Annotated in this window: 45 protein-coding genes, 1 other RNA gene, 1 pseudogene and 1 CRISPR repeat array (2 of these 48 only partly in view); of the genes and pseudogenes, 20 read left to right on the top strand and 27 right to left on the bottom strand. The window is 49.9% G+C overall.

Annotated elements, in window-relative coordinates; genetic code table 11:
* Both ftsH and H3L95_RS05865 read right to left on the bottom strand, forming a co-directional pair.
* Positions 1-56, bottom strand: partial view of an ATP-dependent zinc metalloprotease FtsH gene (gene ftsH, locus H3L95_RS05870; protein ID WP_182096235.1) — the 5' end (the start) only. It extends 1,957 nt beyond the left edge of the window; the window shows 56 of its 2,013 coding nt (coding positions 1-56); it begins with the start codon at positions 54-56; its stop codon lies off the left edge, out of view.
* Positions 57-120: 64 nt separating this feature from the next.
* Positions 121-741 carry an RlmE family RNA methyltransferase gene (locus H3L95_RS05865; protein WP_003762741.1) on the bottom strand — a complete coding sequence of 207 codons (621 nt, stop codon included), beginning with the start codon at positions 739-741 and terminating at the stop codon, positions 121-123.
* A 108-nt stretch (positions 742-849) separates the two neighbouring features.
* Between H3L95_RS05865 and yhbY the strand changes: the two genes are divergently transcribed.
* The 7 genes from yhbY (at position 850) to ubiE (ending at position 5,184) form a co-directional block, all read left to right on the top strand.
* Positions 850-1,134: a ribosome assembly RNA-binding protein YhbY gene (yhbY, locus tag H3L95_RS05860; RefSeq protein WP_003760073.1), complete on the top strand. Its 285-nt coding sequence runs from the start codon at positions 850-852 to the stop codon at positions 1,132-1,134.
* A 204-nt stretch (positions 1,135-1,338) separates the two neighbouring features.
* Positions 1,339-1,605, top strand: a complete 267-nt coding sequence (locus H3L95_RS05855; RefSeq protein WP_003760069.1) for a hypothetical protein — start codon at positions 1,339-1,341, stop codon at positions 1,603-1,605.
* Between the two features lie 295 nt (positions 1,606-1,900).
* Positions 1,901-3,190, top strand: a complete 1,290-nt coding sequence (locus H3L95_RS05850; protein ID WP_003760067.1) for a CAP domain-containing protein — start codon at positions 1,901-1,903, stop codon at positions 3,188-3,190.
* A gap of 97 nt (positions 3,191-3,287) precedes the next feature.
* Complete coding sequence (locus tag H3L95_RS05845) at positions 3,288-3,575, top strand: cytochrome b6 (RefSeq protein WP_231286232.1); 288 nt, start codon at positions 3,288-3,290, stop codon at positions 3,573-3,575.
* Position 3,576: 1 nt separating this feature from the next.
* Complete coding sequence (locus H3L95_RS05840) at positions 3,577-4,008, top strand: gamma-butyrobetaine hydroxylase family protein (RefSeq protein ID WP_003760063.1); 432 nt, start codon at positions 3,577-3,579, stop codon at positions 4,006-4,008.
* Between the two features lie 103 nt (positions 4,009-4,111).
* On the top strand, positions 4,112-4,288 hold the full coding sequence (locus H3L95_RS05835) for a hypothetical protein (protein WP_003760061.1): 177 nt from the start codon (positions 4,112-4,114) through the stop codon (positions 4,286-4,288).
* Between the two features lie 158 nt (positions 4,289-4,446).
* Positions 4,447-5,184, top strand: coding sequence for a bifunctional demethylmenaquinone methyltransferase/2-methoxy-6-polyprenyl-1,4-benzoquinol methylase UbiE (gene ubiE, locus H3L95_RS05830; RefSeq protein WP_003760056.1), 738 nt, complete (start codon positions 4,447-4,449; stop codon positions 5,182-5,184).
* A gap of 206 nt (positions 5,185-5,390) precedes the next feature.
* Positions 5,391-10,823: a CRISPR direct-repeat array (repeat unit 32 nt; unit sequence GTTTCAACACACAGCCGCCCGAAGGCGGCTGG).
* Positions 10,824-11,012: 189 nt separating this feature from the next.
* Here the strand turns inward: ubiE and cas2 are convergent.
* The 10 genes from cas2 to H3L95_RS05780 all read right to left on the bottom strand — a co-directional run bounded on the left by cas2 (position 11,013) and on the right by H3L95_RS05780 (position 24,300).
* Complete coding sequence (gene cas2, locus H3L95_RS05825) at positions 11,013-11,306, bottom strand: CRISPR-associated endonuclease Cas2 (protein ID WP_003758701.1); 294 nt, start codon at positions 11,304-11,306, stop codon at positions 11,013-11,015.
* Between the two features lie 74 nt (positions 11,307-11,380).
* Entirely contained in the window at positions 11,381-12,394 is a 1,014-nt protein-coding gene (cas1c, locus tag H3L95_RS05820) for a type I-C CRISPR-associated endonuclease Cas1c (RefSeq protein ID WP_003758700.1), read from the bottom strand.
* Between the two features lie 72 nt (positions 12,395-12,466).
* Positions 12,467-13,618 (bottom strand): hypothetical protein, encoded by a 1,152-nt coding sequence (locus H3L95_RS05815; protein WP_003758697.1) that lies wholly within the window; start codon positions 13,616-13,618, stop codon positions 12,467-12,469.
* Positions 13,611-14,468 carry an adenine-specific DNA-methyltransferase gene (gene yhdJ / locus H3L95_RS05810; RefSeq protein WP_003758695.1) on the bottom strand — a complete coding sequence of 286 codons (858 nt, stop codon included), beginning with the start codon at positions 14,466-14,468 and terminating at the stop codon, positions 13,611-13,613. The genes H3L95_RS05815 and yhdJ overlap by 8 nt, the downstream gene beginning before the upstream one ends.
* A 117-nt stretch (positions 14,469-14,585) precedes the next feature.
* Complete coding sequence (gene cas4 / locus H3L95_RS05805) at positions 14,586-15,239, bottom strand: CRISPR-associated protein Cas4 (protein WP_003758693.1); 654 nt, start codon at positions 15,237-15,239, stop codon at positions 14,586-14,588.
* Positions 15,240-15,254: 15 nt separating this feature from the next.
* The gene (cas7c, locus tag H3L95_RS05800; protein ID WP_003758692.1) at positions 15,255-16,121 is read right to left on the bottom strand and encodes a type I-C CRISPR-associated protein Cas7/Csd2; all 867 of its coding nucleotides are present in this window, start codon (positions 16,119-16,121) and stop codon (positions 15,255-15,257) included.
* 11 nt (positions 16,122-16,132) lie between these two features.
* The gene (cas8c, locus tag H3L95_RS05795; protein ID WP_003758690.1) at positions 16,133-17,992 is read right to left on the bottom strand and encodes a type I-C CRISPR-associated protein Cas8c/Csd1; all 1,860 of its coding nucleotides are present in this window, start codon (positions 17,990-17,992) and stop codon (positions 16,133-16,135) included.
* A complete protein-coding gene (gene cas5c / locus H3L95_RS05790; RefSeq protein ID WP_040668561.1) occupies positions 17,989-18,663 on the bottom strand; it encodes a type I-C CRISPR-associated protein Cas5c in 675 nt (224 codons plus the stop codon). Before cas5c ends, cas8c begins: the two co-directional genes overlap by 4 nt.
* 164 nt (positions 18,664-18,827) lie before the next feature.
* Positions 18,828-21,905, bottom strand: coding sequence for a TrlF family AAA-like ATPase (locus tag H3L95_RS05785; RefSeq protein ID WP_003758685.1), 3,078 nt, complete (start codon positions 21,903-21,905; stop codon positions 18,828-18,830).
* Positions 21,906-22,017: 112 nt separating this feature from the next.
* Positions 22,018-24,300 (bottom strand): CRISPR-associated helicase/endonuclease Cas3, encoded by a 2,283-nt coding sequence (locus tag H3L95_RS05780; protein ID WP_003758684.1) that lies wholly within the window; start codon positions 24,298-24,300, stop codon positions 22,018-22,020.
* Positions 24,301-24,978: 678 nt separating this feature from the next.
* On the opposite strand from H3L95_RS05780, the gene H3L95_RS05775 reads away from it, so the two are divergent.
* From H3L95_RS05775 to H3L95_RS05750, 6 genes are all read left to right on the top strand, one after another.
* Positions 24,979-26,505 carry a DUF4178 domain-containing protein gene (locus H3L95_RS05775; protein WP_182096234.1) on the top strand — a complete coding sequence of 509 codons (1,527 nt, stop codon included), beginning with the start codon at positions 24,979-24,981 and terminating at the stop codon, positions 26,503-26,505.
* Between the two features lies 1 nt (position 26,506).
* Complete coding sequence (locus H3L95_RS05770; RefSeq protein ID WP_003758673.1) at positions 26,507-26,653, top strand: hypothetical protein; 147 nt, start codon at positions 26,507-26,509, stop codon at positions 26,651-26,653.
* On the top strand, positions 26,650-27,030 hold the full coding sequence (gene speD, locus H3L95_RS05765; RefSeq protein ID WP_003758671.1) for an adenosylmethionine decarboxylase: 381 nt from the start codon (positions 26,650-26,652) through the stop codon (positions 27,028-27,030). The genes H3L95_RS05770 and speD overlap by 4 nt, the downstream gene beginning before the upstream one ends.
* 102 nt (positions 27,031-27,132) lie before the next feature.
* On the top strand, positions 27,133-28,983 hold the full coding sequence (locus H3L95_RS05760) for a hypothetical protein (protein WP_182096233.1): 1,851 nt from the start codon (positions 27,133-27,135) through the stop codon (positions 28,981-28,983).
* A 97-nt stretch (positions 28,984-29,080) separates the two neighbouring features.
* A complete protein-coding gene (locus H3L95_RS05755; protein ID WP_003758665.1) occupies positions 29,081-30,898 on the top strand; it encodes a hypothetical protein in 1,818 nt (605 codons plus the stop codon).
* A 100-nt stretch (positions 30,899-30,998) separates the two neighbouring features.
* On the top strand, positions 30,999-32,690 hold the full coding sequence (locus H3L95_RS05750) for a hypothetical protein (protein WP_259345834.1): 1,692 nt from the start codon (positions 30,999-31,001) through the stop codon (positions 32,688-32,690).
* Here the strand turns inward: H3L95_RS05750 and H3L95_RS05745 are convergent.
* A protein-coding gene (locus H3L95_RS05745; RefSeq protein WP_182096232.1) for an IS630 family transposase occupies positions 32,683-33,530 on the bottom strand; the annotation gives its coding sequence in 2 pieces (ribosomal slippage) (positions 32,683-33,215 and positions 33,215-33,530; 849 coding nt in all). The two genes, H3L95_RS05750 and H3L95_RS05745, sit on opposite strands and share 8 nt — an antisense overlap.
* 246 nt (positions 33,531-33,776) lie before the next feature.
* On the opposite strand from H3L95_RS05745, the gene H3L95_RS05740 reads away from it, so the two are divergent.
* Both H3L95_RS05740 and H3L95_RS05735 read left to right on the top strand, forming a co-directional pair.
* Positions 33,777-35,393, top strand: coding sequence for an NAD(P)-binding protein (locus H3L95_RS05740; protein ID WP_003759988.1), 1,617 nt, complete (start codon positions 33,777-33,779; stop codon positions 35,391-35,393).
* Between the two features lie 105 nt (positions 35,394-35,498).
* Positions 35,499-35,867: a hypothetical protein gene (locus tag H3L95_RS05735; protein WP_003759991.1), complete on the top strand. Its 369-nt coding sequence runs from the start codon at positions 35,499-35,501 to the stop codon at positions 35,865-35,867.
* Between the two features lie 278 nt (positions 35,868-36,145).
* On the opposite strand, the gene H3L95_RS05730 is transcribed toward H3L95_RS05735, so the two are convergent.
* The 8 genes and pseudogenes from H3L95_RS05730 to plsY all read right to left on the bottom strand — a co-directional run bounded on the left by H3L95_RS05730 (position 36,146) and on the right by plsY (position 44,223).
* The gene (locus H3L95_RS05730) at positions 36,146-37,360 is read right to left on the bottom strand and encodes a beta-ketoacyl-ACP synthase (protein WP_003759994.1); all 1,215 of its coding nucleotides are present in this window, start codon (positions 37,358-37,360) and stop codon (positions 36,146-36,148) included.
* Positions 37,360-37,890, bottom strand: coding sequence for a hypothetical protein (locus H3L95_RS05725; protein WP_003759995.1), 531 nt, complete (start codon positions 37,888-37,890; stop codon positions 37,360-37,362). The genes H3L95_RS05730 and H3L95_RS05725 overlap by 1 nt, the downstream gene beginning before the upstream one ends.
* A gap of 318 nt (positions 37,891-38,208) precedes the next feature.
* Positions 38,209-39,450 (bottom strand): NAD(P)/FAD-dependent oxidoreductase, encoded by a 1,242-nt coding sequence (locus H3L95_RS05720; RefSeq protein WP_003759997.1) that lies wholly within the window; start codon positions 39,448-39,450, stop codon positions 38,209-38,211.
* A 253-nt stretch (positions 39,451-39,703) separates the two neighbouring features.
* Complete coding sequence (gene pncB, locus H3L95_RS05715) at positions 39,704-40,927, bottom strand: nicotinate phosphoribosyltransferase (RefSeq protein WP_040668818.1); 1,224 nt, start codon at positions 40,925-40,927, stop codon at positions 39,704-39,706.
* Between the two features lie 146 nt (positions 40,928-41,073).
* On the bottom strand, positions 41,074-41,817 hold the full coding sequence (locus H3L95_RS05710; protein ID WP_003760007.1) for an epoxyqueuosine reductase QueH: 744 nt from the start codon (positions 41,815-41,817) through the stop codon (positions 41,074-41,076).
* Between the two features lie 46 nt (positions 41,818-41,863).
* Positions 41,864-41,983: pseudogene (locus tag H3L95_RS05705) on the bottom strand (IS5/IS1182 family transposase); the annotation flags it as partial.
* Positions 41,984-41,996: 13 nt separating this feature from the next.
* On the bottom strand, positions 41,997-43,448 hold the full coding sequence (locus H3L95_RS05700; RefSeq protein WP_040668820.1) for a patatin-like phospholipase family protein: 1,452 nt from the start codon (positions 43,446-43,448) through the stop codon (positions 41,997-41,999).
* A gap of 163 nt (positions 43,449-43,611) precedes the next feature.
* Entirely contained in the window at positions 43,612-44,223 is a 612-nt protein-coding gene (gene plsY, locus H3L95_RS05695) for a glycerol-3-phosphate 1-O-acyltransferase PlsY (protein WP_003760010.1), read from the bottom strand.
* A 56-nt stretch (positions 44,224-44,279) separates the two neighbouring features.
* Between plsY and folB the strand changes: the two genes are divergently transcribed.
* From folB to H3L95_RS05680, 3 genes are all read left to right on the top strand, one after another.
* A complete protein-coding gene (folB, locus tag H3L95_RS05690) occupies positions 44,280-44,630 on the top strand; it encodes a dihydroneopterin aldolase (protein ID WP_003762738.1) in 351 nt (116 codons plus the stop codon).
* Between the two features lie 157 nt (positions 44,631-44,787).
* On the top strand, positions 44,788-45,321 hold the full coding sequence (locus H3L95_RS05685) for an NUDIX hydrolase (protein WP_003760014.1): 534 nt from the start codon (positions 44,788-44,790) through the stop codon (positions 45,319-45,321).
* Positions 45,322-45,460: 139 nt separating this feature from the next.
* Positions 45,461-46,342, top strand: coding sequence for a DMT family transporter (locus tag H3L95_RS05680; protein ID WP_003760017.1), 882 nt, complete (start codon positions 45,461-45,463; stop codon positions 46,340-46,342).
* 148 nt (positions 46,343-46,490) lie between these two features.
* On the opposite strand, the gene ffs is transcribed toward H3L95_RS05680, so the two are convergent.
* Positions 46,491-46,587: signal recognition particle sRNA small type (gene ffs, locus H3L95_RS05675), an RNA gene on the bottom strand.
* A gap of 333 nt (positions 46,588-46,920) precedes the next feature.
* Between ffs and H3L95_RS05670 the strand changes: the two genes are divergently transcribed.
* Positions 46,921-50,754 carry a DUF3683 domain-containing protein gene (locus tag H3L95_RS05670; protein ID WP_003760020.1) on the top strand — a complete coding sequence of 1,278 codons (3,834 nt, stop codon included), beginning with the start codon at positions 46,921-46,923 and terminating at the stop codon, positions 50,752-50,754.
* Between the two features lie 923 nt (positions 50,755-51,677).
* Here the strand turns inward: H3L95_RS05670 and H3L95_RS05665 are convergent.
* Both H3L95_RS05665 and dapA read right to left on the bottom strand, forming a co-directional pair.
* Entirely contained in the window at positions 51,678-52,805 is a 1,128-nt protein-coding gene (locus H3L95_RS05665) for an NlpB/DapX family lipoprotein (RefSeq protein WP_003761577.1), read from the bottom strand.
* Positions 52,806-52,877: 72 nt separating this feature from the next.
* Positions 52,878-53,759, bottom strand: coding sequence for a 4-hydroxy-tetrahydrodipicolinate synthase (dapA, locus tag H3L95_RS05660; protein ID WP_003761579.1), 882 nt, complete (start codon positions 53,757-53,759; stop codon positions 52,878-52,880).
* Positions 53,760-54,138: 379 nt separating this feature from the next.
* Here dapA and H3L95_RS05655 point away from each other — a divergent pair, with 379 nt between their 5' ends.
* Positions 54,139-55,530, top strand: a complete 1,392-nt coding sequence (locus H3L95_RS05655) for a nucleobase:cation symporter-2 family protein (protein WP_003761581.1) — start codon at positions 54,139-54,141, stop codon at positions 55,528-55,530.
* Positions 55,531-55,737: 207 nt separating this feature from the next.
* Here H3L95_RS05655 and H3L95_RS05650 read toward each other — a convergent pair whose 3' ends face one another.
* The 3 genes from H3L95_RS05650 to leuB all read right to left on the bottom strand — a co-directional run.
* Positions 55,738-56,304: a peptidylprolyl isomerase gene (locus H3L95_RS05650; RefSeq protein WP_003761582.1), complete on the bottom strand. Its 567-nt coding sequence runs from the start codon at positions 56,302-56,304 to the stop codon at positions 55,738-55,740.
* Positions 56,305-56,453: 149 nt separating this feature from the next.
* A complete protein-coding gene (locus H3L95_RS05645; protein WP_003761584.1) occupies positions 56,454-57,017 on the bottom strand; it encodes a YceI family protein in 564 nt (187 codons plus the stop codon).
* A 186-nt stretch (positions 57,018-57,203) separates the two neighbouring features.
* Positions 57,204-57,671, bottom strand: the final stretch of a protein-coding gene (gene leuB / locus H3L95_RS05640; protein WP_003761586.1) for a 3-isopropylmalate dehydrogenase. The gene runs 603 nt beyond the window's last position; 468 of the gene's 1,071 nt are visible here — the last part of the coding sequence; its start codon lies beyond the right edge, outside the window — the gene reads right to left on this strand; it ends in the stop codon at positions 57,204-57,206.

Raw genomic sequence — 57,671 nt, 5'->3', positions numbered from 1 at the left:
ATCAGACCGACGCACAAAGCGACCCATAACAGGATGGACTTAAAGGTATTCCCCACTTAGCCAGACTCCATGATATTAAGATAAACGAAAGGAAGATTTTAAAACACGCTGCCTGTATTGTCAGCGTTTATTTTTTCCTAATAAATAAATCTCACTGGAACGATTGCGTGATGCTTCGGGCTTGCGCGTCTGCACCGTTCCGAAGATTTCGCGCATGGCTGCCATATATTCCTGATAGCCCGCTCCCTGAAATACCTTCACCAAAAAGCTGCCGCCCGTTTTCAAATGATTGACGGCAAAGTCCAAAGCCAGTTCGCACAAGTAAAAGCTGCGGGCTTGGTCGGTTACGGCGTTACCCGACATATTGGGTGCCATATCGCAAATTACAAGGTCTAGTGGGCGGGCGTCCAGCAGGGTTTCAAATTGCGCTAATACTTCGTCCTCCCTGAAGTCGCCCTGAATAAAAGAAACGCCTTCTATTTCATCCATAGGCAGGATATCCAATGCGAACACGCGCCCTGAATTGCCGACCAGTTTTGCCGCTACTTGCGACCAGCTGCCCGGCGCGCTGCCTAAATCCGCCAAAACCGTGCCGGGTTTGATTAATTTGTCTTTTTCGTTGATTTCCAGCAGTTTATATGCGGCGCGGGCACGATAGCCGTCTTTTTGCGCCATGTGGACGTAATGATCGTTGACGTGTTCGTGAAGCCAGGCTTTTGATGATTTTGAACGTACTGCCATAATTTATTTAATGATTTAGAGAAACGCTGTATTGTACGTTATTTTCCCCCGAGATTGCGCCAAATCGCGTACAATGCCGCATTATTCTTTCTTTTCAAGCACTAGAACATGACTGACAATAAATTAAGCACTAAAGAAATTTTGGAATTGAAAGCCCGCGCCCATCACCTTCATCCTGTTGTAATGGTGGGACAGCAAGGTTTGACCGAGTCCGTTATCAAAGAAACCGATGCCGCCCTGACGGCGCATGAGTTAATCAAAGTCCGTGTATTCGGCGACGACCGCGCCGAGCGCGTTGAAATTTGCAATGCGCTGTGCGAAGCCGTTGATGCGCAACTGGTTCAGCATATCGGCAAACTGTTGGTGTTGTGGCGTAAAAACTTGGAGGTTTGATTCTTCAAGAGCATATTCAGACATCTTAAGGACAGATGTACAAAAGGTCGTCTGAAAATATTTATGGCTCTTACCAAGTGTTTTTGTTATGCGCTCGTAAAATCAGGAAAATCGATAAACTCTCTGAGATTGATTACTGTCAATGGGAACATACCCGCAGTTTTTAAAGCTGCGGATTGGCTATACTAACGATAGGAGCACATCATGAAAGCATTATCTGTTGCACTGGTTTTATTGACTTTGGCAGGCTGTCACAATACTTGGAACGGCGTTCGGGAAGATGGTTCACGCATTATCGGGCGTTCTGTCAGCGGTATTGGGCACGGTATCGGTAAGGCAGGTCAGGCATTGGAACGTACCGGCAGCAGAATCGACAACCGCCAACAAGTACAGCCTCAAATGTCCGGACAGAATCAATATCCCTACCCGGCGCAGAACCAATATCCTGAGCAGAATCAATACCAATACTAAGTCTTTTTTAATGCCGACCCCGATTACATGGTTTGTAGTCGGGGTTTTGGTTTTTCAGACGACCTTTATCCTGTATGATTCGGGATTGGCAATGAAATGGGCATATCTTTAGCCGTCTTCTTACTTATAGTGGATTAACTTTAAACCAGTACGGCGTTGCCTCGCCTTAGCTCAAAGAGAACGATTCTCTAAGGTGCTGAAGCACCAAGTGAATCGGTTCCGTACTATCTGTACTGTCTGCGGCTTCGTCGCCTTGTCCTGATTTAAATTTAATCCACTATCTATTTATAACAATATGAAAAATCTCATTTTCTGGCTTGCGCTGTTGGCTGCGGCTTTCGGTTTTTTTTATTATCAGCAAAACCATAGAATTTCTCAGGACGAGCTGATTCATGCTGAGTCGCCGCATGACAGGTCTTCCGTGTCTTCATTCGGCGGATTGGCTTACCTGAATTTTTTGCGTGCAGGCGCGGGGCTGCCGACTTTGGCGCATTCGTCGGTTTTAGAAAAGTCCGCCCGCAATCATGCGCGTTATTTGTTGCAGAACCCTGAAGACGGTCATGACGAACGTCATCGCAGCAATCCGTTTTTTACCGGTTACCGCCCGAATGAACGCGCCCGCAAGGTCGGTTATCTTTATGATGGCGTACATGAAAATATCACCACCGGTTTTTATCCGTATCCTGAAGATATGGATACCAATTTGCCGGTTCAGCAGCAGATTGACGGTTTGATGACCGCTATTTATCACCGCTTCTCTCTGTTGGAACAAGGCATTGATGAAGCCGGTGCGGCATTTGAGCATCGTGATGGGCGGATATCGGTTGCCATCAATCAGGGAAATCATCAGTTTAATTTTTATTGCGGTTTAGGCAGGGTTTATCCTGAACCGGGGCGGCGTTATTATCAGAATGCCTGCAACAACAACGCCGTTGTTTATGCGGACGAAGTCAAGGCGCAACGCGAGTTCTTATATGTCGTTTATCCGCAAGGTGATTTTGCCATGCCGGATTTTCACGGCGAACACCCCGATCCCATGCCGGGACACGAATTTACTGGCAATCCGGTCAGTATCGCTTTTTCGGAATCTGCCGGAAAAATCAAAATGCGGTCGTTCAAGCTTTATCAGGGCAAATCCGAGATAGAGAAGGTTAAGGTGCTGACGGCAAGCAATGATCCGAATCAAACGTTTTCCGATCGTCAATTTGCCTTATTTCCTCTGTTGCCTTTGGAATACGATACCGCGTATCGTGCCGTATTCGAGTATGAGCGCAATGGCAAATCTGAAAAAGCCGAATGGACTTTCCGAACGAAAAAGCCTGATTATCCTTACTTTATCGTTAAAGGCGGAGAAAAATTGGCGGTTGAGTCGGGTAAGAAATATTTCATTCATTGGAAGGATTTTTGGTGTCAGCGGGAATGCGAAGAGTATGTTTACCGCCAACGTGGCAAAGCGAAACTCGAAGTCATGGAGCGTCAGATCGGCGGTATGGTGGTACGGGTTACCGGAGACAAAGGCGATGATGTCCGGTTAACGCCGAAAGAAGAAAATGATAAGGCGGTCTTACTTTATATCTGGCAATAGGCAATCAAGGTCGTCTGAAACCCAAACAGGTTTTCAGACGACCTTCTTTATATGCAACAAGACAAAGCAGGGTGGGGCAAGATACTTTATTGTTTGGGTGAACCGTAAAACTGTTAGAATAGCGGAAATTTTATTTCTTGTTTCTCAAACAATGATCCGCCATCCGAAAATTGCCGCCCATACGCGTTATGCCTTTATCTGTATCGGACTGATGATGCTTTCTTTCCTGATATATGTGGTTTTGGCAGTGTTTGATTTGGGCTTGGATATGTCGATGCGGATTGAGCTGACCCGTTTTGCGCTCATTTTAATCTTGCTGTTTGCGTTTTTGGGCGGCGTTTTTTCAATCTGGGTAGCGGTGCTGCGAAAGAAAATGGGGGTATGACATGAACCAAGTTGATAACAACATTCCTGAAGAAATCCGTTTGCAACATGACCGATCGGCTTTGGTTTTGGTTTATCGCGGCGAACGTAAAACCCTTCCTGCCGAATTTCTCCGCGTTTATTCTCCCAGCGCCGAAGTGCGCGGACATGGTGCGGGACAAGATGTCTTGCAGACAGGTAAAGCGGAAGTTACGATTTCTGATTTAGACCCTGTCGGTCAGTATGCGCTCAAAATTACTTTTTCAGACGGTCATAATAGCGGTTTGTATGACTGGGCTTATCTTTACAAATTGGCTTACGATTATGATGCACTTTGGCAGGATTATCTCCGCAGGTTAAAAGAAGCCGGAGCCTCCAGAATACCGAGTGCCGCAGACCTTATTGCCGGTAAAAAGCATTCCTGCGGCAGCGGCGGTTGTGGCGGGCATCATTGATTACTGAGCGTGTTTGTTCTTTTTGAAGCGGCATTGTGACGGACAGCAGGATGTCGGCAAAGCAGCTCTGTTCCTCGCTTGAAAAAATATATCAGCCTGTCTGATGTCAAACAGAATCGGCTGGAAAGATACGGTCTTGAGGGTACAATGCCACTGCACGGGCGAGTTGCGCTGTTATCTGAATAAAAAAGATTATTTAGCCATCCATTTGATAGACTATACCAAGCAGGTCCGCAAAAAGCATATCGTGAATGACGATAAAAATGCCATCACCTTCTGAGATGAAATTTCAGCATTCGGCGTAGCCATGGACAAATTGAAAGACAGGTTTGCCTCTCAATGATTAAACTTTCAGACGACCCCTAGAGCAAGGTCGTCTGAAAATCGAAATACCGTTTGAACCATATTGATTTCAGATTATTTTAGGAAAGCACCTCTATGAGCGACCACAAAACCCATTTCGGTTTCACTACCGTAAACGAAGAAGAAAAGGCAGGTAAAGTGGCCGAAGTGTTCCATTCCGTAGCCAAAAACTACGACATCATGAACGATGTCATGTCTGCCGGCCTGCACCGCGTTTGGAAACATTTCACCATCAATACCGCCCGTCTGAAAAAGGGCGATAAAGTGCTGGATATCGCCGGCGGTACCGGCGACCTGTCGCGCGGCTGGGCCAAGCGTGTGGGCAAAGAAGGCGAAGTGTGGCTGACCGACATCAACTCATCCATGCTGACCGTCGGCCGCGACAGACTGCTGAATGAAGGTTTGATTCTGCCCGTATCGCTGGCCGATGCCGAAAAATTGCCGTTTCCCGACAACTATTTCAACTTGGTTTCCGTTGCTTTCGGTTTGCGCAACATGACCCATAAAGATGCCGCGCTCAAAGAAATGTACCGTGTGCTCAAACCGGGCGGAACGCTCTTGGTATTGGAATTTTCCAAAGTCTACAAGCCACTGGAAGGTGCATACGATTTGTATTCCTTCAAACTGCTGCCGGTCATGGGCAAACTTATTGCCAAAGACGCAGACAGCTATCAATATCTGGCAGAATCCATCCGCATGCACCCTGACCAGGAAACATTGAAACAAATGATGCTGGATGCCGGTTTCGACAGCGTTGATTACCATAATATGAGCGCAGGCATCGTAGCCTTGCATAAAGGTGTGAAATTCTGATGCCCGAATCGGCTGACCTATCTGTCTGATGTCCATAGCCTATTCCAAAGTATCGGGCTTATGTTGATGACTGAAAAAGGTCGTCTGAAAACCGATTGATAAGGTTTTCAGACGACCTTTGTCGTAAGAAATCTCTGAGTTGTACTGATATATAGCTGCCTGAAAGCGGCTGGGAAGATGGACTTATGCTCTTTGAGCGCGTTCAGGTTTCAATACACAGCCGCCCGAAGGCGGCTGGGACTTTGAAACAAAAAACCGAAAACGAAGCGTATGTTTCAACACACAGCCGCCCGAAGGCGGCTGGAACAGCCACAAACAGCCCCGCAGACCGCCTATGGTTTCAACACACAGCCGCCCGAAGGCGGCTGGTTGAGGCGGTTGCCGCTGACTGGGTTAGGGTGGGCGTTTCAACACACAGCCGCCCGAAGGCGGCTGGCTTGCAGCTTGATAATGTCCACATTGATATCAAGGTTTCAACACACAGCCGCCCGAAGGCGGCTGGGTCAACATATTGACTACTCTTTGCATCCCAAACTTCGTTTCAACACACAGCCGCCCGAAGGCGGCTGGAACCGGCGAGAAGCGAAAAAGTGTCCTCATGGATGGTTTCAACACACAGCCGCCCGAAGGCGGCTGGGTAAGTTCACCAATCATCATATGATGCCCGATGGCGTTTCAACACACAGCCGCCCGAAGGCGGCTGGATTTCTACCGCGTCGCCGAATGCAACAACGACATAGTTTCAACACACAGCCGCCCGAAGGCGGCTGGCAGGATATTTTCCTGTTCCCGCTGGCTCATATCAGGGTTTCAACACACAGCCGCCCGAAGGCGGCTGGAGCCCATGTTGATGTCGATAACCCGCGCCCCGAGGTTTCAACACACAGCCGCCCGAAGGCGGCTGGCTGGTGCAGCCGCCCATAGAGCCACCCTCTCCCCAGCCGTTTCAACACACAGCCGCCCGAAGGCGGCTGGCATTTCGTATCAAATTACATCAATTACCATAAAAGTTTCAACACACAGCCGCCCGAAGGCGGCTGGGATTCATATACACGTGGCGGTAAATTGGCATCAATTGTTTCAACACACAGCCGCCCGAAGGCGGCTGGCTTTGTGCGACGCCAGACGACGGCTTGATGCCCAGTTTCAACACACAGCCGCCCGAAGGCGGCTGGGAAATGGCGCGTTTGATACGTGAAATCGAGGTGTTTCAACACACAGCCGCCCGAAGGCGGCTGGACCGGAACGGGAACAACTGGAACGGGAACAACTGGTTTCAACACACAGCCGCCCGAAGGCGGCTGGAACCAGTACGGCGTTGCCTCGCCTTGCCGTACTAGTTTCAACACACAGCCGCCCGAAGGCGGCTGGGTTCGGTCTCCGCTATTTAAGCAATATTGCTATTGTTTCAACACACAGCCGCCCGAAGGCGGCTGGAGATTTGATAAACGTTGTAGCCTTTCCAAGCCATGTTTCAACACACAGCCGCCCGAAGGCGGCTGGGTTTGGCCGCTTGCATGGCCGTATCAATCCGATGTTTCAACACACAGCCGCCCGAAGGCGGCTGGCAACGACTTGAGGTTGTTTTTTCACGCCGCCGAAGTTTCAACACACAGCCGCCCGAAGGCGGCTGGCAACGCTGACCGTTGATGTCGGCAGGTGGCCAGCGTTTCAACACACAGCCGCCCGAAGGCGGCTGGGTAAAGGAGCTTCATCACTTATTCAACATTTCAATGTTTCAACACACAGCCGCCCGAAGGCGGCTGGGTCTTGTTATTGCCGTATTTACGATAAAGCCAAAGTTTCAACACACAGCCGCCCGAAGGCGGCTGGCCCCACACCCCCAGTCTCGCCGCCGACGGCTCGGGTTTCAACACACAGCCGCCCGAAGGCGGCTGGAATACGGCTCAGGCAATTGAACAAGTTTCAAGAATGTTTCAACACACAGCCGCCCGAAGGCGGCTGGGAACGGAGATTGAAGATGATAACCATACAATTGCCGTTTCAACACACAGCCGCCCGAAGGCGGCTGGCTGAAGGATAAGAATATCCTAGTCGGGGAAAATGGTTTCAACACACAGCCGCCCGAAGGCGGCTGGGTCAGATACCGACCGAGAATACCGAAATCAACAGTTTCAACACACAGCCGCCCGAAGGCGGCTGGATCATCTTCTGATAGATGTGGCTTCGGTTGCTCAGGTTTCAACACACAGCCGCCCGAAGGCGGCTGGAACGGTTTTAATTCTAGGTTGATTGCTTTCTCAGGTTTCAACACACAGCCGCCCGAAGGCGGCTGGAGGGGTTCTAAATGTGTTTTACGCTCCCTTAACGGTTTCAACACACAGCCGCCCGAAGGCGGCTGGGTCAACACCATTGCCCGCGCATAATTGTCCTCCCCTGGTTTCAACACACAGCCGCCCGAAGGCGGCTGGTTTCTTTGTCCGTGCGTCAAGGGGTATCCGTAAGGTTTCAACACACAGCCGCCCGAAGGCGGCTGGTCAAGCGGAATCAGACAGTTTTTTCCCATAAACTGTTTCAACACACAGCCGCCCGAAGGCGGCTGGGATCGGAATTTGTTTGAATGTTCCGATTGTTACCAGTCTGTTTCAACACACAGCCGCCCGAAGGCGGCTGGAAAGGTTCTCGTTTCATCGAATCAGAAGGTATTGTTTCAACACACAGCCGCCCGAAGGCGGCTGGAGCCAGGCTTGCCGTCAGGATTGGGGTCGGGTTGTGTTTCAACACACAGCCGCCCGAAGGCGGCTGGTATTGTAGCGTATTTTGCGCGGCAAGGTCGTCTTTGTGTTTCAACACACAGCCGCCCGAAGGCGGCTGGCGGAGCGGTTGGTGGCTTTGGCTCCGAAGACCACGTTTCAACACACAGCCGCCCGAAGGCGGCTGGAGGCTGCTAAAGACCGTTTAAAAGGTGTTTATGTGGTTTCAACACACAGCCGCCCGAAGGCGGCTGGTTGAGAGGTGTGCGGTTGGACAGCTTGTCACGAGGGTTTCAACACACAGCCGCCCGAAGGCGGCTGGATTCAGCGCGGTGCGGATGCGCCATGAAATATCAGTCGTTTCAACACACAGCCGCCCGAAGGCGGCTGGGCCGTACCATAAGAGATTGCCGTTGATGTCGGTCAGTTTCAACACACAGCCGCCCGAAGGCGGCTGGGCGGATCTTGTAGTGTTAAGAAAGGCAGTGATGAAAGTTTCAACACACAGCCGCCCGAAGGCGGCTGGCTGGATTGTCCAGAGACGTCACGCATTTATACCAAGTTTCAACACACAGCCGCCCGAAGGCGGCTGGTCGCGCTGACGTTGCGTCTTAGTACGGGTTGCATCGTTTCAACACACAGCCGCCCGAAGGCGGCTGGGGCATTCCCATCTGACATGATTTTTTCTTTTACAGTTTCAACACACAGCCGCCCGAAGGCGGCTGGCCAACTTGTCAAAATCTATTACTAGGTCTTTCATTGTTTCAACACACAGCCGCCCGAAGGCGGCTGGCTGATTCTGTAATAGGTCATCCTGACGCTCATCTTGTTTCAACACACAGCCGCCCGAAGGCGGCTGGTTTGTTGGTCGAAGAAATGCATCCTGTGAACAAACCAGGTTTCAACACACAGCCGCCCGAAGGCGGCTGGCCAAGAAAATAAATCAATGCAAATTTAATTTTCTTGTTTCAACACACAGCCGCCCGAAGGCGGCTGGGCGAGCGTGGAATTTGGTTTCAAGTCTGGACGAGGTTTCAACACACAGCCGCCCGAAGGCGGCTGGGCAGCAAAATCAAAATCAAGAGAATCAGCAGCAGTTTCAACACACAGCCGCCCGAAGGCGGCTGGGCGACAAGCGGTTAGGCGTTGTATCCTTGTTATGGTTTCAACACACAGCCGCCCGAAGGCGGCTGGGACCTCCCAATTCCAATACCTGCAGAAAAACATCGGTTTCAACACACAGCCGCCCGAAGGCGGCTGGAGAAGGGACACCTCCCGTACCGATGAGGGAGGCGGTTTCAACACACAGCCGCCCGAAGGCGGCTGGCATGAACATCAGACATAAAAAACTCAAACCGTAGGTTTCAACACACAGCCGCCCGAAGGCGGCTGGGTTCGATTACCTGACCGCATACCCTGAATTGTCTGTTTCAACACACAGCCGCCCGAAGGCGGCTGGTTGTTGACTTAACGTGTTAACGCGTTAACATATCGGTTTCAACACACAGCCGCCCGAAGGCGGCTGGTCCGCACAAAGTGGTTACCGCCAGCGTAGGGATCAGGGCGGCGTTTCAACACACAGCCGCCCGAAGGCGGCTGGGCTAGTTTCGTATGAAGGGCTATCGGTGGCTACTGTTTCAACACACAGCCGCCCGAAGGCGGCTGGACCCGTTGCGACGTGGCAAAAGATTTTTATAGCGTTTCAACACACAGCCGCCCGAAGGCGGCTGGCGCCAGCTTTGGCAAGTCCTCCGTGAAAACATGGTTTCAACACACAGCCGCCCGAAGGCGGCTGGTAGTACGACTGTTTTTTTTTAAGGCTTTCAGTCTGGTTTCAACACACAGCCGCCCGAAGGCGGCTGGTTTAATAGGTTTGCTAGGTCTCGCGGGAATACCCGTTTCAACACACAGCCGCCCGAAGGCGGCTGGCGCGTGTGCGTGACCGAAAATTTTGTGATGTTCGGTTTCAACACACAGCCGCCCGAAGGCGGCTGGGTCGTAGCCTTTTTGTTGTAAGGCTCTTTCACTTGGTTTCAACACACAGCCGCCCGAAGGCGGCTGGAAACTTCTTCAGCGAGCATGGATGCGGCACAGATGTTTCAACACACAGCCGCCCGAAGGCGGCTGGTTCGAAAAGGATGGTATTTTGTTGACCGCCGAAGTGTTTCAACACACAGCCGCCCGAAGGCGGCTGGTTGCGGTTATGGTTTTCGACTGACTACCTTTTATGGTTTCAACACACAGCCGCCCGAAGGCGGCTGGGTATGTTCAAAAAGGCGACGTTTTCAGGCATTTTTGTTTCAACACACAGCCGCCCGAAGGCGGCTGGGAAAGTCGGGATTATATGCTGATTCCTTAAAACGTTTCAACACACAGCCGCCCGAAGGCGGCTGGCTGTCCGCACAAACAAGAGGTCGTCTGAACCGGCTGTTTCAACACACAGCCGCCCGAAGGCGGCTGGTGTTTGTCAACGTTCAAAACAATGCCGAACCGAAGCGTTTCAACACACAGCCGCCCGAAGGCGGCTGGATTTCACGCCTTTAATCATAGACCAAGCCATTTTGTTTCAACACACAGCCGCCCGAAGGCGGCTGGGTCCGCAAACATTATTTTCAGTTCGTCTTACTGGCGTTTCAACACACAGCCGCCCGAAGGCGGCTGGGGACATCCGGCGATTTTTACCAATGTGTCTTTATGGTTTCAACACACAGCCGCCCGAAGGCGGCTGGTTAGTGACTTCTTTCAATGGCGTTCCTTGGGCTGTTTCAACACACAGCCGCCCGAAGGCGGCTGGAGCTTGAATATCCTGTTGCGTGTATATCAGGCGGTTTCAACACACAGCCGCCCGAAGGCGGCTGGTTCCGGTCAGGGTAATTCTAAGATGGGTGGTTTGGTTTCAACACACAGCCGCCCGAAGGCGGCTGGAGCCTCTCTCAAAAGCCTTGCTCCATCAGGCTTCGCAGCCCCGATTTCGCTAAACTCTCAAGAAAAGCGTGAACGCGAGTATAACACAGCCTTGTCCGTTACACCCGCATTCGCAATATCCTGATTGTTAAAGAACAATCCCAGTTCGCCAACCCTGCCGCATTTTCATGAGAACCGCAGGTTGGCGATTTACACAATCAACGTATCCTTAAACACATCCACCGCCGGTTTTGCGCCGTGGTGTTCTACTTTACGTCGCCATTTGCTGCCTAGATGGTAAAAGCGCAGGCTGTCGGTTTCGGGGTTGTAGGTTTTCAAAAGTCTATCTTTTAAAACAACCCACTGGTCGGGTGCGATGTCGCATTCAAACACCGAATACTGCACGCGCACACCGTAGTCCAGACACAATTTCGCCACGCGCCGCAGCCTTGCCTGTCCTTCCGCGTCTTCCAGCGAAATATCGTAAGTAATCAGCATCAGCATTTTATATTCCCATGTGCAGGCTGCTTTAGAGGTCGTCTGAAAACGTCCAGCCTGTTTTCAGGCAGCCTGCAAATCTATCTCATCAAAAACGGCGGATATTCCGCTAAATCCCCGCGCAAGTGCCGCGCCAACAGCATGGCCTGAATATACGGCAGCAAGCCGATTTCCACTTCCTCGCCCAAAAACGGATGCACGATTTTCTCCTGCTTTTTCGCCTGCAAGGCTTGGAACAAGAGCTTACGCGCATCGGCTTTCAGGCTTACCGCGCCGCTTGCCTCGGTAACAAAATCCTGCGGTTTGATTTGCCCTCGGTTAATCAGCGACAGCACTAGCCTATCTGCCCACCACGCGCGGAATTCTTCCAAAATATCTTGCGCCAAACTGTCACGTCCCGGTCGGTCGGCATGCAGAAAGCCCACCTGCGGGTCCAGTCCCACGCCTTGCAGAGCGCCACTGATGTCCTTGCCCAAGATGCTGTAAACAAACGACAACAGCGCGTTCACCCCGTCTCTGGGCGGACGGCGGTTGCGTCCGTCAAAAATAAAGCCGCTTTTTTCGCTCAAAAGCTGTCCGAACACGCCGAAATAACGTGCCGCGGCATCGCCTTCAATGCCGCGCACCACGTCCAGCTCCGCCGCACCCTTCAACTGCCGCAGCGAAATGTTCAAAGAATCGACCGCACTTTGAATCGCCGCATTCTCGCCGTAATTGCGAATCTGCCGCTGAAGCACCCGCTTACCCGCCTGAATCTTCGCTGCGATGATATTGCGCGCAATCGGCACGGGATTTTGCTCCGACACCCGATACTGCGCCCGACGCAAAAGCACATTACCGCTCTGCCGCCCCTGAAGCCGCCCTAAGAAACGTCCGTTTTCGGTAAAAAACGCTAAATTCACATTATTTTCACCGCAAAACCCTAGCAAAAACGGTGACACCAGCACATTCCCAAAACAGAAAATATGCCCGATGGAATGCACCGGCAACTGCGCCACTTTCTTACGCTCCTGCTCCACCACCAGCGTCTCCCGCTCCTTATGCAGATAGCTGCCTTGGGTGGTGATGTAGAGCGTGTTTTGCAGTTTGCGCATGGGGAAACTCCTTGGGGTTTGAGCGTGCTTTTGGGTTAATGGGTTGCTATTTAGAGTGTTTGAAAATTTCTCTTAACTAACATCCTCTTCATAATTAAATTCAACCTTACTTTGTACAATAATTTCATCCATTATTCTTTTTAATGAATCTGAATAAATCATTTCCTCGAAATATTTCATTAAATCTGGAACATTTATTATTTCCTCAATCGAATCCATATATGAATTTACAATTGCTTCAATATTGTATTTAGCTTTAGCTTGTTCTTTAATAATTTTTTCTATTTCTTCATATGAACTATTTGTTTTAACAACGAAAGTAATTGGGAATCTCTGCACTTTGTCTATATCTAAAAAATATTTATTAGCATCTATTGTTTCAGTAACTTGAAAAAATCTTCCTAATGGTTTCATTACAAAATCAATACCGCCATCATTAGCATTTGTTCTTCCCGTTTTGTAAAGCACCAACGATTCTTCTGCTACATCATCTCTAGAATCACCTATCCAAATTGTCTGGTTACTATATCTTTCTTTTAGAACAGCATAACTTACAATTTCAAATACCCTAGCATCTGAGCTTGGATGTAATTGCTCCTGAATAAACTTAACTACAGAATGTGGATCGCTACTGCTTAGGTTTGCGATTTCTTGGCAAGTTTTTAAAAAAAGTTCAAATGATTCTTTTTTAGTTGCAATATACTCATCAATTATTCTAATAATTGAAGGTGCTAAATTTTCTCTTCTTTCTATTCCATTTTTATTTCTTACAGATACTTTAATTAAATCTTCTTGAATCCAATATCTTGATGTTCGAACATCCCGAATAATCGGAACAATACCCAATGTTGGAAAAAATTTTTTAAATTCATCGTTTAGTCTGCTATTAAGAGCATGGTTTTGCAATTTAGAACCAAAAGGCAATTCTCTTTGTCTTCTAAATAAATCAGTAAATTTTGCTCCATCATATTTGGAATAATCTAAATCATCACCCAAATATCCTTTATTTATATAATCCTCTATTATTACATATAAAGCATAATGATTAGCAAAAGAACCCCTAGATTTAGACCCTCTTTCTGCAGATTTAGTTTTAATATTTAAATAGCCCAAAATTGGACTATTCTCAAAAATATAAATAGCATCATCTCCAAATTCATCTTTGAGAATTGAGATAATTTTTCCTGTAAAAGAATGATGCTTTAATATCGAATGATTAATCATTAAATTCTCCAACTTTTGGCATAGATTTACTATTTTTCCGTACGAAATTTTTATCTGTATTGCATAATTTTTCACCACGATACTCTGTCGCAATGCCAAGTCTTCTTAGTCCTATTTTTAAATACTCTTCTTGAAATTCAATACTAATACTTTTTCTATTTAATTTTTGAGCAACGGCACTAGTAGAAAAAGTACCACCAAAAGGATCCAAGACAAGATCTCCTTCATTTGTGCTAGCCCTAATTATTCTTTCCAAAAGTGCTTCAGGTTTCTGACTCGGGTGATTCTCATACTCTTCCATTCGGTATCTAACTCTTGGAAAATACCACGTATTTCCTGGAACTTTGGTTGTTTTATATGGCGTAGGGATCTCTTTACGGTAATCTATAAGCTTTCTTTTTGCTCCTGTTTTGGCTTCTATTTCGATATCTGAAGAATTAAATGTATATGATTTGTTATTCTTCACTGCGAATAATATTGGTTCATATAAAGAACCATAATATTTTTTAGCTTGGACACCCGAACTATCATAATGCCAAATAATTCTAGATAAAATAGTCATTCTTTCTCTAAGCCAAATATCTATGTATGGCATAGATTGCGTACTTGCCATCACATATAAAGAGCCATTATCCTTAAGTTTATTTAAGCATAAGCTAAGCCATTTATAACACCATTCGATATACTCTTTTTCTGTTTTCCAAGAATCTTTAAATTGACTAAATTTTTTTCCAATATTATAAGGTGGGTCAGCGAATATAAGATCAACAGAATTATCTTGAATATCGTTAAGAGCATCGAGGCAATCAGCAAGATATATTTTTGTCATTGAGTTTTCAAAAATCTTCATTTGTAATAATCCATATAAATTCAATAATTAAATCAGCATAGTTTATAGGTAATGTATATTACTCAAAATCAAACTATCACACGTATGATTTTACGCACTTTGCTCAATTAAATCATCTTAATATTCCCCAAACAACTCCTCTACATACCCCACACTTCTATCCCGTTTCCCTAGCAACTCAGGCTGGCAAATCTCCACCAGCGAGCAGGCTTTACAGCGTTTGCCATAGTCGGGCGATGGGGTTTGGCCGCTGTTTAGGAGTTCGCGCACGGCGGCGATGGTGGCGAGTGTTTGAGCGCGCAGGTCGTCTGAAAACACGACGGGGACGCGGTGGCGGGTTTGCATATACCACAGCGCGCCCTCAGAGACGGTTTGCCCCGTCATTTCTTCCAAACACAAACCTTGGGCGCAAAGCTGGATTTCGTCCATCGGGTCGGGTTTGGGCTTGCCGCGTTTGTATTCCACGGGTTTCAGACGGCCGGTCTTCGTTTCCACTTCCACCAAATCCAACACGCCGCTGATGCCCAGTTTCTCCGCCGATACATGCACCGTCCGCTCAAAGCGCACACCCTTGCGCGTTTCCGGCTCACCAGAATCCACCCTCTCATGCAGCGCTTTGCCCTGTGCAGTCAGATAGTTCTCCGCCCACGCCTGCTCGTTGTGAATCAACGCACATTGGCGCGGACAGAAAGCGTAGTGTTGCAGGGCGGAAAGGGGAATCAGGCGCGTGTCCTGATTTTCCCCTTGGGTTTCGGTTGAAAGTGCGGTCATCTTTCCAAATGTTTTTTAAAGCAACTCTTCCACACTCACGCCATTGAGGCCGTCTGAAACCACGCTGATGTTGTAATCGCCAAAACCGCTTGCGGGCGTACCTGATTCGCCGTTTACGCGTTCGACTTTCACGGCGTCAAACAGTTTATGTGCAGGCTGGCTGCCGAATGCGCTGTCGTGTTTGAAAACAATCAGTTTGCGTGCCGCCATTTCGCCACGGGCGGCGGAGCGGTCGTGTTCAAACATCAGTGTCAGGGCTTGCCAGAGTTTGGCTAAGTCGTCGTCTGAAAAACCGGTTTTGGCGGCAAGGTTGGCGGAGATAAAACCGTGCACGCGGTAGAGTGCGTAAGGGACGATGTATTTGCGCCCCATAGTGCGTTCTTTTTCCAAGTCTTTTTCGTTGGTGACTGCCATGCGGGTGATGGAAACTTCCAGCGGCACAATCGGGTCGATGGATTGGGCAAACGCCAGTTGTACCGGGCCGCGCACTTGCCCGCTGTTGACTTCGGTCGTCATAACTGCACCAAAGCTGCGAATATCAAAGAAGTTATTGCACATCCAAGCGGTAATTGCACGCGCTTTAGCTTCGTCTTTGGGCAGTTTTTTGGCTTCCGATTCAATACCGAGTGCTTCATAAGCGCGTTTGTTTTGCAGGTTCAGCACGCTTTTTTCTTTGACGTAGATTTCATAGCCTGCTTGGTTTTCTGCGCTGATTTCGATGAAGTTGCGGATTTTCCGTTTCAGGCAGACATCGGTTACCAAGCCTTTGCTGGATTCGGGATCAAGGCGCGGCATATTGCCTGCATCGGGATCGCCGTTGGGGTTGCCGTTAGTTACATCAAAAAAGTAAACAAATTCATAGCGGTTTTGAATAGCAGACATTTTCTGGCTCCTTAGTTTTCAATGGTTTCAGCGGTTTCTTTTTTAGCAAAATAGCTTTGTTTTTGATGGTAATAGCCGATGGCGAAGCGGCCTTGCTCGTCAATGCTCAAATGGCGAGGAAAGGTTTCGGGCAGTTTGGCAATGATTTCGCCCAAATCTTTATCCAAATTCACCGCCATACCGGCTTTGTCTTTACGCAAGCGCGACAAATGGTGTTTTGCGCCCGACAAAAGACGCGGAAAAACCGAAAACGGCACGGCGGAGGCAGAGCCGTAATAGCGGTCGGCAATACCGGCATTTAATTCGCCCAACGCCTGATATTGAATGCGCTCCAACACGGCAAACAGCCGCCCTAAAAGATAGGCGCGATTCGGGCTTTCATTGTTCAAACTCATAGGAACTCCTTCTTCGATAAAACCTTTTCTAAAACGCCGCTCTAATACGGCTTTCATCATTGCCACGCGCAAGCCGTTCACATCACCGTCGGCGCGGATTCGGGTAATCAGTTGCGACAGCAAGCTCATGGGATACGGCGTGCCGCAAATCACGGCGCGGGTCATTTCACCTGCCAATACGGGCGAGATGTTTTCGCTTTTGCCCAGCACGGCAGTTTGCAATAAGAGTCGCCAAATAGACGGCGGCGTTTTCCACGCGCAAGGCTCAAGGGCTAAATCTTGCCAATGCTGTGCTAGGTTTTTTGCTAACTGCCCAAACGTGGTGTCCAGCCAAAACCGAACAGAAATCCGCGCGGCATTAGGGGCAAGCCCTAAGATATAAAAACGGGTATTGGGAGAGAGTTCGGGCGCAATTTCTTGCAGCGGGCGACCTTTGCCCATTTGTTCCAATACGTTGAAAACTTTGGCGCTTTCTTGTTCATCATCCGGCGGTGTGAACACGTGCGCGAAGAAGCCTTCGGCAGCCTGCGCGGTCGCGTTATCGTCCGCTTCCGCCCAAAAGACCGTGCTGGTACTGCCAATACTTGGTCTTTTATCAAAATCTTGTGATTCATTTTGTTTTTTTGCCCCCCGCAGAGCTGCCCTGATTCTATCTAGCCCTATTATTAAAGAGTGCCCATTTTCTGGACGCAACAGATAGTTCAGCGCAGTGGTGTAGGCAAATGCGGATTGTTCGGAAACAGGCGCATTTGCGCCTTGCTCCTTGCCAAACGAAGCAAAGGCTTCTTTATTAAACGAAATAATCGAACCGCCGGAGCTTTGCCCGCCAAACACGCCTTTAATCGCCGGATGCAGCCGTGCAATCGGGGCGGTGTCGCCGCTAATCAGACACAAGCCCTCAAGCGCTTCGTCGCTTTTCAGGCAGCCTGCCCACAAAGTTTGCGCGGCTTCGCGTTTATGAATAAGTGCGGTCGGTTTTTCAAGAGAAAATGCGATGTTGGCATCGAGCATTTCGGCAGGCAGATTTTCGGCAGCGAAATGTGCAGGCTGCCAGTTTTGCAGGAAATGGCACAAGGCTTGGAGGCCTTCGTCTTCGCTGTTTTGCAGTAAATCAAGATGGTATTGCTTAAAGGCGTCAAAGGTTTTTTCAGACGACGTAAACGGTTTTTCTTTGGCTTCGGCTTTGTTTTTATTGGCTTCCACGCCGAGCGCGTAGGCGGTTTTATCCCACAAAAAATTCGGCTTGATGCCCGATGTGCGTTTTTCAGGGCGCGGCACGCTCATCAATTTCGGCTGCGGCTTTTTATCGGCGGTCAGATTCGGCACAACGGTTTTCAGACGACCTTCTTTATCCAACACCAAAATCCAGCCGATTTTTTCCTCACTAAAACCATAAGGCGGCACTTTCGGGTTGCTCATTTCATCGGTTTCCGCTGCCAAACGGCGGTAATAACGGGCAAGGGACGCAAGAATCATGCTTTCACCTCCTCGGCGTAAAACGGCGGCACATCAATTACGCCGTCTTTCATTTGTGCGCGGAAAAAATGCGGCGTGTTGCCGTGGTCAAAATCAATATCGTGCAGCATCCAGCCCAAATCACGGTTTGCCTCGCTTTCCGATAACGCCGACGGCGGCAGCGGCTCGCCTTCGTCAATCAACGCAAAATCGGCAGGGAATTCACGCACGCCCAAACAAGGCTGCTGAAAGCATTGCCCTTTTTTCGCACGGCGTTTGAACATCTCGATATGCTTGGTAACGGTCTCATCCGCGCCCGCTTTTGCCGTCAGCACCGCATGGGCTTCAATCACATAAGCCACGTCTTTAAGCACCGTCGCCGCGCGCTGCTGGCGGTCGTCTTCAATCAGCGTATATAAATCAGCAACGCTCTTGCGCTTCATCGCGCCGCTGACCTTACCCGCCGAAATCTTGCCACCCAACTCATTGCGCCGCACCGACTCAAACCGAATCGGCTTTAACACATAAATCCGGTCAATCACCCACCGAATCGCCGGCTTCCAATGCACCGCCGCCAAAATCCCGCGCGCCGCCGACGGCGTGATGACATCATAAGACACCCGTTCCACCTTCATCTCCGGACGGGTAAAACAGGCATAATCGCCCCAAATATGTAGGCGGATTTGGTTCATTTGGTTCTCCTTTTGGTTGTACACACGCCCCTTCATAAAGAAGGGGCGGATTAGCTGACTAATCTAACTACTTTAGTTTCAATCCACGCACGGTTAAGTGCAAAAAGTTTTCAAACGGCCTAAAAACAACGGAAAAACTCTTATAAATCAATATTAAGCATTCTTTAGAAATATTTTCCCGAACGATTATCAAAGGCTGGTTTAGTACCCTCTAGTACCGTAACTACTCGTTTATTGATTTCATCGTTTTCAATAGCACCAGCCTGATAACTTATTGTGAAATTATCGGAACGGCTGAAATTGGCATAAATAATTTGTTCGGCATCGCAAACAACCGCCAAATTAGGGTTATGCGTAACCATAATGATTTGGCGTTTTTTCTTTGCTTCAGAAAGCACTGGTACTAATAAGCGAAATACTGTCTCGTTATCTAAATTCTCTTCCGGTTGATCAAGAATAATCGGCAATTGCCCTTTATCCACCAATAAGTAGAAGATTAATAACAATGCTCCTCTTTGTCCTGGTGATAGCTGTTCTATCTGTGTATCCTGAAACACTAATGAATATCTTGGCTCAAGGAACTCCAAGCCAAATATCAGATCATAAACAGCATTGGCAGTCTGATCTTTCTTCAATATATTAGAGATACCAACTGCTTTTTCATTATTGCCCTTGGAAGCTGTTTCAATTTTTTCAAATAGATTACTTATAAAACCTGTAACCCCTTCTTTATGATTTAAATCATAGGCATCAAATAATGTTCTAATAACGGTCAATGCCTCATCTTGTCCACGAAATTCTCCAGAAGTTTGCTTGATTAATCCAAATAGCTGGTTAGCAATTGCATCCGAAGAAGCAGACAACGTCGCCTGAAATTGTAATTTATAGTCATCTCTTATCAGAGAATTATCTTGGATTAAGTCTTGAACAGGTTTAAATAATCTTTCCCTTTCTTCACGTTGCGCATTTAACGTATCAAAAATATCTCTGGATAGTTGCAGACGTTTTTCTCGTAGTTTCTGAAGTTCTAAAGGTAGTTGTTCAATCTGTTTTATCCTTGTTTCCAACCCTATTTTCGTTTCAGGTTCAGTAGTAGACCCTGTTAAAGCATCAAGTTTTTGCGTCCATTCCGTGAGTTGTCGTTGATATGCCTCATACTGCCGTTGCGGCGCATCCAATTGAGCAGTATATGTTTTTTGTTTTCCTGTTAATTCGTTAATCTCACCTTCAACTCTTTCACTCTCCGTTTTTAACTCTAACTGTTTAGACGAAATCATTTCCTTTTTAGAAACTAGTACTGATGTTCTAATATCCAGTACGGCAATATCATTCCAAGATAGCTCAAGTAAAATTAAGTCATCCGCTGATTCTTGTTTCAGTTGATCAAATGAACGCTGAAGCAAAGATAACCGCTCCTGAATATCAAATATTGCTTGTTTTTGCTTAGCTAATTCTGTATTTGCGCTAGCAATAGTTTTTAGACGTTCTTGTCGATTTTGTATTTGTCGATTAACTTCAGCAAGATCATCAGCAATTTTCTGCTGTATTGTATCCAAAGCAATTTCGGGCTGTATGACCTCATCAGGCTTGAGTTTTTTATGCTCCTCAATTTGCGCATTTTTTAGTTGAAGTGTTTCAGTCAGTTTTTTTAGTTCGATAGGCTGTAATTGCGCTTCAATTCCAACAATTTCTTCATTAATCTTAGCTAAATCCTTGCGATATTCGCTTAGTCTATTTCTAAGAGACTGTTCCTGTTTTTCTATTAATTGTTCAAAATCAAGTGCATCAAGTCGCATATCTTCACTCGTATGTGAAAATATGACTGAACGAAGTTCTCGTTCAAAAGCATTTGACTCCCCTGATGTGTGCTCATTACAAAGTTCTTCAAAATATCCTTGCGGGATATAGCGAACTCGTTCGGTCTTTTCTTCTGGTGATAATTCACTAAGAATACGAGTTTCTTTGCCTCCATCATGCCAAGTTAGTATTCCTGTAAATTGGTTAGCTGGTTCTCCAGACTTTCCAAAGAATCTATCTTTTTTCAAGAAACTAAAATGCTTTGACTGCTTAGAATTTCCTAACATAGCAATAACATCAGCCAATGCACTTTTGCCACTACCTTTATTTCCAATAATGGCTGTTAAATCAGGATTTAAAGGAATATTACAGCCATCCAGCCACTGTCCTACAGATTTTGTACCAGTTTTCTTAATCTCAACAGAATCAATATAAAAAGTCTTATTTAATTCAATTTCATTTATCTTAGGCGGTTTCTCTCCAACATAAGATCGTTTTGCTGGCTCTAAAATAGCTTGTTGTAACCCTTTAAAAGTAGGCTCTGCCTTGATCCAAGTTTTTTTATTTGATGGGAAATCACCATATCCACGTTTATCGTCATTGCCAGCTTCGCCTACAAAACAATGTGCATCACTTCCTGAGACAGCTAACCGTGGAATATTTTTTAATGCACCTTGAAAGTTATTAAAATATTTTGAATTCTTATCAGTTTTTTCTCCAACAAATGCACATCTTTTATCAAAATCTCGAGTTTCAAAAATAGGAGAAGATTGAAATAAAGTCATTGTATACGCGTAATGATCAGCCCATTTGATATCATCTAATCCATCATTCGTATCAAAAGGCATAAATCCAATCGCTTGGTTATTTGGAACTTTAGAAATTGCTTGTTTATATGATTCCATGGTGATTTCAGCAATTGTAGAACCTGCCTTTATAGCCTTGTCCTCTTCATTATCAGTATCATTCTTCTGAAATCCATGTTTACTTAGCTTATCCTCCCCTGTTTGTCTTGCAAGATGTATTAATGCTGAATCAGAAAGTGGTCTATCTATAATGGCTATTTGTAAGGCTGATTTAAAGTCATCCAAAATTTGTTTTTCTATTTCATTTGAAAAAATAACATGTGCATTTAATCTTCCATTCATAGGAGCTACTAACCGGAGTTCAATCCCAGGAAAAACAGTTTTTTCCAATTTAGGCGAGTCGGGTTCTTTTAGCCTATTTTGCAATTTAAACCATCCGTCAAATGTCCAATAATCCATGATAGCAAAGACTTCTGGTTCTGCATTATTCAAAGCATGAATCATTTCATCGATTAGTTTATTATCGTGTTCTTTGTCTCCATTGAACTTTTCACCATTCCAGTGAAACGATGCTGGGGTATGAATGTGTAAGTCCCATAGACTCCAAATCGAGCCACGCAAATTTTTTCTGTTACTCATAATGTCATCCTTAAGTTAATTTTTCGTTTTGCTAGTTTCGTATCAATCAGCTAGCAATTTGAACATATGTTATCTCTACTAAACAATAAAATCAATTTCTAAAGAAGTTACATTAAAACACCAAACTCTCCCCCTTCAAAAACTCCGTATCCTCCCAAGAAAGCCCAGCCACTTCATCATACAAATCCAGCCCAATCAGCGTATAAAACTGTTTGCCGAAGTTTTTCTCGTTAATCGGTTCGATACGCCCTGCTTTATACAAAGCGGCGAGGGCTTTTTCTGGGATTTGGACGGTGTAGGGTTGCAGTTTGCGCAAGAGTCCGCCGATGTGGTCGGCGTGGTGCAGGCTGCTGATGAGGTTTTCGGCCTCAACATCGAACGGAATAATCAGCGGCTGCATATGGCTTTCAATCATGCGGAACTTGTCGGCGACGGTTTGGAATGGGAAATCAAGGCTTTGCCCTGTATCGTTGTGCATTTTCAGGATTTTTTTATTGTCCAGTTCGCTGCCTTTTAATTGATAAAGCTCGGCGAAATAGGCGGCGACGGCTTGGGTGGATAAGAGGTCGTCTGAAAAGCTGTCGGCAGTCAGGCGCATAACGGCGGCTTGGGTGGCAAGTTCGGGCGGGGCTTTCCATTGTTCTTCGGGCGCGAATATCCAGACAAAGCTGTTTTCAGACGGCCTTTTGCCTTCGCGGTTGCAGCGTCCGGCAGCTTGGGCAACGCTGTCTAAACCTGCTTCGGCGCGCATCACCAGCGGAAAATCCACATCCACACCGGCTTCGATTAAGGAGGTAGCGATAACACGGCAGGGTTCGCCGTTTTTCAGACGATCTCGGATTTCATCGAGCTTTTGGCTGCGGTGTTTGGCACACATTAAGGTGGTCAGGTGGAATGTGCCGTCAAGGTGTTTGGCTTGGTCGTACAGGCTGCGGGCGTGGCGGCGGTTATTGACGATGACGAGCATTTGCGGGTGTTCGGCAAGTTGGACGAGCAGGTCGGCGTCGGTTTGTGTGCCGATGTGTTGCACGGTGGTGCGGCGCAGTTTGTCAAAAAGTGCGGTCGGTTTTGGGGCTATTTCACGCACATTTTCAAAGCCGCGATAGAAACCGTTTTCGGCTTGCACGGCTGGCTGGGTGGCGGTGCACATGACGACGCTGCAGCGGTAGTTTTGCGCTAATTCTTTGATGACTTGCATGATGGGCAGCAAAAGATTGAGCGGCAACATTTGCGCTTCGTCGAGGATGATGACGGAGCCTGCGATGTTGTGCAGCTTGCGGCAGCGCGAGGAGCGGTCGGCAAAGAGGGATTCGAAGAATTGCACGGCGGTAGTAACGACAATCGGCGCGTCCCAGTTTTCTGAGGCAAGGCGCAATTTGTCTTTGGTGGCCTCATTTTGCAGTTTGCCGTCGTCGAAGGTGCTGTGGTGTTCCAACACGGCTTGTTCGCCTAATTCGCCAAAGGCTTTGCGAAATTCGGCGGCATTTTGTTCGATGATGCTGGTGAACGGAATCACGTAAATTACGCGCCGCATATCGTACCGTTTGGCGTGTTCCAGCGCGAATGCCATGGAAGTGAAGGTTTTGCCACCGCCGGTAGGCACGGTAAGCGTAAACAGCCCTTGCGCTTGCGCCGCTTGTTCTACGGCATGCTCGAGAATTTCGCTGCGCAGGCGGTTTAAGGCGGCATTGCGTTTTTCGGCTTCGGTTTGCTCTGGAGCTTGGGCGATACGTCGTCTGAAATCGTTGATAAATTGATTGAAATTGTGTCGTAAGGCGTTTAGATTGGGATAACCACCGCGTTCGACGGTTTTGTTTTCTAGGTTTGAATAAAAGGTTTCGGTGTCAAGATAATCGGCATCTACCAAGCAGGAATAGAGCATTCGGGTGAAGAAGGCGTAGGAGAAAAAAGGATGATGCGCGTCGGCTTTGAGTGGCGGTGCGGACAGGTTTTGAGGGAGCTTGATTTCTTGTTGCCACAGGTTATCAAGAGCGGGAATATCTGTACCAAATTGCAACGCTAGACGCTGTTTTAACGTGCGGCGGTTATCGCCTTCGCCATTGCCATTTGCAAGCCCCGCATGGTGCCCAGCAATGCAAAACGCCATCAGCTTACCGATCACATTTCCCCAGCGTTCCACCGCAATCTTTGCTCCGGCAGTAGCGTGATCGACTGAAGGACCGCCATGCAATCGGTGATTAAAGGCTTCCGAATATTTCCCTAAGTCATGAAGCTGTCCCGTCTGGCAGGCAATTTCCTGCGCACCGAATACTCGCGCAAACTCCGCCGCCATTTCACCGACATTGACCGAATGGCTTTGTAAGGTTTGCCAGTGTTCGTAAGGCAAGAGATTGCCGAGTTCGTCTTGCGCGGAATGGGCGTAGTAAGTCGTCATCTAAATCCCCTTGGGTATTTTCACAGCTGGGCTATTTCTATTTTCTGCTATCTGTCTTTGTAAAGACAGGCTGTGGGAGTCCGTTTGTTTTACGGATATGGGCGATGCAGTCGAAACTCACATCGATTCTCCAAATTTAAAACGCGCAAAATTTAACGAACAAGCCATACAAATGGTTTGAAGCGTTGAAAAATCGAAAATCTGTGGAATGAGGTCGTCTGAATGACGGGGAAAATATTGTAGATAATTGGGAATTTATGATGTTATTGTTTTATTTGTTACAATTACCCGAACATAATACAGTATTTGTAATAAATAACAATATTAATTTGACTATTTGTGAGCGAATAGGACAAATCAAACATAGCGTGATGGCTCGAATGATGCAGATAAACGATGACAGGTTTTCAGACGACCTTTGTCGTATAGATGGGTTAAATTCGGTAGGATGCGGCTGTGCTTGCCTGATTCCGTACCCAAGCCGTTTTGTTTTACTATACAATCATATTGCTGCCGACTGCTTGTTTGCTGTGGTCTGCATCGGCATACGGATAGTGCGGACGCTGTTTGCGTTTTGGAAAATGCGGCAAGATATTTATTTGCCAGTATTTTTTAAGTATCGGCTGAAGCCTGTATCGGTTTGCCCCAGGTCGTCTGAAATTCCGAAAAAGAAAATTCATGTCAAACACCCCATTCTTCAAAACCGACTGCCCGAGCTGCGGCGCACCTGTTGAGGCGCATTCCGCGACAGCCGTTACGCTGGTGTGCGGCTACTGCAACAGCATGCTGGTGCGGCAGGATGACAGTATCGTTGATTCCGGACGCGATTCCGCTTTGTTGGAAGATTTCAGCCCGCTGCAAATCGGCACGACAGGGACATACGTTACCCGCCCATTTACCTTGGTCGGACGGCTTCAGGTGCAATACGACGACGGTGTGTGGAACGAATGGTATGCGCTGTTTGATGATGGGCAAACCGGTTGGCTGTCTGAATCCGGCGACCTGTATTCCATGACGCGCTTGGTTGAATCGCCTGAAGTTGTGCCGGAGTTCCACGACGTCGTGCCGGGCGGTTGCAATTTTAATTTTCAAAATAAAAACTTTGTTCCGTCGGATAAGCGTGAAATCAGTCTCAGAAAATCGGCGGCGCAGGGCGAATTGCCGTTTAAGCTGACTGAAGATACGACAAGTAAAGTCATAGACTGGCGATGCTCAGGTCTTTTCCTGACGATAGATTACGGCGACGATCCTCCCGAAATCTATTACGGCAGTATGGTCGGCCTAAATGAACTGAAACTGCAGAATACCCGTACCGACGACCAAATCCGTGAAACGGCAGGTCGTCTGAAAGGCAGCCATCATTCGGAAAATTGTCCGAATTGCGGGTCGTCCGTCCATTGGTTGAGCGGTGTCACCGATTTTCTGATTTGCCCGAGCTGCGGCAGCCAATTGGAAGTCGGTAAGGAAAAAGCGCGGCTGATTACTGCCAATGCCATGCGTGTGGAGCAGGATAAACTGTTTACCCTGCCTATCGGCACGCAGGGTCGTCTGAATGACAATGATTATTTCGTGATGGGTGCGGTCAGGTATTCCGAACTGGATCCCGATGCGACTTATGAATATATGTTTGAAGGCAAACGGCGGATACTGACGCCGGTCGGTTGGTGGGTCGAATACCTGCTTTACAATCCGCAGAAAGGCTTTTTGTGGTTGGTCGAATCGTCCGACGGCGAGTGGAGCCAATCCGAAACGCAAAACAATTGGCCGCGTTTAAACAGCGCCCGCAAACCGCAAGGTTGTGATGAACTTTATTCCTACGGCGGCAAAGTTGAAGTCGCCGCCGGCGCGTTTTATTGGCATATCCGTTCGGGTGATTTGGCGTATTACACCGACTACCAAGTCGGCAGCAACAGCAAACTGTGTGCCGAGCTGACCGAACACGAGCTGGCATGGAGTAAAAGCACGCGCACTACCTACGGCAAAGTTGCCGGCGCTTTCGGTTTGCAGGCGGAAGCGCCCAGATACACGGCAAAAATGAACGCAGACGGGGTCGATAACCAATTGCGGTTTGTCATGATCGCCATCTTGGTTGTCGTCAACCTTCCTGCGCTGCTGACCGACGGCAACTCTGCCTCACTTGCCGTCATCTTTATAGGAACCTGGTTGTTGTGGACTATGGGCAAAGAAGACGAGGACGAGGATTAACATGTCGAGAGTTACTTACATCATTTTCAGCACCATCATCATCGTCATCTCCATGATCATCAGCTACGGCTCTTCCGATTCCGACGGCTCGCGTATGCACTCCGGCGGCTATTACGGCGGCGGAGGTTTCTCCGGAGGCCATAAATGACCCATATCCCAGGCAATCATGGCCTTTTAGATTTATATGGTTGTGATGAAGCTGTCTTGAAAGACGAAGGTCGTCTGAAAACCGCCCTCAAAGCCGCTGCCCAAGCTGCAGAAGCCACCATCCTCGCCGAGCGTTTCCACACCTTCGGCGGAGCAGGCGGCATTACCGGCATCTTACTGCTCGCCGAATCCCACATCAGCATCCACACTTGGCCGGAACACCGCTTCGCCGCCATAGACGCATTTATCTGCGGCGGCATGAAGTTGGAAAAAGTGAAGGAAGTATTGTGCAGGGAATTGGCGGCAGAACGGGCAGTTTGGACGGTTGCGCAACGTGGCGAAGGAATATTGGACGATACGCAGCCGCCAATAGAATAATAAAACCTGTAAAGGTCGTCTGAAACAGTCTCAATCTGTTTTCAGACGACCTCATTTTAAAACCCCCAAAAATATTCTCACTAAGAACATCAAGGAACCAAAATGCACTTACGCACTTCCATCATCCTCTCTTTATCCGTGCTCTCTTTAGGCGCGTGTATCAGCAACCCAAGTTCGGCACCCACCAGTTCTTCATCATCAACACCCATCAACCCATTCGCCAAAGACTACATCTATTATTTCGAGCATCTCGACGAAGCCAAAGCTAAAAACGAACAATGTTTGAAAGACGGCGTGTTTAAAAAAGTGGGCGTTGATATGGAAAACGCCGATGAACGACAAATGATTGCGGAGTATCCCGACGATATTTTGATGCTCAATCCCGGCAACAACGAATTATCTCCCTGTTTCGCCGCATGGACGGCAAACAATGCTGCGGAACCGCTGCGCAAATGGCAGGAGGAAAATAAGAAAAAAGAAGAGCTGAATCAAAAATTTGAAAAGCAGGTCATCCGGCTCAAAACCGAATGGGAAAAGAAATACGCCAATGAAGATTGGAACACGTTCTACCCCGAGGCTTTGCGTAAAGAATCCGTTCAAACACGCAATAGAAAAAACCGATTGGAAGATCGGGCCAAAAGAGAAGCCATCGACCGCATTTTTGTCGATAAGGCGGAGCCGTTTTTGAATGAATTGAAAACAAAAAACATTGAAACATTGACCAAAGAAATTCCACAAAGCTGTCGTAAGGGAGCTTGGGACCTTATTCCTTCGTGTAAAGCTTATTATCATGTTTTAAAAGAGAAATTATCAGAAAAAACATTATCCGAATTGGCGGGTATGGAAAAACAATATAAAGGTGCCAAGCATCTGCCTGCTACCGTTCAGTCGGCTGCCTACCGTTCTGCGGTGGAGGGGAATTCAGAAAAAATGGATAAAGCATTAATGCTGGACTATCGCAAACGCAATACCGAATATATGCAATGTGCTAAAAAAATCGGCGATAAAATAGCAGCGACACCGTTTCAGATGGATAAAACCGGAGATTACACCTTTGCCTTTTTTTCAGAACTTTATCCGGAATGCGTTATTACGAATCAAGTCATGGAAAGGTTGGAGCTGCCATCCAATTTAAGTAAGGTTGTTGACAGAGAAGTGTGGATGAAGTTAGGCAAACACATCTGGGAAACGCAAGCAAACCTCGAAAAAGAATACGAGCAGTTGGAAAAAACGCCTGAGGTCGCACAAACCAAAACAATCTTGGCTCAGAAATACGCCCAAACACCTTGGCAAAGTTTCATAAGCACCGTAGAAAAAGACTATCCGGTGAATATGGCAGACATTTTCTCGGGTACGGAAGAGGAACAGAAGCAGAAACAAAAGCAGCATCAGATAATGGTCATAGCATTGGAACAGGTGTTTACTGACAAAATCCAGCCTCTCGTGGATGAATTGGCGAAAAACAGCATCGATAAACTGATTGCCGAAATGCCTGCCAGCTGTCGCGATGAAGGAGAAATAAATCGGGTAGCAGATAGTCAATGTGATGCATATTACCGCGCTTTCTTAAAAAAATTTCAGAATCAGACGTTAGAAGAGCTTTCCGCTTCAAAAGATAAATATGAAAATAAAGATGAAGAGGGGCTTTCACGGGTTTATATAGCCTACTCTTCGGCATTGTATGAAAAAGAGAGAAAACAATACCTTGAACTGAGCAATGATGATACCAAGCGAGAAGCGGCATATAGGCAATGTATCAAAAATATCAGTGGAATCATCGAAAAATCATATGTTTCAGAAGAGGATAATGGTTCTTCGTATGCTAGGCGGGCGCCGGGATGCCTAGCGTTTAGCTCTAGTCTTCGAATTGAAGAGTCACGTTTCGACTACTTTACTGAAACGCTGCTTAATAAAAAACGTTTCCAACAAGCATCCGCAGTCAAACAAAATTGATGGAAACATTTCATCAAAAGGTCGTCTGAAACCGTCTTTACGTTTTCAGACGACCCCATTTTTAAATTTTAAAAATATCCTGACTAAGGAACTAACCATGCGCTTACGCACTTCCGCCATCCTCGCTTTATCTGCCCTCTCTTTAGGCGCGTGTATCAGTCAGCCAAATTCGGCATCTACCGGTTCCCAATCTCCTGAGCCCATCAATCCTCTCGTCAAAGACTATATCTATTACTTCGAGCATCTTAACGAAGCCAAAACTAAAAACGAACAATGTTTGAAAGGCGACGTGTTTAAAAAAGCGGGCGTTAATATGGAAAGTGTTGGTGATCGACAAATGATAGCTGAGTTTCCCGACGATATTATGATGCTGAATCCTGACAACGCCGAATTATTACCCTGTTTCGCCGCATGGACGGCAAATAATGCTGTAGAGCCAATGAGTAGATGGAGAGAGGAAAATACGGAAAAAGAAGCGCTGAAACAAAAATTTGAAAAGCAGGTCATCCGGTTCAAGACAGAGTGGGAAAAGAAATACGCCAATGAAGATTGGAATACATTCTACCCCGAGGCTTTGCGTCAAGAATCCGTTGACTCACAGAATAGACAAAACCGATTGGAAGAGCTTGCCAAAAGAGAAGCCATAGACCGTATCTTTTTTGATAAGGCAAAGCCGTTTTTGAATGAACTGAAAACAAAAAACATCGAAATACTGACCCAAGAAATCCCGCAAAGCTGTCGAGAGGGAGCTTGGAACCTTATCCCTTCATGCAAAGCCTATTATCATGCTTTAAAAGAGAAACTTTCGGAAAAAACAGTATCTGAATTGTCAGACATGGAAAAACAATATAATGACGACGGGCATTTATCTGCTTCCATTTTGTCAATGGCCTACCGTTCTGCATTGGAGGTGAGTTCGGAAAAAATGTCTGCGGTTTTAATGTCGGATTACCGTAAGCTCGATGCCGAATACACGCAATGTGTTAAAAAAATCAGGGATAAAATTAAGACAATACAGATTACTTACTATAGAGGAGACACTCCATCCGAGTATTTTGAATCTTATCCCGAATGCGTCATTACGAATCAAGCCATGGAACAGTTGAATCTGCCTACCGATTTAAGTGAGGCTGTTAACAGAGAAGTTTGGATGAAGCAATTCAAACAACACTGGAAAGAGGGGGAAGACAGCCAAAAAGAACAGGAGCAGTTGGAAAAATCGCCCGAATTTGCACAAACCAAAACAATTTGGGCACAGAAATACGCCCAAACACCATGGCAAAATTTCAGAAGTGCCGTAGAAAAAGACTATCCGAGTATGGCAAATATTTTCTCGGGAACGGAAGAGGAGCAGAAGCAGAAAAAGATAATGTCTATGGTGTTGGAACAGATGTTTACTGACAAAATCCAGCCTCTCGTGGATGAATTGGCGAAAAAGAGCATCGATAAACTGATTGCCGAAATGCCCGCCAGCTGTCGCGGCGAAGAAGCAATAGATTGGCGAGAAGATATTCGGTGTGACGTACCTTTCCGTGCCCTTTCAAAAAAATTTCAGAATCAGACTTTGGAAGAACTTTTCACTTTAAAAGATAAATATGAAGAAGGGCATTCATTGGCTCAGACAGCCTACTATTTGGTATTGCATGAAAAACTGACAAAACAATACTTTGAGCTGAACAAAGATGATGACAAGCGAGAAGCGGCATATAGGGAATGTCTCAAAAAGATCAGTGGAGTCATCGAGAAATCAAATGTTTCAGAAATGGATGATGGATCTTCGTATGTGAGACAGGTACCCGGATGCCTGGCGTTTAGCTCTGATGTTTCGGTTGAATCATTACGTTTCAGAGACTTAATCGACACCTTGCTTTATAAAAAACGTTTCCAACAAGCATCAGTAGTCAAACAAAATTGATGGAAACATTTCATCAAAAGGTCGTCTGAAACCGTAGTCTTGATGTTTTCAGACGACCTCATTCTTAAATTTTAAAAATATCCTGACTAAGGAACTAACAATGCACTTACGCACTTCCGCCATCCTCGCTTTATCCGCCCTCTCTTTAGGCGCGTGTATCAGTCAGCCAAATTCAGCACCCATCACGTCGCCCGTTAAAGACCGCGTGTATTATTTCCAGCATCTCGACGAAGCCAAAACTAAAAAAGAACAATGTTTGAAAGACGATGTGTTCAAGAAGGCGGGTGTTGATATGGAAAACGTCGATGGACGACAAATGATTGCGGCGTATCCCGACGATCTTTTGATGTTGAACCCTGACAACACCGAATTATTACCCTGTTTCGCCGCATGGACGGCTGTTGATTCCGCAGAATCGTTCCATGAATGGCAGAAAGAAAATGCGGAAAAAGAAGCGCTTAATCAGAAAATTGAAAAGCAAGCCATGCAATTCAAAACCGAATGGGAAAAGAAATATGCCGAAGAAGATTGGAAAACATTCTATTCAAAGGCTTTACATCAAGAATCCGTTCACTCCATAAATACCGACAGTTCGTTGGAAGAACAGGCTAAAAGAGAAGCCATAGACCGCATCTTTGCTGATAAGGCGGAGCCGTTTTTGAATGAATTGAAAACAAAAAATATCGAAACACTGACCAAAGAAATCCCGCAAAGCTGTCAGAAGGAAGCTTGGGATCATATTCCTTTGTGTAAAGCTTATTATTATGTTTTAAAAGAGAAATTCTCAGAAAAAACGTTATTTGAACTCGTTCAGACAGAATTAGGATATAGCGATGGCAAGCACATTCCCACGCCCATCTTGACAGCCGCCTACCGCGCCGCCACAGAGGCAGATTGGAAGAACATTGAGAAGACATTAATGTCGGACCACAGCAAACTCGAGGCTGAATACAGAAGATGCTTTAAACAACTTAAGGATAAAGTTGCAGTAACCCAAGTTGACGAATCCGAATACGAAGACTCTTCCTACTATTATGTGTTTGCTCCAGAATGCGCCATTGCGAATCAAGTCATGGAGCAATTGGAGCTGCCTATAAATTTAAGTAAGGCTGTTGACAGAGAAATTCTGATAAAGCAGATCAAACAAAATTTGAAAAAGAAAGAGGGGGAACGGCCAGAATGGGAGCGGCTGGAAAAATCACCTGAAGTTGCAAAAATCAAAGAAATTTTGGCGCAGAAATATGCCCAAATACCTTGGCAAGACTTCGAAAGTATCATGAAAGAAGACCATTCGCGCATGGTAACTGATGCATTGGGTACGGAAGAGAGGGAGCCGGTATTAATTGACATCGCATTGGGGCAGGTACTTGCTGACAAAACCAAGTCTCTAGAGGATGAGTTGCAGAAAAAAAGTATCGATGAATTGATTGCGGAAGAAGCAGAGCATTGTAGTAATGGTAAGGCATCAATAAACTGGGTAAAAGGCGTATCGTGCCAGATACATATCCGTGTGCTCTTTAAAAAATTTCAGGATCAGACTGTAGAAGAGCTCTCGATTTCAAAAGCCAAATATGAAGAAGAGTTTCCAAGAATTGGGATACTTTACAGGTTAGTATTGCAGGAGAAAGAGGAAAAACAGTACAGCGAGTGGATGAAAGACGATGCCAAACGAGAAGCGGTATATAGACAATGTCTCAAAAATATCAGTGGCATCATTCAAGAATCAGACGTTTCAGAAGAGGATAATGGATTTTCGTATGTTTCGCGGGATCCGGTATGTATAGTCAATTAAATTTAAAATAGGACAGTAGCGCATCGTCAAATCGGGCGTAATCAGACAATATGGTTCGCAGATACCGCTTAATATTCGCCCACACCTTCTCAATCGGGTTGAGCTCAGGTGAATAAGGTGCAAGAGGCAATACCTTATGTCCCCATTTTTCCGCCATTTCCCGTAAGACACCCATACGGTGAAATCGTGCATTATCTAAAATAATCACCGATTTTTGAGTCAATGCGGGCAGTAGGCATTGCTGAAACCACGCTTCAAAAAAGACTCCGGTCATCGTATTTTGATAAACCATCGGAGCAATCAGCCGGTTGCCGACTTGTGCGGACACCAGAGATAAGCGTCGGTATCTTTTTCCACTTATCTGCGCTTTCACTATTTGCCCTTTCGGGCTGCGGGCATAGGGACGGAACAGGTAGCGGTCAAATCCTGTTTCATCCAAATAAACGCGTTGGTAGTCGGAAAATTCGGCCAGCTGTGTCAAATAATGCGTCACTTTGGCCGGGTCTTGTTCTTTGTAAGTGGTGGTCTTTTTTTGCGCGTCATCCCCATCTGTTTGAGTGCATAGCAAACGGCGGCTGGCGTACAATCAAAATGTTTGGCGATTTCATGTAGATAGGCATCCTGGTGTTGCTCAACATATTGAGCCAGTTTTTGCCTATCCAATTTGACGGCATTTAGACCGGTAACTTGATGTTTTAGGCTGCCTGTTTGCTTTTTAAGGCGAATCCACAGGTAAAGCGTGTTTCTTGACAAGTTAAACGTTACTGCGGTTTGGCTGATATTTTTGCATTGTTCGTAATAGTTTAAAGCTTTGTTTCTTAAGTCCGCAGAGTATGCCATGGTTAGACCTTCAAAGTTGAGTATTGTACCATTTTGTTTTTAATTGACTATAAAAACATCCGAGGGGCTGTATTTTTTGATGGGGAACGAATTGATTTTTTCATTGATACCCTGCTTAATAAAAAACGTTTCCAACAAGCATCCTCAGTCAAACAAAATTGATAGAAACATTTCATCAAAAGGTCGTCTGAAACCGTCTTGATGTTTTCAGACGACCTGTCAGAACCCTAAACCGACATTCAACCCATGCCGACACGCCGTCAATTCCTCAGTTACACCGCCGCGCTTGCCGCCGCGTCCTCGTTCTCTTGGCTGACTTATAACCGCCTCAACCGCAAACCGCCGGTTTCCGTCAACCGTGTCGGGCTGCCGTTGGGGCATTTGTTGCGCGAAGGGAAATTGATCAGCCCGCCGAGCCGCCGTTACGAATGCAATACGCTGATACTCGGCGGCGGCGCGGCGGGTTTGGGGGCGTTGTGGTATTTGGCGAAACACGGTCATCGTGATGTATTGTTGGCGGAAGGGTTCGAGCGCAACGGCAACAATGCCGCCTACGCCGCTTCAGACGGCCTGCAAGCGCCGAGCGGCGCGCATTATCTTGCGTTGCCGTCGAAAGAGAGCGCGTATGTGCGCGAGATGCTGGCGGATTTTGGTATCTTGCAATCGGACGGCAGCTTCAGGGAAACCGATTTGGTTTACGCGCCCGAGTCGCGCCTTTTGTATCAGGATAAATGGCAGGAACACTTGTTGCCGAAAGAAGATACGGATTCCAAACGTTTTTTTGATTTAATCGGTCGTCTGAAACAGGCTTACGGCAGCGACGGCAAAAAGATTTTTGCTATTCCGATAGCCCTGTCATCGGCAGACGAAACGTGGCGCAAACTCGATAGCCTGACGTTTAAACAATGGCTTACGCAAGAAGGCTACACCTCGCCCGAACTCTTGTGGTATCTCGATTACTGCTGCCGCGACGATTACGGACAGGGCATAGTGCAAGTATCCGCCTTTGCCGGACTGCATTACTTCGCCGCCCGCAACAGCGCGGAAACCGTCCTGACTTGGCCCGAAGGTTTGGCGCACCTTTCCGAAAGCCTGCGCCGCCATGCCAGTTTGCAGGAAGGTTGGCAATGGTCGTCTGAAAACCGCATCCGCCTAGACAAACCCGCTTCCGTCAACGCATCCGCCGTCAAAATCAAACTGCTTTCAGACGACCGTATCGAAGTTTGGCTGCGCGACAATTCAAGCGGCGAAACCGTCGCCCTGACCGCGCAACACGTTATTTCCGCCATGCCGTTGATGGTCGCCGCCCGCATCGTCGAAAATCCCGCGCAATACGGTTTGAACGTTCCCGAATACGCCCCGTGGTTGGTCGCCAATTTCGAGCTACACAGTTTCCCGAAAGAAAAAAACAACAGCGAAACGGCGTGGGATAACGTCATCTACGGCAGTCAAGGACTCGGCTACGTCGTCGCCACCAACCAGCTCATCCGCGTCGCCCGCCCTGAGCGCACCATCTTCACCGCTTACGCCGCACTCAACCACGACGCCCCGCAAACCGTCCGCCGCCAACTGCTCGAAGCCTCCGACGAAGAACTGCGCGACTTGGCCGCCAAAGACTTGATCGCCGCCTACGGAGAGGGCTTCTGGCAACACGTTTTCCACGTCGATGTTACGGTGCGCGGACACGGCATGAGCGTACCGAAAGCCGGTTATCTGAACGACGAATCTTTGTTAGAAATCAGAAACCGTGCGTCAGGATTGCTGTTTGCCCACAGCGATTTGAGCGGCTATTCGGTATTCGAAGAAGCCTTGTATTGGGGCGTGGAAGCAGCGAGGAAGGTGTTGGAACGGAGGGATGGTTGAGTTTTATGTTGGTTGGATTATTTTTCGTCTCGCCTAGCGCGGATGCCAAATAATCAGTGCTATAATCCCGCTTCGTTTGAATATTTAAATCTCAAAGGAAACCGTATGAAATCTCTGAGTTTTTCCCTGATGCTTGCTTTGGGCTTGGGCAGCACTGCTTTTGCTTATGCGGAAAAAAATTTGCCCCTGAATGAAACGGGCTGCATCGACCAACCTATGAAGGTCAAACGCGGCGAGGTGTACAGCTTTAAAGTGACGGAAGGCAATGGTTTGATGCTTTCATTCTCGCCCGTCAGCCCTAATGTGGTCGTGAAAGACCCGAAAGGCAAACGCGTTGCTTTGGAAGTGGGCGCGGACGGCGATACGCCTGAAGACCGCTTCAGCTTTGCAGAAATCAACCAAAAAGGACGCTACACCATCCGCTTCCCGCGCGCGGGCAAGATTGATTCTTTGTGCGTCAACGCAGCCAATTAGGATAAACGTCAAGCCGAACCATGCTTGAGCGGGTTCGGCCGCAGTAAGGGAAAGGTCGTCTGAAACAGTTACCCAAAACTGTTTTCAGACGACCTTTTTATAGTGGATTAACTTTAAACCAGTACGGCGTTGCCTCGCCTTAGCTCAAAGAGAACGATTCTCTAAGGTGCTGAAGCACCAAGTGAATCGGTTCCGTACTATCTGTACTGTCTGCGGCTTCGTCGCCTTGTCCTGATTTAGTTAATCCACTATATCGTTGAGGCAAAGCCGGAAGCGGTTTATTCGGCTGATTCTCCAATAATCAATACCGCATTGCTGCCGCCGAAGGCGAAAGACGAGCTGGCGGCGATGCGTTTTTCAGACGACCATACGCTGTTGCCGTCGGTCAGGGCGATGGTGGGCAGTTCGGGGTCGGGGATGCCGTCCCACTGTTGCGACGGCAGTTTGCCCTGCGGGTTGCAGCCGCGGTCGGCGATGCCCCAGGCGAATGCGGCTTCAATGGCACCGGCGGCGCCGAGCGTGTGTCCGGTTTGCGGCTTGGTTGAAGTACAGAAGGTTTGGCTGCCGAACACTTCGGCGACGGCGCGGCTTTCCATGCTGTCGTTGTGTTTCGTACCGGTGCCGTGCAGGTTAATCCAGCCGATGTCCTGCGGCTGCAAACCAGCATTGTTCAAGGCTGCCTGAAAAGACTGCGCCGCACCCAAACCGTCGGGGCGGGGCGAGGACATATGATAAGCGTCGCTGCTTGCGCCGTAGCCCAACAATTGCATCGTGCCGCCGAAATCGGCATCGCGGGTCATGACGAAGGCGGCGGCGGCTTCGCCAATATTGATACCGTTGCGGTTAGCGGAAAACGGGTTGGCGAGGTCGTCTGAAAGCACTTCCAGCGAAGCGAAACCGTTGATGGTCAATGGCGACAGGGTATCGACGCCGCCGCAAATAACCGCGTCGCACAAACCTGCGCGCAACAGCCGCGCCGCGCTGATTAAGGCGCGCGCGCCCGATGTGCAGGCGGTGGAAACGGCGTAGCACAGGCCGTGAATGCCGTAAACGTGTGCAACAAATTCCGAAGGTGATGCCATTTCGTGCTGAAGCTGGTTGAACGGTTTGTCCGTCCAGCTGCCGCCGTCGGCAACGTGTTGGAACAAAGGCATATTTTCATCTGCGCCGCTAGTAGACGTACCCATGATGACGGCGGTTCGCGCCGCGCCGTAACGGCGGACGGCGGCGTGGATGTCGTCTTCAATCTGCTCCAGCGCGTGCCACAGCAGTTGGTTGTTGCGGCTGCGGTATGCGGCGGGCAGGTTGTCGGGCAGCGGTCGCAGCGTTTCGCTTACCGCACCGAATGCGAAGTTTTTGCCTTTGACCCATTGGTCGGAAAACGTCAGCGGCGAAGTTTCAGACGGCGCCAACAGCGCGTCGATATGGGTTTGCAGGCCGCTGCCGAGCGCGCTGGTTACGGCGGGGCGGCTGAGGTAAACAGAGGATTTCATTATTCTTCTTCTTTGATCGGGCTGACGGTCCAACGGGTTTTGTCGGGGAAGGCAATCACGAAACGTCCGTTATCTTGTGCGACGCACCATAAATCTTGTTCTTTATAACGGAATACCGCGCCGTTGCCGTCGGGACAGAACGCATTGTGTTCGGATGTTTTTTGTTCCACTTCGGGATACAGCTCGGCGGCGCGGTCGGCGGCAAGCAGCGGCAGTAGCGCGGCAAACAGGCGGCGCGAAGCGGAATTGGGCATGATGAAGCCGTCGTTTTTCCAGCCTTTCGTGCCGACAAACTGGCGCGATACGGGCGCACCCAGCGCGTCGGTCTGCACGAAGCGGATGCCCTCCGGCAACTGCTCGACCGCCAGCAGGCTGGTTTGGGCGGCATTGCCCGAAGCATCGGTCTGCTCAAGCTTGAACCACAAACCCGATTGCTCAAGCGTCGGCAGGGTTTGCGGATGGGGCAGCGAGGGTGAAAGGGCGCAGGCACTGAGGGTCAGCGCGGCAAGGGCTAGGCTTGGAAATCGCATGGGGTTCCTTTGTCGGTGCGGGGGAAGGAAGTATTGTAACCGATGTCGGACAGTATTTCAGACGACCTTTTCAGGGGTCGTCTGAAAATGTATAGTGGATTAACTTTAAACCAGTACGGCGTTGCCTCGCCTTAGCTCAAAGAGAACGATTCTCTAAGGTGCTGAAGCACCAAGTGAATCGGTTCCGTACTATCTGTACTGTCTGCGGCTTCGTCGCCTTGTCCTGATTTAGTTAATCCACTATAAAACAGCTTGCCCCGGTGGACAACGATTGGCGTACCGGGGCGGAAGCGGTTGTGAAAGGGCGTCGGCTGCCCCTTATTCGATTTGCAGATCGCCGACCAAAGCCGCCAGTGTGGACAGGCGTTGTTCGGATTTTGCCACGAACGGATTCTCGGTATCCCATGCGTAGCCTGCCAAAATGGAAGAAATCATGCGGCTGATTTCAGGGCTGCGGTTGGGCGCGTATACGACGTTTTGGAAGCGGAAATCATACCAGCCGTCGACGTAAGTGCGGAACGCGTTCACACCGATCATCAGCGGTTTGGCAAATTCGGCATCCCAGTCCACTGCGCCGCCTTCAAGCTGTTTTGCCAACAGGTCGGCGGCGAGTTTGGCGGAGTGCAGCGCGATGGTGACGCCTGATGAGAACACGGGGTCGAGGAACTCGGCAGCATTGCCCAACAGCGCGAAATGCTTGCCGTGCAGCGATTTTACGTTGGCGGAATAGCCTTGGATGGAGCGGAACGGGAAGTCGTTTTCCCAGACGGCTTTGTCCAGAATTTCTTTCAGCATCGGGCATTCGTAGACAAATTTTTTCAACACCGTTTCCGATTCGCCCGCGAGTACGTCGGGCGTGCCGACTACGCCGATGGAGCAGCGGTTGTCGCCGAAGGGAATCAGCCAAATCCACACGTCGCGGTGTTGCGGGTGGGTGGTAATCAGGATTTTGCTGCGGTCGAATTTCGGGTTGGTGATGTTGTCGTCGATATGCGTGAAATGCGCTTGGCGCGGCGGCAGGTGCGACGGCGTTTCCAAGTCCAGCAAACGCGGCAGCACGCGGCCGTAGCCGCTGGCGTCCAATACGAATTTCGCGGTCAGCTCGTAGCTTTCGCCCGTGTCGGCTTCCACGCTCAAACGGGCAAGGTCGCCGCTGTTGTCGAACGCGGTTACGCCGTGTCCGAAACGTACTTCCACGCCTTGTTTGGCGGCTTCGTCGATCAGGATTTTGTCGAAAATACCGCGGCGCACTTGGTAAACCGTGCCGGGGCCGTCTGAAAATTTTTCGGTGAAATCAAATTCGGTATAACGGCTGCCCCATGAAAACGCCGCGCCGTTTTTAAATTGAAAGCTGGGTTCGGCGTGTACGGCGTCGGCAAATCCGGCTTCTTCCAGCATTTCCATGCAGTGCGGCAGCAGGCTTTCGCCGATGACGAAGCGCGGAAAGTGCTGTTTTTCCAATACGCAGACTTTATAACCTTTTTTGTGAAGCAGGGCGGATGCTACCGAGCCTGCAGGACCTGCGCCGATCACGGCGACATCGAATTGAGGTGCGGACATTTAAATATACTTTCAAAACATAACAAAATAAAACGGTCGCTATTCTACTCCTTAATAGACTTATCTGAAATGAATTTTAAAGGCGACATCATGACTAAGATGAAATGGTTGCATAAACGACAACAGCCCTATATCGGGATAGGGCGGATTGCGGCTTGGCATGGATGGTTTTGTTGTCAATTTGTCTGATAAAAAGGTCGTCTGAAAACCTTAGTTTTAGGTTTTCAGACGACCTCTTGCCGTTTTCAGTTAATTAATCCTCCGCCTTCGGCTCGGGAACGTCAAACACCTGACGCAGGTAGGCGAGGAAGGTGTTGTTGGTAGTCATGGTTTTGCCCGGGGAGTCGGAGAGTTTGGCGACGGACTGACCGTTGCACTCGACGAGTTTCAAAACAATGTTCAGCGGGGTATGGCCCATGTCGTTGGTGAGGTTGGTGCCGATACCGAAGCTGGTTTTGAAACGGTCTTTGAAATATTGGTGCAACGCCCACGAGCGTTCGATGTCCAGACCGTCTGAGAAGGTCAGCATTTTGGTGCGGCTGTCGATTTTGAGTTTTTTGTAGTGCGCATGCGCTTTGTCGCCCCATACATAAGGGTCGCCGCTGTCGTGACGCAGACCGTCGAAGAGCTTGGCGAAATAGAGGTCGAAGTCGCGCAGGAAGGCATCCATGCCGACCACGTCGGTCAGCGCGATGCCGAGGTCGCCGCGGTATTCGTGTACCCAGCTTTCGAGGGCGGCTTTTTGGAAATTGCGCAGGCGCACGTCAAGGGCTTGGAAGGCTTGGAGGAACTCGTGCGCCATTGTGCCGATGGGGGTGATGCCGATTTTTTTGGCGAGATAAACGTTGCTGGTACCGCGCACGATGTCGGGGGCGGCTTCAAGCAGGGTGCGGATAACGTGTTCCTGCCAGTCGAGGGTGTAGCGGCGGCGGGTGCCGAAGTCGGAGATGAGGAACGGCGGATCATCGGGGTTTTGCGCGGCGGAGATTTCTTTGAGGCGTTGCGCTTTGGCTTGGAGGCGGCGTTCGCCTTCTTCGATGACGGCGGGGGTTTCGAGACGGCGGAAGTAGAGTTCGTTGACGATGGCGAGGATGAAGATTTCAAAGAACATCGCCTGAATCATGGGGCCTTCGATGCGGATATTCAGACGACCTTCTGAATCGGGGCTGACTTTGACGAAGCGGCGTTGAAGCTGGAAGAGTTCGAGATAATCGACAAAGTCGCTTTTGATGAAGCGCAGGCTGCGCAGGTAGTCGAGTTCGTCGTGGGTGAAGCGCAGTTGGCAGAGCGCGTCGAGTTCTCGTTCCAAGTCGCTTTGGATGTCGGCAAGCGGGTAAACCATGTCGGTGTTGCGACAGCGGAACTCATAAAGGCTGTGGGTTTGGGGGAATTGGTGCAGTATCACCTGAAGCATGGTGAACTTGTACAGGTCGGTGTCGAGCAGGGAGCGGATAACGGGCGTTTGAGGTGCGGTCATGGCTTTTCTCTCGTTCAGCGTAAATGTAAAGCATTATTAGAACACGGTTAGACGGGTGGGTGTTACTTTTTTTGGTTGGAGAAGTGTTGAAAAGGTCGTCTGAAATCTTTCAGACGACCTTTTTCTTCATATAAAACCGACATCAATTATTTGTCCACAACGATTTTGGCTGCCTGTCCGTCAGGCGAGGGTTCGTATTGTGTGGACTCGTCGCCGTAATACAGCACGCCGAGTTTGATGGGGATGCGGCCTTGTGATTTGCGGTGGGCATTGGAGTCGCGCAGGGAGTAGGCGCAGCCGCAGTATTCCTGCTGGTAGAAGTGTTCGCGTTTGCTGATTTCGATCATGCGCGCGCTGCCGCCGCCTTTGCGCCAGTTGAAATCCCAATACACGACGTCGTCGTAGGGTGCGGCGGCGCGGTGGCCGCAGTCGTTGATTTGCGCCATGTTTTTCCAGCGGGAAATGCCCAGCGAGCTGGTGAAGACGGGGAAGCCGTTTTCGTGGGCGTATTGGGCGGCTTTTTCGAAACGCATGTCGAAACACATGGTGCAGCGGATGCCGCGTTCGGGTTCGAATTCCATGCCTTTGGCTTTGGCGAACCATTCTTTGCGGTCGTTTTCGTAGTCGTCGTCTTTGTCGATGAAGGGGATGCCGAATTTGTCGGCGAAGCGCATGTTTTCTTCTTTGCGCAACATGTATTCTTTGAGTGGGTGGATGTTGGGGTTGTAGAAGTAGATGGTGTAGTCGATGCCGCTGGCGAGCATGGCTTCCATCACTTCGCCGCTGCACGGGGCGCAGCAGGAATGCAGCAGGACTTTTTTATGGCCGCCGGGCGGGACGAGGACGAGGCGGTTGATGTCGGTAACGATGGGGCTGGTTTTGTCGTTCATGATCGGGGTGTTCCGTTTCGGTGTTTCAGACGACCTTTGGGTTTTATAGTGGATTAAATTTAAACCAGTACGGCGTTGCCTTGCCTTGCCGTACTATCTGTACTGTCTGCGGCTTCGTCGCCTTGTCCTGATTTAAATTTACTCCACTATATGGGTCGTCTGAAAGGGTTGTGGTGTGGTTATTGGATGGGTTTGTTTTGTTTTTTGGCTGCCTTGCCGTCTTTGGGGTCCGGTGGCGGCGGCTCGGCGAAGATGCTTTCGGGGTTGGGGTGTGCGGCAAATTCTTGCAGCAGTTTTTGGTAGTCTTGGGACTGTTTCATCAGCTCTGCCGCGGCGGTCCGCAGGTTGTCCACGTCTTCGGGCGGGAGGTAGAAGCTGGTGGGGATGTTCAACACTTTGTCGCGCAACGCGGAGGGCGGCAGGTCTTTGAGGTTGAGGCTGACGAAGGAAAAGCTGATTCCGTCGCCGTTTTGTCGGCTGGCTTCGTTGCGTTTGTCGACGAAGGCGCGGAAGCGGCGTTGGGATTCTTGGGTGTATTGGTCGATGGGGATGTTGACGATGGCGGTAACGACGTCGCGGAATCCGGGTACGGCGGCGGTTTTGTCCATATTGCTGCTGATTTGGTTTTGGGCGTTGACGCTGATGACGACGATGTGGCGCAGGTTGCGGCTGCGGATTTGTTGTTCCAACACTTTGTCGGGATACATTTCGGTCATGTCCAAGAGGCTGCGCATGCCGAGGTTGTCGGTCAGACCGCCGTCTATCAGGTGGATGTAGGGACGGGTTTTGCTGTCACTGTATTTGTTGAACCTGTCTTTAAACTCTTGATAGGTGGCGTTTTGCTGCTTTTGGGACTCGAGGCCGGTCATTTGCAGCTGCGGCGGCAGGGTGTAGCCGCAGTTGCCGCCGTTGTTGTTGAGGGTAATCGGGGCGAAGATCATGGGTACTGCGCTGGAGGCGGCAACGGCGCGGGCCAGGCGCAATCTGCCCAAGTCGATACACATGGGGTCGAAATATTCTTGCGTGAAGTTCAGGCGTTCGCCCGCGCCCATGTCGGTGGCGGAAATGATGGCGAACGGGCCTTTGCCGTGCATTTCCAAATCGCGGAAGGTGGCTTTGCCGAAAAGGTGGTTTTCAAACTGCTCCTGCAAGAGGTCGCCGCGTCCGTATTCGGGTGAGGCGAGGCGGGGCAGGTTGGACATGGAAAAGGCTTGTTTGACGACTTGGCGTTGGAAGTTTTGGTGAAGGAAACGCTTGTAAAACATGGGGATGGTTTCTTCGCCTTTGAGCGCGAAGTAGGCGGCGAGGACGGAGCCGCCGGATACGCCGACCACCAAATCGACATTGGACATCAGCGACTTGCTTTTGCCGCCGATGGTAACTTTTTGCTGCTGAAGCTGTTCCAACACGCCGTAGCCCAACGCCGCCGCGCGCGTGCCGCCGCCGGAGAGCATCAGGATGATGAAGGTGTCGTCTTCTTCGCGCCGAAACTGGCTGGTTTCAAAACGATAGCCTTGGTTCATATCAATTTTATTGATGGTGGCGACAGGCTGATACTTGACCAGCGAGCAGGCAGACAGCGCGGCCAAGGTAAAGGCGGTCAGGACGGTTTTGAACGGGCGTTTCGGCATGGAAGTTTGGTTGTGAAACAAAAGAGCTTGATTATAATGGATTAAATCGGTTTTCGATACCTACCGGCGGGTTAAGGCGATGCCGCAGCGTAGATTGAAAGGTTTTCAGACGACCTTGGTTCATTCCGCAATCGGATAGGTCGTCTGAAAAATAAAATCAGGTTTAAGGCTTGTCCGCCTTGTCTCCGATTTTGCCTTCTTTGCCTTGAAGCAGGTTTTGGATATTGCTTTTATGGCGGTACAACACCAGCACGGCAATGACGACGGTCGCCCAAGCCCAAGAAGAGTAGGGCATCAGCCAGAAGGCAACGAGCGGCGCGGCTACGGTGGCGGCGAGCGCGGCAAGCGAGGACACTTTAAAGCCGAACGCCATCACCAGCCAAATCGCCGCGCAAACCAAAGCCGTTGCAGGCGAAAGCGCCAGCAATACGCCCAAAGCCGTTGCCACGCCCTTGCCGCCTTTAAAGCCGAAAAACAGCGGCCACATATGTCCGACCAACGCGGCCACGGCAACCACCGCTATGGTGATGTCCGACAGAGTCAAAGCATCTTGCAGGCAGCGTGCCAAAACCACCGCCACCAAACCTTTGAGCGCGTCGCCCAGCAAAGTCAGCGCCGCCGCTTTTTTCTTGCCGCTGCGCAAAACATTGGTCGCGCCGGGGTTGCCCGAGCCGTAAGTGCGCGGATCGTCCATGCCGTAATATTTGGAAACAATGACGGCAAACGACAGCGAACCGATTAAATAAGCCGCGATAACGGCGGATACATTGAACATTTCAGATGCTTTACTTAAAATGGGACGCTCATTTTATCAAAAAAACAGGCAGGCAAATGGACAAAATCTTTTTACGCGGCATGAAGGCGGATACCTTAATCGGCGTGTATGACTGGGAACGCGAACGCCCCCAAACCCTGATTTTGGACTTGGATATCGGCATTCCCGAACAAAGCGGTCAAGACGACCATATCGGCAATACCGTCCACTACGGCGAAGTCTGCGAAGCCGTCAGGGCAAGCCTTGCCGAACAAAGCTTTCTCTTGCTCGAATCATTGGCGGAACACATCGCCAAGCTGATTCTCGACAATTTCGGCGCGTTGAGTGTGCGCGTCAAAATCATCAAGCCCGGCATCCTGCCCGATGTCAAAGAAGTCGGCATTGAAATCGAACGCAGCAGGGTTTAAAGCAGTACAAACGGTTTAGCGAAACCCGCTTCGCTCCCTTTCAGACGAGCCTTTTCATGACTCAAGAGGTCGTCTGAAAGCTCGGCTTCAACGAAGTTAAAACCCATTCCCGATTTTCAGACGACCCCGTATCAAACTTTACAAAGAGAACACGCAAATGGATTTGAAAGAAACCAAACTCAGCAGCGAGCCGATTTATCAAGGCTCATTTGTTACCATCAACCGCGACAAAGTCCGCCTGCCCAACGGCAACGAAAGCCAGCGCATCGTCATCCGCCATCCCGGTGCGGCCTGCGTTTTAGCGGTTACCGAAGAGGGCAAAGCCGTACTCGTGCGCCAATGGCGTTACGCCGCAGACGCTGCCACGCTCGAGCTGCCCGCCGGCAAACTCGATGCAGGCGAAGATCCCGCCGAATGCGCCCTGCGCGAGCTGGCGGAAGAAACTCCGTACACCGCCGACCGCGTCAAACTTATCAGCAGCTTCTACACCGCCATCGGCTTCTGCGACGAAAAAATGTACTTCTACCAAGCAGAAGGCGTGCGCCTCGGCAGCACTCTGAGCAACGATGAAGACGAAATCACCGAAACCGTCCTGATGAGCAAGGAAGAAGCCCGCACCGCTTTGGCACACAACGAAATCAAAGACGGCAAAACCCTAATCGGCCTGCAATATTGGCTGATGCAGGATTGATGTGAAAAGGATGTAAAAAGGTCGTCTGAAAAGCAGGTTGCACGTTTTCAGACGACCTTTCTGCAAACCGGCTGGAGAGCAATACCTATAAAACCGACGATTTCAAATCCACTATAAAACAAAGAGAATAGAGAACGTTATGAATAAGCCGCATCATTCGCATGCCGCCCCTTTGCTGGTCGTCGGCTGCGTCGTTTTCGGATTGGGCAGCTTGATTGTCAAATTTGTCGACGTCGGCTCTTACGCTATCGCATTTTGGCGGCTGGCGATAGCGGCAGTGATTTTTTGGCTGCTGTCGCGCCTCTTTGGGCAAAAGCTGCCCAAAAGCAGAAAAGCCATCTACACCGCCATGCTCTCCGGCGTGTTTTTGGCATTCGACCTGTCGCTGTGGCACGAAAGCATACACGCCGTCGGCCCCGGTATTTCCACCTTGCTCAACAGCTTGCAGATATTTTTCCTCTCCGCCATCGGTTTCTTCTTTTTCGGCGAACGCTTGAGCAAATCGCAAATGTTCAGCCTCATTCTCGCCATCAGCGGCGTCGCCCTTATCGGCAGCCCTGAGTTCGGACACAACGGCAACGCCGTCTGGGGCTTTATCAGCGGCATCACTTCGGGCGGGATGCTCGCATTGTCTATGGTGTGTATCCACAAAACCCACCAAATCGAGAAAACCTCCCTGTTCCCGATGATGATGATTTTGAGCTTTGGCGGCGCGTTATCCCTCATCATCCCGTCCATATTGTTTGACAGCCACGCCCTCTATCCCGCCACCATGCGCGATATTGGGTTGGTATTGATTTACGGCGCGGTGATGCAGTGTTTCGCATGGGGCATGATAGCCTACGCCATTCCCTTATTATCATTCTCGCTGACCGGACTGCTGTTGCTCTCCGAACCCGTCGCCGCCTTGCTGATAGACTATTTTGGGTTGGATAAACCGATCAACGCCCTCCAATGGAGCGGCGCCGTGTTGACCCTGATTGCTATTTACTTAGGGCGTGCCAACGAGAAAAATGCTTGATGTTGCCTTACCGTCACAAACGGATGCGATGACTTGCCGTTATTCGAGTAGGTGCATTCAATAGATTTTCAGACGACCTTTTTCCAATCCCGGATTCTGCAAAAGCAAAAACACCGAAGACCAATCCATCTTCGGTGTTTTTTAATAGGGTGGCGAGCCAGACCCCCGGCACTGACGCATCGGAGTGGGCTGCTGGCTTCCGCCCCTGACCCGGTGTTCCGAATTACCATGCGGGGAGACCCGCCGTAAGAGAGTGGCATTATAACTGTTTTACGGGAAAACTCAAGCGCGGCGGCGTCGAAGGTCGTCTGAAAAGTCTTTTTACCTTTAAATTGTCAACAATATTCGCCTTTTTGAAAATTATTCCTATTGAAACATTTTTCGCCTTTTCCGTTGAAAAACATCGGAATTTAAACTACATTATCGCTTTTCCAACGAGTTGTCTGATTGTTTTGAAAATCATTTTAACTTCGTTGAAGCTGCACTTTCAGACGACCTTTTCATAAAAATACGGCGAAATCATGCCGCAGCTTTGCGCATTTTCGCCGTACCAATAATCATACGGACACACCGCCACCATGACCACGACTACCGCCCCGCAGCGTATTCGGGAAATTCCCTACAACTATACTTCCTACACCGACCGCGAAATCGTCATCCGCCTGTTGGGCGACGAGGCGTGGCAGATTCTGCAGGACTTGCGCGGACAGCGCAGGACGGGGCGTTCGGCGCGGATGCTGTTTGAAGTGTTGGGCGATATTTGGGTGGTCGTGCGCAATCCGTATCTGGTTGATGATTTGCTGGAGCACCCGAAACGCCGTGCCGCGCTGGTGCGGGAAATGCGCCACCGGTTGAACGAAATCCGCAAACGCCGCGACGACAATCCGCAAGTCGATGTATTGGTGGTGGCGGCGGAAAAGGCGGTTGAGCGTTTTGACGGCAGCTTTGACGAAACGCGCCAAAAGCGGCGGCAGATTTTGGAGCGTTTGAGCAAAATCACCAAGCCGCACAATATTATGTTTGACGGGCTGGCGCGGGTAACGCACGTTACCGATGCGACCGACTGGCGCGTGGAGTATCCGTTTGTCGTCGTCAATCCCGACACGGAGGCGGAAGTCGCGCCTTTGGTGCGCGCCTTAATCGAGCTGGATTTGGTCATTATCCCGCGCGGCGGCGGCACGGGTTATACCGGCGGCGCCGTGCCTTTGGATGCGATGAGCGCGGTTATCAATACGGAAAAGTTGGACAAGCATCGCGGCGTGGAATTTGTCGAACTGGCGGGTTTGGACGGCAAACATCCGATTATCCATTGCGGCGCGGGCGTGGTAACGCGGCGGGTGGAAGAAACCGCACATCAGGCGGGTTTGGTGTTCGCCGTCGATCCGACTTCCGCCGACGCGTCCTGCGTGGGCGGCAATGTGGCGATGAACGCAGGCGGTAAAAAAGCCGTGCTGTGGGGGACGGCGTTGGACAACCTCGCCTACTGGCAGATGGTCAACCCGCAGGGCGAATGGCTGCGCATCGAGCGCGTGCGCCACAATTTCGGCAAAATCCACGATGAAGAAACCGCCGTGTTCGACGTTCACACACTGGATTCAGACGGCATCAATGTCGTTAAAACCGAACGCTTGGAAATCCCCGGCCACAAATTCCGCAAAGTCGGTTTGGGCAAAGACGTTACCGACAAATTCTTGAGCGGCCTGCCCGGCGTGCAAAAAGAAGGTACGGACGGCATCATCACCAGCGTCGCCTTCGTGTTACACAAAATGCCGAAATACACGCGCACCGTGTGTATGGAGTTTTTCGGCACGGTCGCCACCGCCACGCCTTCTATCGTCGAAATCCGCGATTTCCTGCTCGCCCACGACAGCGTGCGGCTGGCGGGTTTGGAGCATTTGGACTGGCGTTATGTCCGCGCCGTCGGTTACGCCACCAAAGCGGCGGGCAAGGGACGACCGAAAATGGTCTTGCTGGCGGACGTGGTTTCAGACGACGAAGCCGCCGTAGAGGCAGCCGCCGAACACATCTGCGAACTTGCCCGCGCCCGCGACGGCGAAGGCTTTATCGCCGTGTCGCCCGAAGCGCGCAAAACCTTCTGGCTCGACCGCAGCCGCACCGCCGCCATCGCCAAGCACACCAACGCCTTTAAAATCAACGAAGACGTGGTGATTCCGCTGGAGCGGCTGGGCGAGTATTCGGACGGTATCGAACGCATCAACATCGAGCTTTCCATCCAAAACAAACTCACCCTCTGCGCCGCATTGGAGCAATATCTTTCCGGCAAACTCCCCATCGACAAAATGGGCACGGACCTGCCGACCGCCGAACTTTTGGGCGAACGCGGCAAACACGCCCTTGCCCACGTTTCCGCTGTCAAAGAACGTTGGGACTGGTTGCTCGCCCATCTGGACACGCCGCTTGCCGACTACAAAGCCCGCTACGGCGCAGCCGTCCATGCCGCGCCCGAAGCCAAAAACGACGAGAGCTGTTTTACCGCATTCCGCGATTTCCGCCTGCGCGTGTCCGTCAAAGAAGATGTAATGAAGCCGCTCGCCGAAATCTTCAGCGGCAAAACCGACACCAAAATCATTGAAGGCTTGGGCAAAATCCACGCCAAAACCGTGCGCGGCAGAGTCTTCGTCGCCCTGCATATGCACGCCGGCGACGGCAACGTCCACACCAACATCCCCGTCAATTCAGACGATGCCCAAATGCTTCAGACGGCCTATCGTTCGGTCGAGCGCATCATGAAACTCGCCCGCTCGCTCGGCGGCGTGATTTCAGGCGAACACGGCATCGGCATCACCAAGCTCGAATTTCTGACCGATGAAGACTTGCAGCCGTTTTGGGACTACAAAAACCAAGTCGATCCCAAACACACCTTCAACCGTCACAAACTGATGAAAGGCTCGGACTTACGCAACGCCTACACGCCGTCTTTCGAGCTTTTGGGCGCGGAATCGCTGATTATGGAAAAATCAGACCTCGGCACCATCGCCGATTCCGTCAAAGACTGCCTGCGCTGCGGCAAATGCAAACCTGTCTGCTCCACCCACGTTCCGCGTGCCAACCTGCTGTACAGCCCGCGCAACAAAATCCTCGGCGTGGGTTTGCTGACCGAAGCTTTCCTGTACGAAGAACAAACCCGCCGCGGCGTTTCCATCAAACACTTTGAAGAACTCATGGACATCGGCGACCACTGCACCGTGTGCCACCGCTGCGTCAAACCCTGCCCTGTCAACATCGACTTCGGCGACGTAACCGTAGCCATCCGCAACTACCTTGCCGATTCCGGTCATAAACGCTTCGCACCCGCCGCATCGATGGGCATGGCGTTCCTGAACGCCACCGGCCCGAAAACCATCAAAGCCCTGCGCGCCGCCATGATACAAACCGGCTTCCCCGCGCAGAATTTCGCCTACAAAATCGGCAAACTCCTGCCCGTCGGTACCAAAAAACAAAAAGCCGAACCCAAAGCCACCGTCGGCACCGCCCCGGTCAAAGAACAAATCATCCACTTCATCAACCGTCCTTTGCCCAAAAGCGTGCCCGCTAAAACACCGCGCTCCATGCTCGGCATCGAAGACGACAAAAGCATCCCCATCATCCGCAACCCCGCCGCGCCCGAAGATGCCGAAGCCGTGTTCTACTTCCCCGGCTGCGGTTCCGAACGCCTGTTCAGCCAAATCGGACTCGCCGTCCAAGCCATGCTCTGGCACGTCGGCGTACAAACCGTCCTGCCGCCTGGCTATATGTGTTGCGGCTATCCGCAGGATGCGGGTGGTAACAAGGCAAAAGCCGAGCAGATGAGCACCAACAACCGCGTCGCCTTCCACCGCATGGCGAACACCCTCAACTACCTCGACATCAAAACCGTCGTCGTCAGTTGCGGTACCTGCTACGACCAGCTCGAAAAATACCGCTTTGAAGAAATCTTCCCCGGCTGCCGCATCATCGACATCCACGAATACCTGCTCGAAAAAGGCGTGCAACTGAACGGCGTAAAAGGTCAGCAATACCTCTACCACGACCCCTGCCACACGCCCATCAAAACCATGAACGCCACCCAAATGGCCAGCAGCCTCATGGGGCAAAAAGTCGTCTTAAGCGACCGCTGCTGCGGCGAATCCGGCATGTTCGCCGTCAAACGCCCCGACATCGCCACCCAAGTCAAATTCCGCAAACAGGAAGAAATCGAGAAAAACCTCAAAGAGCTGCCGCAGGGCGAACCCGTCAAAATGCTCACCACCTGCCCTGCCTGCCTGCAAGGCCTGAGCCGCTACGCCGACGACAACGACATGCCCGCCGACTACATCGTCATCGAAATGGCGAAACACATCCTCGGCGAAAACTGGCTGGACGAGTTTGTGAAAAAAGCCAACAACGGCGGCGTGGAGAAAGTGTTGCTGTAAGGCGTACGGTTTTCAGACGACCTCAAAGGTCGTCTGAAAACCGTCATTCATTAAATCGGCGGAGAGACTTTGGAAGGTTGGAGAAGAGTTTGCCGAACCCTTAATACAATGTGCCGAACAGTCAATCCGATTTTCAGACGACCCCTACGTTTTAAGCAGATGAAAACAGTTTGAATAACACCCTGACGGTTGCACCCTCCAGCCGTCAGGGTGCATTTTTATAGTGGATTAACTTTAAACCAGTACGGCGTTGCCTCGCCTTAGCTCAAAGAGAACGATTCTCTAAGGTGCTGAAGCACCAAGTGAATCGGTTCCGTACTATCTGTACTGTCTGTGGTTTCGTCGCCTTGTCCTGATTTAAATTTAATCCACTATGCGTAGGCGGGGGCGGGAATGACGGTAGCCAGACAGAAATCTATGCCACGACGCGCAACCTGCTCCCTCTCCCGTCCGGCGGGAGAGGGTTGGGGAGAGGGTGGTTTTACGGGCTGCACCAATTTGATTTTGCCTAAAGCCGCGAAGCCACCCCCATCCTAACCTTCCCCCGCAGGACGGGGGAAGGGACAAGGTTGCTGATACGGTAAAAGGTCGTCTGAAACTGAAAATTTGGTTTCAGACGACCTCTTCTCATAATCAGAACATGCTAAATACCCCGCCAGATAGGGAAGGGCAGGTTGCCGTTGAAGCAACGAGTAGCGTGATATCCCGATCAGCATGATACTGCTTAAAGGCGGATGAAGCAGGTAGATGGTTGTATGGATTGTTGCAAACGGGAGCGTTGCAATTTGAGATGGAAAAAGCCGAGTCCTGTTTATGCAGAACCCGGCTTAATAGGGAGCGCCCAAATAGGCTTTTACGGGCGTCCGAGATTTGAGGCGCAGTTTAGATTCAAATTCAGACGACCTGTTGTGACATCGGATTGCTTAACGCAGTTCCGTATGCAGGCGGCTGAGGAGCGTAGAGGCATCGCTGCCTTTGTATGCGCTACCGTCTTTGTTTAAGAGGCTGATGCGCGAACCGCCGTTGACAGGCTCGACGAATACGATGATTTCGGGGTAGGCGGCCGGTTTCTCAACTTTTTTGCCTTTGCCCAGCATACGGCCGAAGAAGCCCGGTTTTTTCGTGGAAACGGCGTCGCTTTCGTTAGGTGCCTGTTGAACCAAGAAGGCGTGGCGTTCGATGTTTTGACCCAAGACATTCAAGCCGATGCGGTCGAGGGCAAGCGCGGTGCGTCGCCAGTTGCGGCCGTAGTCGCCGGAGACGAGCAGGGTGTTGCCGTCGATTCGAGCTAATTCGCTGCCGCTGCGTTTGGCAACGCTTTGGGTCAACGCGTTCTCAGCTTGTTGCTGATCGACGCCCAAGTATTGCATGAAGCGTGCGAGGAAGGCAGCTTCAAGGTTGGGGTCGTTGGCAGCAGGTTGCCACATGGTCGTGTCTTTTTTCTTGTCAGCGTAAACTTCTTTCATGCCTTTGTGGGCGAAGAAGACGTCGGTCGTGCCGTTTTTGCCTTGTTCGATGCGGATGATGAATTTATCGCGCTCGCTGGTGGAATAGATGCCGCCCATGCCGACTTTGTCTAAGAGGCGGCGCAGGCCGTCTTGCGGGATTTTGGCGCGGTTTTCCGCCCATTCGGTTTCCATTTGGCCGATGCCGGGTTCTTCGGATTTGATGTCAAAGCCGTTTTCTTGCCAGAATGCTTTCAACAGAGGCCAAATTTCAGCAGGGGATTTGCCTTGGACTTCAATCCAACGTTGGTTGCCGTCGCGCTCCAAACGGACGCCTTTGACGGATTTGAGGACTTCGGAATTCGCGGCCTGTTGGGTTGCCGATGTGCGGCGGCTCAGGTCGCTGGCGCGGACGGCGCCGCTGCCTGCGGGTATTTGATAGAGGTTGCCTTGATCGGGATTGTTCAAATCAGGCGGTACTTCTAATTTGACGATTTTGCGTGTCTGGGTTTGGTAGTCCAGCTTAGGCAGGTCTTTTTTGTTACCCGAACAGGCAGTCATGCTGATCAGGGCGATTGCTACGACGACAGGTTTCATATAGGTCATATTGGTTTCCTGTGGGATGTGATGGGTTAACGGCAGGTCGTCTGAAAACGGTTTTCAGACGACCTTTGCGGTTTATGCGGTGAGTTGTCCGGATTCTTGCAATGCGGCGCGGACTTTTGCCTGTCCGGCTTCGGTCAGGGGGACGAGCGGCAGGCGGACATAAGGGTCGCATTTGCCCAATGCGGAGATGCCCCATTTGGGCGCGGCAGGGCTTGGCTCGCAGAACATAGTGTTATAAATCGGAATCAGGCGGTCATTTAATTGACGAGCGGTCGCAATATCGCCTGCAAGGGCGGCGCGGCACATATCGGCGAAGAGTTTGGGAGCGACATTGGCAGCAACGGTCACAACGCCTTTCCCGCCGCAGAGCATGAAGGGCAGGCCGGTGGGGTCGTCGCCGGAAAGGACGGTGAAGCCTTCGGGCGCGTGTTTGATTAATTCGAGATTGCTGCCGATGTTGCCGCTGGCTTCTTTGACGCCGACGATGTTCGGGATTTTGGCAAGGCGCAGGATGGTGTCGTTGGTCATGCTGACGACGGTGCGGCCGGGTACGTTGTAGATAATCATCGGAATCGAGGTGGATTCGGCGATGGTTTTGAAATGTTGGTAAATGCCTTCTTGGGAGGGCTTGTTGTAATAGGGAACGACGGAGAGGGTGTAGTCTGCACCGGCTTTTTCGGCGGCGCGGGAGAGCGCGATGGCTTCAAGGGTGTTGTTGGCGCCGGTGCCGGCGATAACGGGAACACGCTTGTTGACGTGTTTGACCGTTTCTTCGATTACGCTTAAATGTTCTTCGACGGAGAGGGTGGCGGATTCGCCTGTCGTGCCGACGGCGACGATGCCGTCGGTACCGCTTTCGATATGCCAGTCGATCAAATCGCGGAGTTGTTCGTAATGGATGCTGCCGTCTTGATTCATGGGTGTAATCAGGGCAACCAAGCTACCTTGTAACATACGGAAACCTTTTTATTCATTGTGTGAGGTCGATTATGCTTCGGATTGTAGCTTACTTTGTTGTTTGTGTGAAACATATCGGCCGGACGGTTGGTTTAAAGGCTTAAGGGCTATCATATCTTAATAAATAATATTTTTTATAATCATAAAATTATTGGTTTTGAGCGGTGGAAGTGCTGTCAAGAATTAAAATGTGTTAAGCGCATAAATACCGTCTAAAAATGAAGGACTGTCTGGTGCGGGAATTCAAAGAAATTCGAATTTGGGCAGCCGGAGAAGTTTTTACGCTGGAGGATTAGAATTGATAAGGGATCTTTGATTCGCTACAATTTCGTTCCTTAAAAATTTTTAACGTTTGACAACGGATAGAAAGACTGCAATGGCTGAAACAATGAAAAAACAGGCGGATACGCCTGATTTGGTGTACGGTTTGGAGGATAAACCGCCATTCGGAAATGCCTTATTAAGCGCGATAACGCATCTTCTGGCGATTTTTGTGCCGATGATTACGCCCGCGCTGATTGTGGGCGGCGCGCTGGAGTTGCCGGTGGAGATGACAGCGTATCTTGTGTCGATGGCGATGGTAGCGTCGGGTGTCGGCACTTATTTGCAGGTCAACCGCTTCGGACCGGTCGGTTCGGGGATGCTGTCTATCCAGTCGGTGAATTTCTCGTTCGTTACCGTCATGATTGCGCTCGGCGCGGGGATGAAAGAGGGCGGCTTGACTAAGGATGCGATGATTTCGACGCTGTTGGGCGTATCGTTTGTCGGCGCGTTTTTGGTGTGCTTCTCGGCATGGCTTTTGCCGTATTTGAAAAAAGTGATTACGCCGACGGTCAGCGGCGTGGTCGTGATGCTGATTGGTTTGAGTTTGGTACACGTCGGCATTACTGATTTCGGCGGCGGCTTCGGCGCGAAGGCGAACGGCACGTTCGGCTCGATGGAAAACTTGGGGCTGGCGTCGCTGGTGTTGCTGATTGTGTTGATATTCAACTGCATGAAAAATCCTCTGCTGCGTATGAGCGGCATCGCAGTCGGGCTGATTGCCGGCTACATTGTCGCGCTGTTTTTGGGCAAGGTGGATTTTTCCGCGCTGCAAAACCTGCCGCTGGTTACGCTGCCCGTACCGTTTAAATATGGTTTCGCTTTCGACTGGCACGCGTTTATTGTGGCAGGCGCGATTTTCCTGTTGAGCGTATTTGAGGCGGTCGGCGATTTGACTGCGACGGCAATGGTGTCCGACCAGCCGATTGAAGGCGAGGAATACACCAAACGCCTGCGCGGCGGCGTGTTGGCGGACGGTTTGGTATCGGTGATTGCGACGGCTTTGGGTTCGCTGCCGCTGACCACCTTCGCGCAAAACAACGGCGTGATTCAGATGACCGGCGTGGCTTCGCGCCATGTGGGCAAATATATTGCGGTGATTTTGGTGCTGCTGGGTTTGTTCCCCGTTGTCGGGCGCGCGTTTACGACGATTCCGAGTCCGGTGTTGGGTGGCGCGATGGTTTTGATGTTCGGACTGATTGCGATTGCGGGCGTGCGGATTTTGGTCAGCCACGGCATCCGCAGGCGTGAGGCGGTGATTGCGGCAACATCGGTCGGTTTGGGCTTGGGCGTGGCGTTTGAACCGGAAGTGTTTAAAAACCTGCCAGTCTTGTTCCAAAACTCCATTTCCGCCGGCGGCATTACGGCAGTTATCCTGAACCTGCTTTTGCCGGAGGATAAAACCGACAAAGTCGTCAAAATCGATACCGAGGGGCTGGAGCATTAAGCTTCAAGCGTAAAAAAGGTCGTCTGAAATTTGATTTTCAGACGACCTTTTATATCGGGCTTGAATTGAAACCGTATTCTGTCAAAGAAGTCGGTTTGTATAGTGGATTAAAATAAAAATGAGACAAGGCGGCAACGCCCGCCGTGTACGGATAGTACATAAGGGCGTTGGCAACGCCGTATCATTGCAATTTTAATCCACTATAATTTATTTGCCGATGGTGACGCGCTTGATGATGACCGGTTTGACGGGGACGTTTTGATGGAAGCCGCGTGTCGCAGTCGGGGTTTTGCTGATTTGCTGCACGACATCCATGCCCGAAGTTACTTTGCCGAAGACGGCATAGCCGTAGCCTTGCGGGGTTTTGTTTTTGAAGTCGAGGAATGCGTTGTCGGCAGTATTGATGAAGAACTGGCTGGTGGCGGAATTAGGATCGCCGGTGCGCGCCATGGCGATGGTGCCGACGGTGTTTTTCAAGCCGTTGTCTGCTTCATTGTTAATGGCTTTGTCTGTGGCTTTTTGGGCAAGGTCCGGGGTAAAGCCGCCGCCTTGAATCATAAAGCCGTCGATCACGCGGTGGAAAACGGTGTTGTCGTAAAAGCCTTTGCGGGCGTAGCTGACGAAGTTGGCGACGGTTTTGGGCGCTTTGGTTTCGTCGAGCGACAGGCTGATGTTGCCCATATTGGTTTCGATAACGGCGTGGGTCTCGGCTTGGGCGTTGAAGGCTGCGGCAAGCGCAAGGGTGGCGAAAGTGAGTTTGAGGGTTTTGTTCATTTGAGTGTTTCTCGTAGTGTGAAAATTAAACGTTATTATCGCGGATTTTATGTGAAATCTCTAAAAGGCGTTGTGAAATATTTTAAGGTCGTCTGAAAACGGATACAGCAAACTTCGTTTTCAGACGACCTTTTGTGTTGCGCAGCGGCTTATTGTTTGGCTGCTTCGATTTGGATGTCGATGCGGACGTTTTTGGTCATGCCTGCATCAACCAGATAGTCCACGCCCCATTTGGTGCGGTCGATGGTGGTGCTGAAGTCGCCGCCGCAAACTTCGGTTTTCGCCATCGGGCTTTGGTAGCAGTTGAATTTTTCGGCTTTGAGTTTGACGGGGGCGGTTTTGCCGTGCATGGTCAGGTTGCCGTCAACGGAAAGCAGTTTTTTGCCGTTGAAGTTGAATTTGGTGGAAACGAAGCGGATGTTCGGGTATTTGGCGGCATCGAATATGTCGGCGGATTTCAGGTGGTCGGTGAAGTGTTGCGAACCGCTTTGCAGGTTGGCAACAGGAATGGTGATGTCGATTTTGCCTTGGCGCTTGGCTTGGTCGAAATCGACGGAGCCGGTCAGACCGTAGAAACCGCCGACGTTGGTGCTGGTGTTGAAGTGGTCGATGGCGAAACGGGCGTTGGCGTGGTGTTCGTCCACTTTGTAGGTGGCGGCGGAGGCAGTACCGATGGCTGCTGCTGCGAGTGCGGCGAAGATGATTTTTTTCATGATTCTTGTCCTTTGTGTGAGGTTGTAAAGACGTTTATCTTAACATAGGAAAGAATGCATATCATTTCTTAAGGGTGAACGGTGGATTTACTTGGATTTGATGATGGGGTCGTCTGAAACCTGAGAAGGACAATATTAATCAAAAAAGCGCGGTGTTATCCGCGCTTTTGGTTTTCAGACGACCTTTTACAAGGCGGCGAGTACTGCGTCGCCCATTTCGGAGCAGGAAACGAGTTTCGTGCCTTCTTCGTAAATGTCGCCGGTGCGCAAGCCTTGTTGCAGCACTTTTTGGACGGCGCTTTCGACTTGTTGCGCGCGGGCTTCGTCGTTCAGGCTGTAACGCAGCAGCATGGCAAGCGAGAGGATGGTGGCCAGCGGGTTGGCTTTATTTTGTCCGGCGATGTCGGGTGCGGAGCCGTGTGACGGTTCGTACAGGCCTTTGCCGTTTTCGTCCAGCGAGGCGGAGGGCAGCATGCCGATGGAGCCGGTCAGCATGGAGGCTTCGTCGGAGAGGATGTCGCCGAAGATGTTGCCGGTGGCGATGACGTCGAATTGTTTGGGCGCGCGCACGAGCTGCATGGCGGCGTTGTCCACATACATATGGGAGAGTTCGACGTCGGGGTATTGTTTGCCGATTTCTTCAAAGATTTCGCG

Source organism: Neisseria sicca (assembly GCF_014054945.1).
Classification (GTDB): Bacteria; Pseudomonadota; Gammaproteobacteria; order Burkholderiales; family Neisseriaceae; genus Neisseria; species Neisseria sicca.
Note: the sequence above shows the minus strand (reverse complement) of the source record. Positions and strands in the feature narration are given on the sequence as shown.

Coding starts and splice junctions, on each gene's coding strand:
- H3L95_RS05865 (WP_003762741.1), bottom strand. CDS start 741: ATGGCAGTACGTTCAAAATCATCAAAAGCCTGGCTTCACGAACACGTC.
- yhbY (WP_003760073.1), top strand. CDS start 850: ATGACTGACAATAAATTAAGCACTAAAGAAATTTTGGAATTGAAAGCC.
- H3L95_RS05855 (WP_003760069.1), top strand. CDS start 1,339: ATGAAAGCATTATCTGTTGCACTGGTTTTATTGACTTTGGCAGGCTGT.
- H3L95_RS05850 (WP_003760067.1), top strand. CDS start 1,901: ATGAAAAATCTCATTTTCTGGCTTGCGCTGTTGGCTGCGGCTTTCGGT.
- H3L95_RS05840 (WP_003760063.1), top strand. CDS start 3,577: ATGAACCAAGTTGATAACAACATTCCTGAAGAAATCCGTTTGCAACAT.
- H3L95_RS05835 (WP_003760061.1), top strand. CDS start 4,112: ATGTCAAACAGAATCGGCTGGAAAGATACGGTCTTGAGGGTACAATGC.
- ubiE (WP_003760056.1), top strand. CDS start 4,447: ATGAGCGACCACAAAACCCATTTCGGTTTCACTACCGTAAACGAAGAA.
- cas2 (WP_003758701.1), bottom strand. CDS start 11,306: ATGCTGATGCTGATTACTTACGATATTTCGCTGGAAGACGCGGAAGGA.
- cas1c (WP_003758700.1), bottom strand. CDS start 12,394: ATGCGCAAACTGCAAAACACGCTCTACATCACCACCCAAGGCAGCTAT.
- H3L95_RS05815 (WP_003758697.1), bottom strand. CDS start 13,618: ATGATTAATCATTCGATATTAAAGCATCATTCTTTTACAGGAAAAATT.
- yhdJ (WP_003758695.1), bottom strand. CDS start 14,468: ATGAAGATTTTTGAAAACTCAATGACAAAAATATATCTTGCTGATTGC.
- cas4 (WP_003758693.1), bottom strand. CDS start 15,239: ATGACCGCACTTTCAACCGAAACCCAAGGGGAAAATCAGGACACGCGC.
- cas7c (WP_003758692.1), bottom strand. CDS start 16,121: ATGTCTGCTATTCAAAACCGCTATGAATTTGTTTACTTTTTTGATGTA.
- cas8c (WP_003758690.1), bottom strand. CDS start 17,992: ATGATTCTTGCGTCCCTTGCCCGTTATTACCGCCGTTTGGCAGCGGAA.
- cas5c (WP_040668561.1), bottom strand. CDS start 18,663: ATGAACCAAATCCGCCTACATATTTGGGGCGATTATGCCTGTTTTACC.
- H3L95_RS05785 (WP_003758685.1), bottom strand. CDS start 21,905: ATGAGTAACAGAAAAAATTTGCGTGGCTCGATTTGGAGTCTATGGGAC.
- H3L95_RS05780 (WP_003758684.1), bottom strand. CDS start 24,300: ATGACGACTTACTACGCCCATTCCGCGCAAGACGAACTCGGCAATCTC.
- H3L95_RS05775 (WP_182096234.1), top strand. CDS start 24,979: ATGTCAAACACCCCATTCTTCAAAACCGACTGCCCGAGCTGCGGCGCA.
- H3L95_RS05770 (WP_003758673.1), top strand. CDS start 26,507: ATGTCGAGAGTTACTTACATCATTTTCAGCACCATCATCATCGTCATC.
- speD (WP_003758671.1), top strand. CDS start 26,650: ATGACCCATATCCCAGGCAATCATGGCCTTTTAGATTTATATGGTTGT.
- H3L95_RS05760 (WP_182096233.1), top strand. CDS start 27,133: ATGCACTTACGCACTTCCATCATCCTCTCTTTATCCGTGCTCTCTTTA.
- H3L95_RS05755 (WP_003758665.1), top strand. CDS start 29,081: ATGCGCTTACGCACTTCCGCCATCCTCGCTTTATCTGCCCTCTCTTTA.
- H3L95_RS05750 (WP_259345834.1), top strand. CDS start 30,999: ATGCACTTACGCACTTCCGCCATCCTCGCTTTATCCGCCCTCTCTTTA.
- H3L95_RS05740 (WP_003759988.1), top strand. CDS start 33,777: ATGCCGACACGCCGTCAATTCCTCAGTTACACCGCCGCGCTTGCCGCC.
- H3L95_RS05735 (WP_003759991.1), top strand. CDS start 35,499: ATGAAATCTCTGAGTTTTTCCCTGATGCTTGCTTTGGGCTTGGGCAGC.
- H3L95_RS05730 (WP_003759994.1), bottom strand. CDS start 37,360: ATGAAATCCTCTGTTTACCTCAGCCGCCCCGCCGTAACCAGCGCGCTC.
- H3L95_RS05725 (WP_003759995.1), bottom strand. CDS start 37,890: ATGCGATTTCCAAGCCTAGCCCTTGCCGCGCTGACCCTCAGTGCCTGC.
- H3L95_RS05720 (WP_003759997.1), bottom strand. CDS start 39,450: ATGTCCGCACCTCAATTCGATGTCGCCGTGATCGGCGCAGGTCCTGCA.
- pncB (WP_040668818.1), bottom strand. CDS start 40,927: ATGACCGCACCTCAAACGCCCGTTATCCGCTCCCTGCTCGACACCGAC.
- H3L95_RS05710 (WP_003760007.1), bottom strand. CDS start 41,817: ATGAACGACAAAACCAGCCCCATCGTTACCGACATCAACCGCCTCGTC.
- H3L95_RS05700 (WP_040668820.1), bottom strand. CDS start 43,448: ATGCCGAAACGCCCGTTCAAAACCGTCCTGACCGCCTTTACCTTGGCC.
- plsY (WP_003760010.1), bottom strand. CDS start 44,223: ATGTTCAATGTATCCGCCGTTATCGCGGCTTATTTAATCGGTTCGCTG.
- folB (WP_003762738.1), top strand. CDS start 44,280: ATGGACAAAATCTTTTTACGCGGCATGAAGGCGGATACCTTAATCGGC.
- H3L95_RS05685 (WP_003760014.1), top strand. CDS start 44,788: ATGGATTTGAAAGAAACCAAACTCAGCAGCGAGCCGATTTATCAAGGC.
- H3L95_RS05680 (WP_003760017.1), top strand. CDS start 45,461: ATGAATAAGCCGCATCATTCGCATGCCGCCCCTTTGCTGGTCGTCGGC.
- H3L95_RS05670 (WP_003760020.1), top strand. CDS start 46,921: ATGACCACGACTACCGCCCCGCAGCGTATTCGGGAAATTCCCTACAAC.
- H3L95_RS05665 (WP_003761577.1), bottom strand. CDS start 52,805: ATGACCTATATGAAACCTGTCGTCGTAGCAATCGCCCTGATCAGCATG.
- dapA (WP_003761579.1), bottom strand. CDS start 53,759: ATGTTACAAGGTAGCTTGGTTGCCCTGATTACACCCATGAATCAAGAC.
- H3L95_RS05655 (WP_003761581.1), top strand. CDS start 54,139: ATGGCTGAAACAATGAAAAAACAGGCGGATACGCCTGATTTGGTGTAC.
- H3L95_RS05650 (WP_003761582.1), bottom strand. CDS start 56,304: ATGAACAAAACCCTCAAACTCACTTTCGCCACCCTTGCGCTTGCCGCA.
- H3L95_RS05645 (WP_003761584.1), bottom strand. CDS start 57,017: ATGAAAAAAATCATCTTCGCCGCACTCGCAGCAGCAGCCATCGGTACT.